This is a genomic window from Bombiscardovia coagulans (assembly GCF_002259585.1).
In the GTDB taxonomy this organism is placed as follows: domain Bacteria; phylum Actinomycetota; class Actinomycetes; order Actinomycetales; family Bifidobacteriaceae; genus Bombiscardovia; species Bombiscardovia coagulans.
Map to the genome: position 1 here is coordinate 1 of NZ_MWWS01000003.1, position 57,671 is coordinate 57,671.

Genomic DNA, 57,671 nt, shown 5'->3' on the forward strand with positions numbered 1-57,671 from the left:
CACCCAACCTATTACGCACCACCAACGGCACCAACCGAAACCACGACAAAGCCCCCACCACCAACACACCAACCGTCACCATCACCCAACGCCACACACCAAAATCAGAACGCGCAATAGAACCAAAACATACACCAAAAAAAATTATGACCGGTAAGGACAACAACACAAACCAAAACCCAGGACGACCCTTACCATCCTCAAACCGCCACAAAAAACACCACACCACTAAACCAGAAAGCACCCCAACGATGGCCCCCCACAGAATACGCTCACGTGCCCAAGGTCGTAAATCATCAAACAAGACCAGCCAACCAAAAGCAAAAGCAGCTAAAAACACCAAACCATAAAACACGATCTTACGCATCACGCCAACACGAGAAAAAGCCCGCTCACCCTCACCAGCAGGCGGCATAACCCGCACCACCCGAGACATAATCGAAGACATCCACTCCCAATCCTGAACAGATGCAGCCCAATCACCAGAAACAGCACCACCAGAAGAAGAAGCAGAAGAAGAACCACTCTGAGAAACACCAACACCAGAAGCACCAGTACTAGCAGCATCAGCAGTAGTGGCAACACCATCCAATTCCCGATCTACACCAACCATCACACACCCCTTTGTCTTATAAGGAACCAACTATAGAACCTATCGGACCTGCAACAGGTATAAAAGGTTTTAAGTAGCCCAGTTCTTCAGATATCTTGTCTTTCAAATCAGTCTTCAGATGTTCTTCATTATGGACATGCTTTTTGTAGGCACTGACCTCGTCCTTCAAAATGCTGCGTGCTGCTTTAGCCTTCGCTGGGCTCCAGGCCATTTTAGCTATCTCCAATACTCTATTTTGTTGGATTACGTTCTTCCCAGCACCCATGAGGATGCTCGCCCTCAACCGTGCCGGCGCCAGACCGTACTGAGCATATTCGGACAACGAAGAACGAACACTCGTCATAACACGAGCACCACCAGCACGGGCTGACCCGAGGACGCTTTTAGCGAACCCCTTACACCACTGCATCCGCAGACTCTTTCCGCTCTTCAACGAAGAGGTCTTGGCAAACTCGCCAGCTTCTTTCATCCACTTTGACGTTGGTATAAACCCATTCGGCTTGCCCAGCAGCTTGGAAAAGCTAGATACCCCGTATCCACCCTTACTACTGGGATCTCCCAAAGCACGCAAAATAGACATTTTTGACATCCCTTTGGCACCTTTAAGGAGGTTCAAGCCTTCAGCTCCCTCCTTTAACATACCTCTCATACCAGCAGAAGACAACAAAAGGGAAACGGTGCTTAACAATAATTCTTTCAAAGAAATGTCACCCTCACCGTAAGCCATAAGATCGTTCACAAACCCGACAGCAGAGCAGGCAAAAGCAAGTAGGCCTATAATTCCACCACCGCCGCAGAACAAGGCAGCAACACCAAACACAATGCCGCCGACTTCTGCAATTTTGACCACTACTCGCCAGGCGTCGCTGTAATATACTCGCTCCCATGCAGATAAGGAAGGCGTTTCATTTAAAGCACCTTGCAGTTTGTTCGCCGTTACCCTCGCACCATCAATGTAGGCATCTTTGGCATTATCGATACTCTTCATTGCAGCATCGTACGAACCCTGGGCATTCTCTAGTTGCCGGTGAAAACTTGAAACCAAGCGTTCAGCCTGACTAATACGATCCCGAGCACGAACTTCATCCGACTTTTTAATAACCGCACCAGTCGCCTGCTGGTCCCGCAATGTCAGCATGTCTTGTTTAGCTGCTGACGCTTGACTAGAAGCATTATTCAATTTCGAACGAGCTGCATGTAATTCATTACGAGCACTGGAAGCTTTATAGAACGCAGACTTAGCTTTATCTTGCTGAGCCTCCATACAGGCAGCCCAAGCAGACAGAGCCTTCTGCGCCTGATTCAAACCTGTAGAGAATTTACGCATATCCGTAGGAAATTCATTTAGGCGAGCTGCAAATCGCTTAGCTGCTTCCCCCACAAATATGGACGACCCACCAGAAGCCTGAATGTTACCAAGCACTTTCGCCATCAAATCAACCGAGGACCGCTTATCCTCCAGCTCTTTAGCATACATACGAACCCCAGCAGGGTCTCCCGGCACCGGATTTCCTGGCAATCCAATTTTGTCCCATTGTATTCCGTTACCCATCAATGATCACCACCATCAATCCACACTGTTAACGTGCTGGTAATTAATTCAAACAACTCAAACAGCAAATCCTCAACATCTGTACAAAAGGTCATTCCCATCACCAAAACCACTCGGCCAGCGTAAGGAAGATACGTTTGAAAAACCGAATAAGGAACAGCCTTCGACACCCCATTTGGCCTGAAGACACGGTGGCCTAACACCCGAATCGCCTTCCCTGCTTGTGGGAGCACCACCTGAGAAATATCAGATTCATCATCACCCTGCGATTCATCATCATTCTCATGAATGGTAGCTACTATGGCGTCAAACGTAGAAATGTCATCTCTACGGGGAGGCTCAGGCAACACGGACACCGTCACAGATGCACTTAGAAGACCATCCGTTGTGGGTGTAGACATTGAAGCCCCATACCGTACGCCCATGGACCATGAAGACGTCAGTTCCTTGTACAACGTGTCTTCCAACTTTTTCTGGTAGATAGACAGTGATGGAAACTTCTCTACAACTTCAGTAGCCTTTTGCTGAGCATACTTGCGCCTACCTTGGCGCGAGAGCTCCATACACTCCCAATCAGAGGGAATATCCAAACTGAAATGGATACGTTGATCACTCGCCGACATCATTGAACCTACTTATTCTTCTCGATGGCCTGGTTGATTTTCTGCGCTAAGTCATTATCAAGTTTTTTAACCTCTTCCAAGACATTGCCCAGCATCGATGCAAAATCTTCGGCTTTCTTGGAATACTTCACACTAGTGCTTTTCATGCGATCAGCATACTGTCCGTATGCATTAATGACCATTGAATTCCCCATACAAGCAACATCGTTCTTAATCAGATAAAAATCATCAAGAGTTTGCTTAATCTGTTCCAATGATTTCTTGACCTTAGCCAACTCATCATACGAGACAACAAGACGATCAGCCATAATCAGTTATTCCTTTCTATCCTTGCGCTGAGGCCACCAAACCGAATCACATCATTTTCTTCGAGTACTGTCCGCTGCTTAGGAGGCAATTGCATATAGTCATCTCCCGAACGAACGAATGTACCATTGGCGGAACCAAGGTCCATAACCCACACCTGTCCGATAGATGTAACACCAAACTCAAAATGCCTACGAGACGTTTGCTGAGACGAATCATCTACAACGACGTACGTGTCGTATGCTTCACCTGGTTGCTCAGGCATCCTACCGACAACACAACGCTGTGCACAAGGAACCCGTCGACCATCAGAAAATAATAAAGCATATGACGGCACCAGGCGTTCACCACCAGATTCCCCTACTCGTGGCTTCAGGGCCCTGTCACGCAAATCCCATCCGTCAGCAGCAGAAGGCTGTTCCATAGGTGGTAGCACCGGTATTTCAGGAATAACTTTAGCTGGCTGGCTTAATGCAACGAGACCATCTTGGTTCTTACTTTTCTTCATACCTACTCACCACCCCATTATTCTTGAAAGTTGTATGGAAAGTCAGGAGACTCATCTACATTGGGGAACTGGATGGATAGGGTATTTGTGCCAATTCTGGCCAATCCACGTCCCTGAGGCATTTCGACACTAAACTGTGAACGTTTCACTTTGGCGCCAATAAGATCTGCATACAACATCTCGTCAGGTTTCAGCAAAATCCCCTGCTTGATCCGCTTCATAGACGCCCCCCAACTTCCAAAGCCTTGCGGGAATTCGATGATATCCCCAGCGAAAATGCAGGATGCATCGCTTGCACTCAAAGAACCAACCAGCCCCTGCATCCACCCATTTGCTGGAATATCCTTGAGTAATTGGCAATCGTCAAACACAAACAAATTCCCCTTAAAGGCATCATCATGGATGCAAGATAAGGCTTCCTTGTCTTCGTTATGCATAAACGGCTCCAAAGTCTCCTGAGTCATATCAGAAGGTGACTCAAATAGACGAACCACGCCCTCCACTGATTTGAACTGCCTGAGTGGGCTATCCTTCGGGGCAGCGAGAACGAGATGATATCCTTCCATCAAAGCCATGTTTGCTAGCCACATAAGCAAGGTAGTTTTACCGCTTTGCATGCCACCAAAAATTGGCAAGATAGGAATATTCCGAGGATCGTAGGTGATGAGGTCATTATCCTCACCACCAATGCCAATTGGGAGCAACCCATTCGAAATGGCATTCGAATCTTTTGCTAACGTGAAGACATCATTAAAGTACAGCTCATCAGGAAGTTGTTCAACATTAAACGGCATATGAAGCTTCTGTATATGTGGATCCATCCCAGCAGACAAGGTAGCTCCCGCTGATCGTATAGCTTCGGACTCTTGTTGCCCTGTTACTCCCTTTGCAATCTGCGCGATTTGTAGTTCAGCAGTACCATCTGAATGATATCCTCTGCCATCGCAAATCTTGTCAGGAACTTCTTTAGACGGGAGGCCTATCTCGGAATAATCAGTCTTGTCGACTAGCCGTAAGAGGATTTTACTATCCGCCAAAAGGGCCATTCGACCCGACAATAACGAGCGGTCTCCCGTAACAATAAAGTGGATTCCAACCGACGGACCCTCTCTCATCATCGTCTGTACGCGGTCTATCAGTGAGCCACTATCGTAGGATTCAAAAGTCGAGCTGTAGCCCTCCCAAGAATCAACCATCACCAGCATATGAGGAAGACTGTCTGCTTGCTGTTCCGAGTTCAATCCACGGTTGAACTCATCAATAGTGCTGTAGCCACCTTTCGACAGAGAAGTGGCTCGTTCTTTGAGAACCCTATCCAGTCTATTGAGGAGGCGTTCGACTTTTTCAGCCTCACTACGCAATGCCACTACACCTACGTTGGGAAAAGCCATGAGAGGAGCCAGGCTACCATTTCCTCCATCAAGACAGTAGATCTGCACTTTTGCAGGATTGAAACGCTGGCAGGCTGAGTACGCAAGAGTCCTCAATGCCGTTGATTTGCCACTTCTTGAGGTTCCTACAATAAAGAGGTTACCAAATGACGTGAGGTCCAAGGAAATTGGACGTTGCTCTTGCTGTTTAGGGTAATCACCCAGAGCGAAAGGAACCACCAAACTGTCTTCATCGGCTCTTTCGTCCGCAACAATCAGATCATCAAGTCCAATTTCCTCTGACAAGGCAGGCAACCAAGGCTGCCTTTGCTCTGGAATGCCCTCCTCCTCAGCTACCTTTCTGATGCTGTCTACCAGTTTCATCAGATCAGTTACACTCACATCACCCTTGTCTTTCTTTGACTTGGGTTGTGCTGGTACGGGCGAACCCATCTGCGGGAAAGAAAGGATCCGCACAAAGGGGTCAGTCTTGTGTACCGTTTGTTTTTGGCTCGGATCTACATACCTTCCGCCAACTCTTGCAGACTGAAAAGGAACTAATGAATTCGACCCTAAGCGCACTACCGCGCGACCAGGGGCATTTTTACCAATCAGAGAAGCATCTTTGGCATCAATAACATCCTGACTTTCACTTTCATCAGTCATTCGTAAGGCTATACGCAAGTTAGTGTTAGCTCTAATTTCAGGAGAAACTACGCCTCCTGGCCTCTGCGTTGCTAAAAGGAGGTGAATACCCAAAGACCGACCACGCTGAGCTATATTAACCAAGCCTGTAACAAAATCAGGTAACTCCCGTGCCAGTGATGCAAACTCATCAATCACGATTAATAGCCTGGGTATTTCTGTAAGCTCTTGATTCATCTCACGTAAATCAACATAGTCATCTAAATCCTTGGCTCCGGCTACTGCTAAAAGATGCTCACGATAATTAAGTTCAGCACCCAAGGAAACCAATGCTCTTGTCACCAAGTGATTATCCAAATCTGTCACCATACCAACAGTGTGCGGCAACTTAACACAGTCTTTAAATGCTGCTCCGCCCTTATAATCAACCAAAACAAAGTTCAGTGCTTCTGGCCTATTAGCAACGGCTAATGACGCGACAAGTGATTGTAACAGCTCTGATTTACCCGAACCAGTCGTACCAGCAATCAAGCCATGAGGACCATCTTTAGCTATATCTAGTCCGAAAGGACCGTCAACCGATTCTCCAATCATGCAGTACGTAGAACGTGGCTGCAACGCCCAATGGGCTTCTATTTCATCTGCTGTTGGTGTCAGCTTGAGCAAATCCAATAACTTGCTCTGTTGCGGAATTGCAGACTGAGTCTCATCAGGACTTCCATCTTCTACGGGAGCCAACGCTAACGATAGAGAATCCAGCCATTGTTCCGAGACTAGATCAGGCATAACATCATTGATGTCATCAGAAACATTGCTCCTTACCTTTAACTTTCCTGCCTCACCTGTCACAACAGTCTGGCATTCCTCTGGCAAAAGCCGCTCATCTGTTTCGATGCATAGCATGAACATGCCAACGCGCGGCCCCTCCTTGAGTAGACGCACAGTACCGGGCATAGACCTCAATACATGGGCATGATCCATGATCACGACAACGTATGATCCCGCCCACTTTTGCATAGACTGAGCATGCAATTGTTCTGTTCTGTCATCAAGCATGGCAATAAGTTCCGAAATTCTCAGAGCAATATCCTCAGCACTTGTAGCTAAAGTACGAACAGCACTTTGACCCTGCTGGGGAACCAGTTGAGGAAGCCACTGGGCGAAGTGCCAGTCAATCTGAGCTTGAACTACGGTAGGTGTATCCTGCCTCATGCTTTTACGTGATTGCGGAGAAAGTAGGTACACGGATAGATCACGAGCTGAATGGAGTGCCGACATCTGAGCCAGCATCCACTGGACAGTCGGGAAAATAATATCTTGCTCGCCCGTGCACCCCAAACAACCAGCCTTGGGTAAGCTTACAACAACCGGGAACTGATGAAGTTCCCACTTTTTAACACGCTCAAACTCCAGGTTATCTGGATTTTCCAAGGATACATGGGAATTTACAGTACCCGTTCCAATTCGGAGACCAAGCCAAGAATCGTCTGTTGCTCTCCTGTTCCACAACTGCGCCGTATGTCTGCTACTGATATCGAGAACAGCAGTAGGATCTGGATATTCCACTCGAGCTTCAGCTATTTCTTGAGTCACAGCACGATTTGCTTTGTCTTTTATTCGTGTTGTAGTTTCCTGGTATTTCTTGAGCTCGGCTTTATATCTTTTTTTACTACTACTATTTCCAGTAAAATACGAGGCAATCATCATAACCGGTGACATAATGCCAAAAGCCAAGTAAGTGTAGTTTTTCAAAAATACCGCCATTCCCACAGACATGGCAAGCGGCAAGAGGGTTGACGCTATTGGTATAGCAGCCTTTTCAGGACGTGTCGGGGCACCCGGCAATGTGAAACGTCTGTCCCTTACCTCATTCTTAATCTTCGGAGGACGCGTGTACAGCCAATGGCCTTGACTACCCTGCGTATCTACCGGAACAGAATCTGGGTGCCCCTGGGTAATGCTGACCATGAAATCAGGAAGCACAATTTCCTGTCCAAACTCAACTTTTGTGGGCTCAACTATTTCATGCCCATCAATCCACACATCGGAGTGCAGTTCAGGTTTAGACCGTTGGAAAAACCATCTTTTATGAAGTGCCCCCTGCCGGACGTTTGGAATAATGCTGACGCCGCCATCAGCATGGACATCTAGAATAAAGTCTGCACTTACTGACACCTTGTCAGGATCGAGCAAGGAGCCAATCCTCAAACTCCCCGGCAGAACATCATAAATAGTTCCCGCATTAACACCACTTATGAAACGCAACTGAACTGCCGAAGGATCATCTACAGAAGAGACCTTAGGATTGATTATCTTTGCCTCATCAGAAAGCAAAGATACCCATGATCCCTCATGAAAACCAATTTGTTTCAGGGTTGACTCCAGATCCACCTGACTGCCGTCAACTGCAACGCCAGTTACTGGACTCGAACCATCCGTAGCCACATTAACCAAGGAAGGCAGCAGGTTCGCTAATGTAGAACTGTCAGGTACATCGACATACACTGTATATCGAGAATCTGTCCTAGCATCATGAATGTTAAGCAGGCCTTTCATTACTTACTTACTTCCTTCATTTTCCGAATGGGTTTCGCCGGTACGCAAGCGCTTTTCTGCGTCTCACCAACAAGGTAATCACTACTGCTAGCATGAGGAGCAAAAGACTACCTGTGAATATTAAACTCACGAAAAGAACCCCATTCTCCCTGACATACTGCAACCAGTTTGAAGCAACAACAACGTAGTAGGTAGAAGTGGAAGAATTCCCTGCAACATCCTCAGTTTGAATTACTATTTTGTGACTATGAGCATCAGACTGCAACTCAAAGGACGGAACTCCTTTGAGTAGGTCATCACCAGACCATTGCTCTTGTTGAACACCATCGACAAAAACCTGTGCAGCACGAATCTTCATGTTATCTTTAACATCAACACCTACAGATTTTTTCTGCGCATAATAAACCCTGTGTGAATCAATACCCAGAGCAGAAACTGTTGGAGGCACAGAGTCTATAGCGAAGTTCACTGAAGCCTCTCCTGTTCTGTCCTCATTTTTATTTTGCATAGTATTTTCAGACAGATTCCCCGCATCATCTGTAGAAGTAAAGATCAAACGGTAGTATCCATCTTCCGTAAACGATGTTGCTGGGATTGCATATGTTGTGGTACTCCATCCATGATCTTTACCTTTGGTAATCTGATACTCGGAATGGTCCATAACATGCATTCGACCGTTTTTCGCCATCTCTAATTTCGATTGCCCATCGGCGATACCGCTGACATTGATTTCTTCAACAGTCACAGGCTGTGGACGCTTCAAGTAGGCACCTCTAAGTGAAGAAGTACCGGATAAGAAGCGATAGGTCGAACCAAACCTGTTGACCGAGAATGTCTTACTTACCACAGATGAATTCCCAGCCATGTCCTCACTTTTTGCCGTCAAGGTATAGACATCATCGACGCTTGACTTTCGCTGAAAATCGGGAATATCTATAACGACAGAGTTATCATTGCCACCTTCAACTGCTTCCATCTCTGTGATTGCAATTTTTCCTCTCCGATCTCCAACAAGCTCGTAGGTTGTGCGCCCATGATCAATATTGTCATCGAGGAATTTGATTTGTGGTGCAACCGTACCGGCATAAGCGGATTTGTCTTCCACTTTTTCGATGTGGAGGTCCGGTTTGGTCATATCAATGACAAACTCTGGCTCCTTCACGACCTCTGCCACGTTGCCAGCTAAGTCTGTTGCATTTGCCTCTAACGTATAATGATATTCTCCACTAAATGGTACCTTTTGTACCCATGAATATTCCTTCACATTACCAGTCATGGACCATCCCATTCCTACTGGTGCAGGAACATCCTTATTGGCATCATTCTTAGCGGTTGTTGTTATCACCGATTCTTTTTCACTGTAATTACGTTCCACTAATGTGACAGTCGCTGTTCTAGGTGCCTTATAGTACATGCCATTTTTACTATCGTTATTATCAAACGTAATAAGCATGACAGGCTTTGTAGTGTCCACAGTGAATTCCGTATGATATTGCTGTGCCTGATGGTTACCAGGATCTGTCACTGACGCATCTACCACCCAATCGCCATCAGCATCGCAAGTCAAGTAAGCCTCATACGAGTGCTGGTCACCACTTGGATTGGCAAAATCTTTTGCATGTAACTCAGTTTCTCTGCCATCGATACTAGACGTAAGAATAGTACGTTTGCTGTCATTTCCTGAAATGAAATCGAAATTCGACTCATCAAGAGATACTTTTGCTACCCTTTTTGCCTTGAAGTATTTACCGTTCCTTACGTCGTTATTGTCATAAGTCACTGTTAGGACGGGCTCCTTAGAATCTATAGCCACACCTATAAGACCCTTGGCATCATTAATCACGCCCGCTGTATCATTTCCATAGGCACTTATGGCATGTGTAGATGAAGGATTGCCAGCTTTGTCTTTCAAAGCAATAGAAGTAGCATCGAATCGCAAACGCTGACTGTCACCATTGAGTTCAAAGGACACAACGCTGTTCGATTCAAATCGTAAACTCGATTTGAGCCTGGATACACCATCGCGAACTAGCCTCTGATCATAACTCAACATAGGAATTTCATCATCCTGGGAGTAGTCTTTAAAGTCCAGAGAAGATTCGTCGACTTGAGAAATAGAATCACCAATACCATCCAGCGAAACATGTAATGAAGACGGGAAAATCCACTGCCAGCGCTGTGGCGAATGTGCTGATAAATGAAGACCACCTAACGTCGGACCTGTGTAATCTATGACGAATTCTTGACTGGCCTCCGCAACGTTTGTATTGTCGCTTTGCAGCCCAGTATACGAGATCTTCAGTTGGTATTTTCCTTCAAGTGGACGTTGAGGATCCACATCAGACCTTGGCATGAGGTAGCCATGGTATACCCAGGTATCAGGTGTTGTATTATCTGGCTTCCACATATCTGACTGAAACGACACTGGTTCGAACGGTTTAGGAGTAGCTAAAGATACTGAAGCTGTAAGGAAGTTATCATGATTGCTCTGGCCCAGTTGCTGGTACAGGGGGAACCAGCGATCGGTAATAGTGAAATCTACTACAGCCTCTCCACGGAAGTAATAGGCAGGATTCGTTGAAGAGGGATTAAGATTTCCCTGTTTTACAGCAATATGTGCTTCTCGTCTGCTATGAGAACTATCTATTACTACAGCATCGAATGGTTGCTCAATTCCATCTTTAGCATGGTACTTATTTACAACATCAATGAGTTGTATGGTCCGTGAATTTCCAGTATTGGTATGCTCTCCAAATTCAGAAGGATGATCCGCCCGATCTCTGACCTCTATGGTGATCATCGAGAGGTTATACATTCCTTCAGCATTAAAATCAATCGTAACCCAGCCCGATTCATCTACAGGTAATGACAGGTTCTTCCTACCTGCTTTGCCAAGAGGATTTCCATTTAAATCTGTAGGAGCCGGTATCTCCACTCGAACTTCTGGATGACACACGCTTCGATTACATTCCCCTCCGATACCAGAGGAACCGTTTTGAGAAGATCCATTAATCTCCTCAGCACCTCGTTGTTCTTCAGGCAGCAAGTCTTGTACTCTAACCTGCATCTTGTTCTCACCAGGACTGGTCACAATAGCATGTTTGCCATCAGCTAAGGGAAAATCGTTAATCTGTTGCAGCCCCGAACCCCGTAGCCCTTTGAACCCAGTAAAAGCAGGGGCTTGCGTATCAATACCAAAACGGGTTTTTTGTGATGAAAATACGGTTGGTAGGAGGTTGTCATTAAAGGAAAATGTAAATGCTCCATTAACAGAACCTTGTCCGTTATTTTCCATCTGCATAACGCTAGCATTGCAGGCCAGACTCCAAGGCCATTCTTCTCCCTGCTGGACATGTATAGCTTGTATATCAATAGGGCAAGCAATCTTGCTATTACTCATTCCTATAGGCACATCATCACGCCAATATTTCAGCATACCGGCATTCTGTTGAGGATCGTTGGCAAGCATCCTCAAGTAGTACATGAAATATTGATCCTTACTCTGAACAGTTACATAAACATCTGAATCGAAGTAATACCGGTCCAATCCATTGCTACCTTGGGGTACTGCAATTGGTCTTTCCTGAGTATTCCTAGAAACCGCTATCCTTGGCTGTCCTATCGTGGTGTAGCTAGTATCAATCACAAGTTTGCTGATCATGTGTGATGTATTTGGCGGTGAATTTGGACTTGCCGCAGCACTATTCAAAGTATGGAAATCGCACTTATTACCCGCCCGGTCAACTGCCTGAGCGTTCACCTGAGAAAAATCATAATAACCGGATGACTGAAAACTGACATCAAAGTATATGCCGTTCCCATCACTACCTTTGGCAATCGAATAGTCACAAGAATCATTACTAGAAAGAGGGGCTTCCGATGGACATTGAATCAGCTGTTTAGGATCTGTAAAGTTTCCGCTCTCATCTACATGTTGATAACGTACCCCACTCAAAACGATTGCATCTAGGTCAGAGACATTGGAATCACTGTTTCCATCATTACCATCTTCTAGAGGATAGGTCTGATTACCATTCGAATCGACTGTAGGCATTGCTGGACGCATATCTTTCGCACGTATTCGAACGCTTCTTTTATTGAATGCGAATTTTGTATTGCCAGCTTGAACGTCATAATCTAGAGAGTTCATTTCTCGCTCATGAGAAAGATAGGTCACCGAAGTAACTGTGGGCTGTTGAGTGTCGTAAACAAACGACAGAGGATTATCGCCATTTACAGGTTCCTGTACGTCTAAGAAACGAGCTAAATCCTCTTGCACTTTTGCTGTATATCGTGCATTTGAATTGTATGGGTACACTGATGCAAAATTAACAGCGCAGGACTGATTCAAAACCGTCCAAGTTCTTGCATGATCGCCACTGCTGGCACTATCGCGATTGGTGCTCGTATAGTTGCTTGAGCTGGTGCAATTGATACTGAGCGGATTCTGATGGTTAGGGTCCCTACCAGGATCTTGTGCAGGTTGCTGGTCAAAAGTCATAGCGTGAAAAGATTGACCTGGATTAGTACGGATTTGATTATTACGAACAACTTGGACTATTTGCGCTAGCCAGGGGTCGCGTGATGACAAAGAAAGCTGATATGCAGAAGCTTTTCCAAATACTCTTCCAAGGGGATCTTCCTGGGCTGGACCAGATACCCATAATCTGACATTTCTGTCAGCTGTCGTGTCGATAATAATAGAAGAAGGATTTTTAACAAAATCAACACTCTGCCCCTGAGCATTCACAGTATTCATGTCGATTTGATTAAGAGGACTTACGAAACTTCGCTCTTGTATCAGGTGTGGATTACCCAAATTATTTGTGCGGTGCTTATATAGGATCTTTAACCGACACTGATCCATCTTGTATTCACTTTGACGATAGTCCTGATCATCACCTGCAAATCTGAGTTTATATTTCCCTTCTGAGATATCTCTTGCAGAAGAGGCATCCATAACTGGGCATGGTTGTCCTCCTTCAATTGTGATATCTGTAATTGATATATCCGATCTTCTAGAGCTGTTGTCATTCAAAAGTTTCCCTTGAACGGACAACTCCAGCGAACGAGAACCAGCAGCAACCCAGGTATAACCATCGGTGATATCGTCTTTGGCTTTTTCTTGGTGATAGGTAAAAGAAACCTCTATAGGTGATCGCTCTTCTGCTGTAGCTAGCTGCGGATATAGCATCTGTAGTACCAGATACAAGCCCAGGGAAAATGCGAATAATACAACAACATGAAGTAATTGAGCTGAGACTCGATGATGTTTATTACTCTTAAACAACATTTACCTAGTCCTTCCAGAGAGGGTCGTCTGCGACTCATCATCAACTGCTTGGCTTGATGCGTTATTACTTCCACCCATCAATGATGTTTGACTTTCATCGTCTGTTTCATCCCCATGAACAGGCTGGTTAGTTTTAGATTGTAGTGGAGACTCTATGGAATGAACCACAAATTCTGAAGCTTTTTCTGTATTATTTTCATGCATTCGACCATGTTGTTGTGGAACTTGAGAATATTGAGGGTCAGGAAACGCTTCTGCGTCGAATGACCCCCACGTGCCGACCCTGGCAGAACGCATACGATGTATTTCTTCAGCCTCACTATGTCCTGTAAGTAAGTTTCGAACCTTCCGTATATCCAATACTCGATATAGAACAACAGCAACCAGAGCTAAAATCAGCGCAAACGCCAAAAAAGTCAAAGCAATAATTCTCCATGACTGAGTACTCATTGTTTGTCTCCTTTGATATCAACAAAAGCATTATTGATTTCAAGATGAACCATTTGACTTGATTGGTTTACTTCTTGCATTTTTTGATCTAAAACGGTGGTCGTAGGATCTACGGTCTTTGCAAGAGATATGGCTTCATCTGCGAGAGTATTCAAAGCTTCCCGTGAGACACCGTCTGCACGGAATTTCCTAGGAAAGATTCGCAAAGCATCAAGCGTAAGGTTGGCTACTTCTACACGGATGACATCATTGCGCTCATGACCACTAGCTTGAACCAACTGTTGCAGACGTTTTGCATATGGCTTATATTTACCTGCATCAGACCCCTCGTTAATCAAGGGCACTACCTGAGTATTGAAATCAGCCATACCGGAATAAATATCAGCCAGACGAGCATTTACATACCCAGAATTGGCAGCAGCATTGTGCATCCAAGGAGAAGCCGCTCTTATACGATTAATTCGAGCTGATTCGCCAGCTGTTCCAGCAAACGAGGAAGCATCTGACATACCGTTGGACACATCGTAGTAGTACCAATATAGCTTTCCTGTTTCAAAACAGAGCTGAGACCAATCATCTGCATTCTTACTCAAAGTATCAGTGTGGTCGGTAATAGTTGAATTGTAAACGTGTTCCTCTTTCGCATCGAAGATGCCATCAGCAGTATACAAATGTATGAGACCAATATATGGTTCAATAGATCCGGGCTTTATAGAAGCAGCTTTGACATAATCGCTCTCAGCTTTCGCAGCAGAGGTAGTTTGTGTCGCCTGGTTCATCCAATACTGATAATCTCCATTGCGGGTCAGATAAGCCATACCCAAAGACACTGCTGAAAGTGCAAAACAAACCACCGAAGCAATAATGACACCAGTAAATTGGTGCCATTTGCGAATGAGAACTTTATGATGTACCTCGTCTTCTTCGCGATAATGACGAAGAGCGTAAGCCATTTGCGCGCAGTCTAGAAAACGATCATCCGGATTGGTCTTAGTTGCTACATCAATGATATTTTCTAGACCTATTGACAGCGAAGGGTTTACAACACGAATAGGTTGCATGGCACCTGATCTTGGATGTATTCCCGTTAGGAGGTTATATAAGGTAGCTCCCAGGGCATATATATCAGTACGAGCATCTACATGACCAGACTCTTTAAACTGTTCCGGAGCACCATAACCAGGAGTTCCTAACTGTCGGTCATCCCCAATGAGTGAAGTACGGTCCTCATTTCCATCCATTTCTATGGCGATACCAAAGTCTATTAATTTGATAGTCCCGTCTGGTGTCACCATAATGTTAGACGGCTTCACATCTCGATATATGACAGGTGGTTGACGACGATGCAAGTAATCAAGTACATCGCACAGTTGTATACCCCAATCAACCACTATGTTTTCGGGTTGAGGTCCTTCACTCTTAAGAATTGCAGACAAGGTACGGCCTTCAATGTAGTCCATAACAACATACAGAGACCCGAACTCATCAATTAAATCGACAATACGAGGAATTGCAGGATGATCAAAGCGCTTTATCATGTTGGCTTCAACAGTGATGCTGTTGATAATCATGTCACGTTTGACAGGATCTGTCACATGTTTAATCTCCTTAACTGCCCACTGTTTATTCAATGAGGTGTCAAGTGCGAGGTAAACAGTAGACATTCCCCCCTTTCCGATTTCTGTAAGAATGCGATATCGTCCACCGATTACCGTATTTTCAACAACCACTTCTCTCTCTCCTACATGTCAGAAGGTATGTGCTGTGGTAGAAAATCCAGCTAGTTATCTCAGCTACACACTCGATTGCACACTTTTGTGCAACTTCTTATGAGCAACCAAGAAGTGTTCATAAGATCGCCATGATAAGCACAACCAACCAACGTTATACACATATTCCAAGCTGATTCCGCTAGGCCAAGATGCGTATACAAACATTCAAATGCCAAGAGGATACCCTGTTCCTATGTGCTAAACCCCAAACTTCAATATGTACATCACTTTGTCAGAAGACACTACCTATTACACAGCAAGTGTTATCCACTTACCCCATAACTGTGTATTCAAATGGAAGAGCGCATGGCACTTAGTACAACTTTCGCATAGGTAGACCGTTGTGCTACTCCCCCAATGCAGCAGCAAATGGTCTACCAGCGAACTACAGCCATAATATATGCCAGCAATGCAATGTAACCAATCGTAGGCAGCATTTACTTGGCATGCCTTCCTCTGTAGGTAGTGAACTAACTCAGTGCACTTGCCAACTGACTATCCAACTCGGTCATAGCCTGCTTAGTCTTATTCAGGAAGTCTTCCATGCCCTGAAGACCATCCACAGTCTGAGTGGCACCCTTTGTAAACTCCTCATATGACCTCTGGAAAGCACCAGAAGCACGATCTGTAACAAAACCACTGCTAACTAAGGCATCAATCTTGCTTTTCAGAGTATTTAACTCAGAAACAAGAGTTTCATGTCCATTTTTCAGATCGTTAACTGCACCGTCTAACTCACCATATGTAACTGATACGTTAGCCATAACTACATACCCTTCGAAAAAATCACAACTCTGTATCATTATCCGAAACACTCACGAAGTGTTCAGACAGTATTTATAATACCATCTCATTTTATTAGTCAAATTAACCTAGACGTAACAAAAGAATTGGTAAATGCTCGAAGGCGACTTGCACAACTCATACTGAGGAATTACAAATTGCTTGCCCTCCCTACAAAGTGGGTGATATCAATCATGACAGACTGCATCAATATAAAAAGTGTTACTTACCTGACCAATTGAAGGCTTGCTCAAGGCAACAGCCCCCCGAAAAAAATTGTTTACTAATAGGTTACAAAAAACTTGGTAGCTTTTGCGAACTATACTCAATATTGAACAGCAGCATCCCTGTGTACAGGCTGTATACGACACAATGGTGTTGTTAAACAAAGGGAATGATTCGATACATCAGCATGCATCGAAGCATGTACCATTCATATCTAGGAGGGTCTTTGAAAGCAGCTATCTTTAAAGAACAAGGACACATCGCAGTCGAAGAAGTAGCCAAACCTAAGCCAACCAACCCAGACGAACTAGTAATGCGAGTAGTACGCGCTTGCGTGTGTGGATCTGACCTATGGTGGTACAGGGGCATCAGTCCTCGAACTGCTAACACAAGCGTTGGCCATGAAGCAATTGGCATTGTCGATCAGGTCGGAACAAACGTGCACAGCGTCGTACCCGGAGATTTCATCATTGTCCCGTTTGCGTTTTCTTGCGGCACATGCCCGGTCTGTCAGGCTGGATTTGAAGCAACCTGCCCCAACGGAGGGTTCTTTGACGCCGGCGATCCTGGTTTAGGTGCTCAAGCTGAATATATGCGGGTACCACAGGCGGATGGCACAGTTGTGGTAGTGCCTGGTGGTCTTGAACGTGCTCAAACTTTCTCTGACGAGATGTTGGCAAACCTACTTACCCTTTCTGACGTAATGGCCACTGGCTATCATGCAGCAGCTACAGCTGAAGTAAAAGCGGGCGACACTGTCGCTGTAGTTGGAGATGGAGCTGTCGGTTTGTGCGCTATTATTGCTGCACAATTACGCGGAGCAAAGCGGATTATTGCCTTATCAGGCCATGAAGACCGACAGAAGATGGCTGTAAAGTTCGGAGCCACCGACATTGTCGCTAGTCGCGGACAGGAGGCCGTTGACGAAGTGAAAGCACTCACCGCCGGGTGGGGCGCAGATGCCGTGCTCGAATGCGTTGGTTCACACGAATCAACAGCTACCGCTCTGTCAATAGCAAGAAATGGTGCCATCGTCGGTCGTGTTGGTGTACCTCATGGCGAGCAAGTTGATGCAGAAGAGACCTTCTTCCGCAATCTAGGCTTGCGCGGTGGTCCCGCTTCAGTACGCACATGGGATCGCAAAATCCTTCTGGACGCCGTACTAGATGGCAGCATCAATCCCGGACAGGTATTCACTGCTGAATACGATCTTGACCATATTGCACAAGCTTATGACGCGATGGACCAGCGACGAACCATTAAATCACTCATACGTGTCAGCGACATATAACTCGGAGAATTCAGGAGCTTGGTTTTTACAGTTGAAAGCCAAGCTCCTGAGCTGCATCGAGAGGAACAGGATTGTAGGACCAGTACTCACTGAGGTTGTCATCTGACGATAAGCTACGTATCTGAGCTTGATCAATATAAATTTCACCGTCTAAATGGTCTGTCTCATGTTGAAAAATGCGTGCTGGCCAGCCGTGTAGACGTTCTTTGTGCTCCACTCCCGATTCATCTTCCCAAGTGGCTACGATGTCAAGCCATCGCTTTCGTACAGCCTGATATCCTTCAAAAGACAAGCATCCTTCATAAAAGCTGGCGCTCGCCTCTCCGATTGCTTCGTAGCAGGGGTTAATGATGACATGAAACGGCAGTTCAGCAATCTCGCGAGGATCCTCTTCACTGTCCCGCACATGGTCCTCAACAACAGCGAGCGCTAAACCCAAACCAATCTGAGGAGCAGCAAGGCCTACACCAGGAGCTTCCAGCATGGTCACATGCATCGCGTCAATCAGTTTATCTAGCGTCTTGCGCTTGAGCTGCCCCCGGTATGGCTCGGTAGGCTGGCGGAGTACCGGCTCCCCCAGCTGTACTATAGGAAGCAGCTTGTCTGCACCAGCATCTGCTAACGCCTGTTCTACGTCAGCATTGAGCTCAGCATCTACTGTGGAGTTCTTGCCAAACATCGCACATTCCTTTACTCTATAGACCCAGCTCGTCGGCAACAACCTGTGCCAACCGGTTACACACTTCATCTGCCTGTTCTTGGGTCTCAGCCTCAACCATAACTCGCACTAAAGGTTCGGTACCGGAGGCTCGTAGCAATACTCGGCCGGTGGCACCTAGAATTTTCTTCTCCTGATCAACCGCAGCCTGCACCTTAGCATTCGTATTCGCAGCAGCCTTGTCCACATGAGGCACGTTTACCAGTTGCTGTGGCAGCTGAGGAAAGTCAGATGCCAGCTGCTTGAGGGTTTTGCCTGAACGGACCACTTCTTGAGCCAACGTCAACGCTGTTAGCGTTCCGTCTCCAGTGGTAGCAAATTCACGGTTAATAACATGTCCTGATTGTTCACCACCCAATGTATACCCACCACGCAGCATCTCTTCCAGCACATAGCGATCACCAACACCAGTCTGCACTGTGGCTATACCCATATCGTTAAGAGCCAACTTCAGCCCTAAATTACTCATAACAGTAACCACTAAGGTATCGTTCGCCAGCTTGCCTTCACGCTGCTTGGCACGAGCCAAAATGCCCATAATTTGGTCACCGTTTACCATGTTGCCGTCCTCATCTACGGCTAGACAACGGTCAGCATCACCATCAAAAGCAACACCCATAACCGCGTCCGAAGCTCGAACCATGGCCTGGAGCTGTTCAGGGTGAGTGGATCCAGCATGCTTATTGATGTTGTAACCGTCAGGTGACGCATTGATCACCACCACTTCTGCCCCCGCCCTACGCAAAGCCTCAGGAGCCACCACAGAAGTTGCTCCGTTAGCGCAATCTACCACAACACGCAGGCCCGCCAAGGGTTTGGGCTGTGTTTTATCAGGCCCAACTGGTGCTATCGCATCGACCAAATGGTCAATATAGAGGTTAGTTGCTGTAACAGTGTCATGAGAAACCCGCCCTACATTTTCGCCTGTAGGCCTTTCCCATTCCTGACCAAGCACCCGTTCAATTTCATCTTCTTTAGTGTCAGGTAGCTTATATCCGCCGCGAGCAAAGAACTTTATCCCATTGTCTGGCATAGGATTGTGGGAGGCAGAAATAACTGCCCCCATTTCCACATTCAATACAGACGTCAGATATGCTATGCCGGGAGTAGGGATAATACCTACATCGATCACATCGAACCCGCCTGCACTCATACCAGCAGCTAACGCCGAAGCCAGAAAATCGCCAGAAACTCTGGTATCTCTACCGATTAAGGCTCGTCTTCGCCCATCCACTCGTTGAGCACCTACGCCTAGGACTCTGACTGCAGCATCCCCTAAGTTGAGGGCAAGCTGTGCAGTCAAATCTCGATTTGCTAGTCCCCGTACTCCGTCTGTACCAAATAGTCTAGGCATCGTGCTCCCTCATTGTCTGTTCTCTAACCCACCTGGCCTACACAACCTACAGGTATAGATTAGCCCTACAGAACTCAGTAGACACAGGCAACAATAAAAGGCCCTGCAATTTCTCCACCTACCAGCACATGTGGCACTTATACGAGCATGCAGAGCCTTGTGTTCATAAACTTTTCCGTTATTTGCGCAAACCTTCGTTATACGTGCGAACGCGGAGGGTACGCTTGGAGGACTCTACATTTTGTATGATCATACCGCGCAGAGCATTCGGAGCCCCTTCGTGCTCCGACAACCAGTGTTCACCAGCATGGACCAGTGTTGCAGGATCTGCCTTATATGGGTAGAGACCACCAGCAGACAAAGGATTTAGGAGGGTCTCGGCGATGTGGAAGGTCTTATGAGCCCACACCCAGTCGACACAACTAAAGAACTTGTCAATATAGGTGGCAAACAAGTCTTCATCACCTGATGCCGAGAAACCATCTGCCAGTGCCCCGATCTGAGAATTCGTTAATTCAGCATTATGCAAGGCCTGATCCCATGCCCAAGCTTTTGCTGCTTTAACAGGGCGTGCAGCTCTCGCCCCCATAGCAAACTCGCGATTTTCAGTGGTATCACGCTTGTCAAGCTCAGCTTGGATCTCTTCATCAGAAACCATATTTTGGCTAGCCAAAGCATGAATCAATGACCAACGCATGTTGTTGTCAACCTCGATACCTACCAAGTCACTGGAACCATTAAGCATGGCATGTACATGGTCCTCAAAATCCTGATCGTCGCCATAACCTAAATATGCCTCAACGAGCTGGAATTGTTCATCTGAACCAGCCTCTGCCTGCTCTGCCAAGTGCCAAAGACCTTCAGCAACCTGCTGCAAAATCTCAGGACGTTGCTCAATGGCAGTGTATTGGTGGGCTGTGGTATCCAGCTGAGAAAGCGCATACCGGAAGGTAGTGGACTGACGCTCAGTTGATAGCGTTTTCAAGACAAGAGCTACAAAGTCAGCAGCTGGGTACTCTCCGTCACGGGTCATATCCCAGAAGCTCAATAGAATCACAGCACGCGCTAACGGGTCTTCAAAGCGGTAAAGATTCTCTTGAGCAAACTTCAGAGAATCACCATCAAGACGTAGTTTGGCGTATGTCAAATCGTCATCGTTTATCAGAATGAAGTCCGGTTTGCGCTTACCAACTACTGCTGCCACCTGCGTCGATTCACCGTTGATGTCTAGCTCAAAACGCTCCGTGCGGACAACCTTGCCCTGAGCATTCATATTGTAGAAACCAACAGCAAGACGGTGAGGCCTCAAAACAGGGAACTCATCGGAAGCACTCTGCTCAATGCACAGGGAGTTAATAGTTCCATCTGCGTCTACGCTCAGTTTGGAAGACAATGTGTTGATGCCCGACTGCTCCAACCACTGGGCCGACCATGCTTTCAAATCGCGACCAGAGGTTGCCTCCAGCTCAGCCAACAAATCTGCGAGCGTAGCGTTACCATAGGCGTGCTTGTCGAGATAGTTGTGAATGCCTTCAAAGAACTGCTCACGCCCTACATATGCCACCAGCTGCTTTAACACAGAAGCGCCTTTTGCATAGGTAATACCATCGAAGTTCACTTCTGTATCGTGTAAATCGTTAATTGGGGCAACGATGGGATGAGTGGTAGGTAACTGGTCCTCACGCAGAGCCCAAGACTTTTCACCCGAGCAGAACGTAGCCCAGTCAGAGTCCCAATCGGTGGCTTCAGCAGTAGCAAGTGTAGACATATATTCTGCGAAAGACTCATTAAGCCACAAGTCATTCCACCACTTCATAGTTACCAGATCACCGAACCACATGTGGGCCTGCTCATGCAAAACAGTTTCGACGCGACGGTTAATCTTGGCTCCGGTTGCCTTAGATTCAAAAATGTACTGGTCACGGAAGGTAACCAGACCAATGTTTTCCATTGCGCCTGCATTGTATTCAGGTACGAAAACCTGGTCATATTTGGCATACGGGTATGGCACTCCCCAGGTCTTAGCATAGAAAGCAAAGCCTTTTTGGGTAATGTCAAAGAGGTACTCGACGTCTTTATCCAAGGCCTCCTTCAAAGACTGGCGGCAGTACAATCCCATAGGTAAGGTACGACCGTCTTCATTAGCATATTGAGTAGTCCACTCAGCATAGGGACCGGCACAAATAGCAGTTAGGTAAGAACTCATTTTAGGAGTAGTTTTGAAGACCCAACGCTTGCAAGACTGAGCAGGAGCCTTCTCCAATGTCCCAGGTTCTGTCTGCTGTTCTATGGACTCAGTAGACTCGACCGGCATATTGGCCAGAACAGTCCAGGACTCAGGTGCCACTACTGAAAAGTCGAACGTTGCTTTCAAGTCAGGTTGGTCGAACACTGCGTAGACTCTTCGGGCATCCGGTACCTCAAACTGTGAGTATAGGTAGACATGACCATCTGTAGGATCAACTGAACGATGCAATCCCTCCCCCGTCCGGGAGTAATCACATATAGCGCTTATCTTTACTACATTGTGAGTCTTCAGCCCTTTAAGTTCAATACGACTGTCTCGATAAACATCCTCTGGATCCAAGCTAACACCATTGAGTTCTACCAGAGTTACTTGGGAAGCGATTAAGTCTAGATATGTGGAAGCACCACGCTTCATTGAATCAAAACTAACTTCAACCTGAGAGAGAAAACTCTGCGAACCTTGGGCCAAGTCTAAACTTACTTTGTACTGAGGGTTTGAAACAATACTTGCGCGCTCTTGAGCTTCCACGCGAGTCAGATTTGCTCCTGGCATGTAAATGCGTCCTTTTCTATACGGTTCTATCGGCTCATGCACCTGTCTAGACTGCATTCCTCTCTATGAAACCAGTACCACAAACAGGCATGAATACTTCCACTCTATCCGAAGCCATAAGCATTATAGTCAACTAGAAGCACGGTAACTTGCTTAACGCCTACATTTATATACCCTTATTTATACGTAAATAGCTGCTATCAATTACTTGAAACTTATTCGAAGCAAAAACGGGATACCACTTCCCTTTATTGATAGTTATTTATAGTAAGTAAGCATTTGAACACATTTACAGTCGACAAAATGTCAGCCAGATGTACGAGATCGTAATAATAGGTTACACATAGCAAAAAAACACTTTTAATTACAATTTTTCCCCAACCGACAAGCCAAAAGATTCGCACAATATGAATATTCTGTTAAAATGTAAATATAAAGTGAAGAATTACCTGTAAACTGCTGGTTTTTTATGTCAATGGTGAAGCAGGATTATCAGTTCATTTGTGGCAGACGAGAACTCAATCTCTAAGCTCAAAGTTGGACACGTTGTATGGAGGATTTTTAACTTTGCGCGCTCTACGCTCGACCAGTGCAGCGGTACTATCGATAACAATTGTCATGTGTGGATTAGTTAGTTTGAGTCAGCCAGCACAGGCTGATCCCCTCCCTCCACAAAACCAGGAACTTACTCAGAGTTCTGAATCAATACATAGTTTCTTGCTCAACCCCGCTTCGGGACCTGCTAACGCACAAGCAACTACTACCATCGAGCTACCGACTTCATTTGACACTGTAAAATATAGTCAAATCAACGCAGGGATAGAACACTCACTGGCTATTGGTACAGATGGGAATGCCTATTCGTGGGGAAGCAATAACTATGGCGAATTAGGCAATGGGCAATCACGCGAAGAAGACTATGATCTCGATCAAAAAGGAATGCTTATACAAGTAAAAATGCCAGATAGTATCAGTTTTACCCACATTAGCGCAGGGCGAGAACACTCACTGGCACTTGATACCAACGGCCATGCATGGAGCTGGGGCCACAACAATGCCGGCCAACTTGGTGACGGCACCAATCTCGATCGCACTACACCTGTACAAATAGCAAGCGACACAACATTCACCAGCATCAGCGCAGGTCAAGAACATTCACTGGCACTTGATACCGACGGACATGCATGGAGCTGGGGAAGCAACTATAGCGGGCAACTCGGTGACGGCACCGNCACCAACCAAAACACACCTGTACAAGTAGCAAGCGACACAACATTCACCAGCATCAGCGCAGGTCAAGAACATTCACTGGCACTTGATACCGACGGACATGCATGGAGCTGGGGGTACAACTATCGTGGGCAACTCGGTGACGGCACCGATACCAACCAAAACACACCTGTACAAGTAGCAAGCGACACAACATTCACCAGCATCAGCGCAGGTGNAGAGCACTCACTGGCAATCGATACCAGCGGACATGCATGGAGCTGGGGAAGCAACTATCGTGGGCAACTCGGTGACGGCACCGATACCAACCAAAACACACCTGTACAAGTAGCAAGCGACACAACATTCACCAGCATCAGCGCAGGTGAAGAGCACTCACTGGCAATCGATACCAGCGGACATGCATGGAGCTGGGGAAGCAACAATGACGGACGGCTCGGCGACGGCACCTCAACTGAACGCGATACACCTGTACAGGTAGCATGCGACGCAACATTCACCAGCATCAGCGCTGGATATGAGTTTTCTCTTGCATTGGATACCAACAACAACATTTGGAGTTGGGGAGCCAGCTATAGCGGGCAACTTGGTGACATAACCACCGACCGATATCTCGATGTGCAAGTAGCTTGGCCAACATATAACATTACAGAAGTAACCTTCGATAATAATCCAGCTAGCAAAGTTTCTGAAGATCCTGATACTCGGGCATGGACGGTAAATGTTCCTCTACATAGCAAGAGTATTGTAAACGTTAAAATTACTTATCGCCGTGATATCCGTAATATCAACAATGAGATTATGGTTGGTACATCCGTCGGAACCACAAAATTGCGATATGAATATAAGGATACATACACTGTTCAATTTGACCTAGGAGGAGGACCAGGAATCACACCTCCCGCTCAAATTGTTGTACAGGAGGAACGTGTTACTTGGCCCTCCGGATCTAATCCGAGCTGGAATAATCACTGGTTCGATGGCTGGTTCACCGATAGTGGCAAAGCTTGGAACTTCAATGACCCAGTAACCAGTAACATGACTCTGACTGCTAAATGGGAAGAATATCAGTTCTCTCTTACGCCCACCCGTGGGCCAGTTAACGGGGGCACCCCCATTTCAATCAGCGCACCAGAACCACCACAACACCTTACATATCACGAAATTAGTGCCGGTTGGTATCATACTTTAGCAGTTGCTTCTGATGGCAAGGTATATGCTTGGGGACGAAATGATTACGGCCAGTTAGGCAACGGAACTGAAAATGATAGCAATACACCAGTACAAGTACCTACACCAGATGAAGTACACTTCACTCAGGTCAGCGCAGGTCGACACCACTCGTTGGCGATTGACAGTGTTGGTAACGCTTGGTCTTGGGGTAATCAAATTGAACAACATACACCGAAACGTGTAGAAGCTAATACAACTTTCACGAGCATCAGTGCAGGATGGAAACACTCATTAGCACTCGACAACAGCGGTAGAGCTTGGACATGGGGAGCTAATGACTGCGGACAACTTGGTGATGGCACTATTGAAAACCGATTAACACCCGTTCTCGTCAAGACAGACGTCAGATTCACCAAGATCAGCACAAAATACAAACATTCACTCGCCCTTGACCACAAAGGACACGTATGGGGTTGGGGTTGGAATCAGGAAGGTGAGCTTGGCAATAGCAGAGCCAATCCGAATCAGCTCACCCCTGTACAAACAATTAGCGATAGCATCTTTAGCGCTATCAGCGCAGGGATGTATCATTCAACTGCACTAGATAATTTAGGTTATGCATGGAGCTGGGGGCACAATGACAAAGGTCAGCTTGGCACCAACACCACTACTGATCAGGCGTGGCCAAAGCAGGCTAATACTCAAACCCCTTTTTCCTACATTACCGCTGGTTCTAACCACACAATAGCTCTCGATAAGTACGGACTTATATGGAGCTGGGGAGACAACAATTCAGGCCAATTAGGCACAGACAACACCATACCCCGGCTGTCTCCTCGACAAGTGTTTACCGGTTCTTCATATAAACGCATTACCAGTGGAGATTCACACACGACAGCTCTGGACACTGCCGACAGCATATGGGGTTGGGGAGGTAATCAATATGGTCAGTTCGGCAATAACACCACAGACGATGAACCTCACCCCACACCAACTGTTCAAAAAATTCAGCAAGTCATTGATATTACTGGCATAACTTTTGATTCCATTAGCATTAACCCAACACCAGCGCAGGATGCAACGGGCCGAAAATGGAATTTTACAAGTCCAGCTCACTTGGAGGGTCCAATTGATATTGTTATCCATTGGACCTATGGTGGACTAGAAAAAGAGGACTATGTGATCCCTAGTGGTTTCCTCTATCAAGCTCTCACCAAACTTCCAAAAGCTGGTGACATCCCGCTGACGAGAATCAGTGGCCTCTCGTTATTACTTTTCAGTCTCCTCGGCGGTCTCATTTTGGCACGAAGAACAATATTACGAGGTAAAACCAAGTAATAGTAGAATCCACCTGTCACATACACTCAACAGTTGTTGTTCGTTTCTTACACAGGGCGACAACAACTGTTCTATTATTGGCAGATCAAAGCCTTTTCACAATTACTTGGATAGACAGGCTGATCCCTATATACTTGACTTCCAAGTTCTCTTGGAGACCTTCAATATGATTCCATTCGAACGTTGTTAGCCAAACACAAACTTCAATCTGATGAAACAGTGTTCAAGCTATACACTGCAAGTGCTTTAGCACCTAAACGACTTACTATCACCACCACATACATAACACAGTAACAAATAATTCATCAGTATTGATTTGCATATAATTTTACGAACTGCCTCGAATCCATCGTGACGATCACGGGGATAAACAATCAATGTTGACAGTTCTAAAACACATAGATAACTACCACAAGGTTGTATGCATCCGACCATGTGCGAAAAGATATTGTGCACTGTCTCTTTATGACAACGATTCGGGTTTTACGAAACTTATCGTAACCATAACCGCAATATAAACAGTACAATATAACCACCTGGTTCCCAAAAAGCTGAGACAGCAGTGCGTTTTCCATAAGACAAAATTTGTGGATATGGTGGTTGAATTAACAACTCTCCCAAGCTTGTCATTCACGATGTTAATCGTCGATAGATTACTGGTTTCAAGCCCTGAAAAAATCTGTTTCATTAGGGAATACTTCATACCGTACCTTGTTTTTAGTATACATATCCATACATTTGGTCCACTAGTCCCACTGGGACATTTGATAAAGGAAAATTGACGTTCTTACAAGCATCGGGAAAGATAATATGGCATTCACGCTTCAGCAATTGAATCTGCTCTGCCAGTACTCTTACGGAGTAAATAGGGCAGACGTGTTAACAACTCCTGGAAAACATGATTTCAATGTTCCACAGGCTGGTTCCTTTTGGATTGCCGAGTCACAATACGACCACGACAGTGGCTTTGAGGGAATGATAGCTACTCCTATACATTCGGACGGTCAATTAGATTACGCCCATATCGTTGTTGTTTTTGCAGGATTCAATTTTAAGGATGATGCATATCACGATACTTGTTCCATTTTCAACATACTATACCCGTCTCGGAGGCAACCTGTCCGTCAGGTAATTCAAGCCGAACGGTTAGTTCAACTTGCAAGTAACCTATCTAGGGATCACGGCTATGACACTTCTACTATCTTGCTCACCGGTCACAGTCTAGGTGGTTGTCTAGCTCTCATCTGTGCACTACGCAACAACGCAACAGCCAAGACCTTTTGCGCACTCGATCCCTGGCCTTTACTAACCGCAACTGAAGCGACTAATATCAGATCAGCCATAGAAAGCGAACAGCTTGTCGATTATCGCCTTTCAAAGGATCTTCTGACAAATCCCGTCAATCGACTGTTGAGTGGAGAAACAAACCGAAGTGCGAAAGTAATTTGGTGTGGACAAGGAAATAAACCTCCTTACCATTGGTTAGGAGATTTTACGTTCGATGCCAGCGGTCATTTACTTACACAAAAGCACGACCCTACACCACCTCGAAAATCACACTGGTATCCAATTGACTGGCAGCGGCTGCATAGCAAACTACTAGTCATAAGCAAGCGTATGCGTGCACCTTTTGCTCGCATAAAAGCCCTTATCTCAATAGCATCAAGATAAGGGCTTTTATGCGAGCTTTGGTTATGCGCTAGGAACTTCCACGTCCGTAGCGATGTCTGCCACGACTGGAACAATGACCGGACGACGGTGGAGTTTTCGGGAAATCCAACCACCCAAGGTACGTCGCATCAGCTGCTGAAGCTTATAGGTATCGTGTGTACCTGAAGCCATAGCATCTTCTAGTTGAGCAACTATCTGATCTTCAATCGCATGGAATTCACGTTCATCTTCTGCAACCGCATTCAAATAAATCTTCGGACCTGAGACTACTTCATGAGTCTCAGTGTCAACTACAGTAAATGCAGAAACGAAACCTTCTGTACCGAGAATACGACGTTGCTCTAGTTCCTCGTCGGTCAATTCACCAACCGAACCACCATCTACATACACATAGCCACAAGGAACAGAACCCACGACAGCAGCCTGTCCGTGATAGAGATCAACCACGTCACCGTCTTCTGCTAGAACCACATTCTGCGGATCCACACCAGTCTTTACAGCAATCAATCCATTAGCTACAAGATGTCGATTTTCACCGTGGATTGGCATGGCGCACTTTGGCTGGACAATGTTGTAGAAGTGTAAGAGTTCACCCTCTTCTGAGTGACCAGAAACATGGATAGCAGCGTTGTCTCGATTCACAACACGCGCACCCAAACGAATGAGCTTGTTGATGATTTTGTACACACCATGTTCGTTTCCCGGTATCAATGAAGAAGCCATAATTACGGTATCGAACTCGTTAATACTGATGTCGCGGTGAGTACCATCAGCAATACGTCCCAAGGCCGCCATGGGCTCACCCTGAGACCCAGTGCACATATAGACAATCTCATCGTCAGGAATTTTATGAGCATCTTTAATATCGACGACGGTGTTTTCCGGCAAGTGCAAGTATCCCAAATCGGCAGCTATACCCATGTTACGGACCATAGAACGTCCAACAAAAACAACCTTGCGCCCGTGCTTGTGAGCAGCATCAACTACTTGCTGGACACGATGCACGTGGCTGGAGAAAGATGCCACTATTATTTTACGCTGTGCTTCACCAAAAGCTTTATCGAGAGCTGGTGCGATAGAAATCTCAGGCTTAACGAACCCAGGAACCTCAGCGTTTGTAGAATCGACCATGAGCAGGTCAACACCTGACTCACCTAACCTGGCAAATTCACGTAAATCAGTCAGACGGTGGTCTAAAGGAAGGGGGTCGATTTTCATATCGCCAGTATCGATAATGTGTCCGGCAGGCGTGCGAATTGATACCGCTAGAGCATCTGGAATCGAGTGGGTCACTGATACAAACTCAAGGTTGAAGGGACCTACCTTGAGCTTGTCGCGTCCATGAACTTCCACGGTGGTTGGATGCTGATGGTGCTCTTCACACTTAGCAGAGACAAACGCAAGCGTCAGCTTAGATCCAATTAACGGAATATCTGGACGCAATTTGAGAAGGTAAGGTACGCCACCAATATGGTCTTCATGCCCATGAGTTAGCACCAATGCATCAATCTGATCCAGCTTATCTTTAATGTAACTGAAATCAGGCAAGATAAGGTCGACACCCGGCTGCTCTTCCTCTGGAAACAGTACACCGCAGTCGATTAAGAGAATGTGACCATTATACTCGATCACGTTCATATTACGACCAATCTCACCTAAACCACCCAGTGGGGTAATCCTCATGGAACCCTTGCGGTATTTGGGAGGTGCAATGAGTTCTGGCTGTTCTGGTTTACTGACACCAGCGCGACGGTTATTAGAACGGGTATCAGTCCTACGTTGGTTTCCACCAGTCCTTTTACCATTCCTGTTATCGCTTTTTGAACGACCTGCACTGTTCTTACGAGTTTTTCCAGTGCTTTTACTATCTTCTTTTGTTGTCTTTGCCATTTCCACTTATATTTCTATTTGTACCCCCACCTGTGTGAGGATGACGTTTAAAACTGCCTCTAGCACCGTATGACTCCGGTTGTTTTCTGCAACCCCTGGGGGATCGGTGCTGCCAAACTAGGCACAGTCTTATAAAGTTATCAGGTGCCAATGCTCTTGGGACTCATAGAACGCCTCTTGCATTGGCAGGCTCTTCACTACTTATACGCTACTTCACCGTCGGGACTCACAGTTGATTTGTCTTTTTGTCCCTTTTCCTACTGACTGCCCATCCCAGCAATGCCAATGGAACAGAGCAAGCAGTCACAATCCAAGGAATCATCATTGCACCGGGAGGCCCAAAAGCATCAAGAGCAACACCAGCCAGCGTAGAACCTAATGAAGTACCAATAGAAGAGCCTGTGTTAAGCCAAGACAACCCTTCCGTCAACGAGGAAGAATCTACTGTGCCACGCACAATGAGATTACCCGTTGCATAAATAGGTGAGACACAAAGACCTGTTACCAGCTCAACCATACCCAACAACACTAAATTGTTCATTGTCAATCTGAATCCTACATAGCCTATGGTCAGCAAGATTAAATATCGAAGCAGGTAGCGCCAACGTGAGCCCTTGAGTTTGAGTGAGCCAAAAATTAACGCCCCGCAGAGAGAACCCACTGCAATCAACGAGAGTTGAAGGCCCACAATTCCTTCTTTACCCATCTGTTTAGTTAAGGCTGTTACGGTTACATCTACCGCAGAGAAGGACATATTAAAGACGATAAAAATAATGAATAACAGGAAAACCGCTGGGAATGATAAGGCGCTCTTTGCCTTGTACCGTCCCTGATGAGCACCTGGTTTAACCACTCCACCCTGGTCTACTGGAGAATTGGTAACGCGACCTGCTTGGCCTAACTGTTCCTGACTAACTTCGGTGATTGCTGGAGGTTCGGTAGACCGCAAGGAGAAGAAAGCAAGGCCACCCAGCAGCAAAGCAGCAACGGGCACGAACAATTGAGCTACTGGATTGACAGATGTAGCCAACCAGGCTGAAAGAATGGGACCTAAAATGAAAACACATTCGTCTACACCAGACTCCAATGCATATGCTGTATTGAGGAGCTCTTCTCCCCTAGCTCCTTGGGGAGCCAAGGCCCATGCCCAACGGGTACGCACGAGGGCACCAAAAGCAAACTGGGTTAATCCCATGAGGACTGCCAATATAAACAAGAGCCCTATAGAAATCCTATGCATAGCACCAAAGGCGAAAGCAAGCATAGCTACAGCTTGGACACTCAACACCACAAGACCCACTTTGCGTTGTCCAAACCGATCGAACAGGCGGGCGTAGAAGGGTGTCACAACTGCTGCCGAGAAGGTAAAGACGGCGCTCATGAGCCCTGCCGAAGTCCAATTGTTGTATATGTGGTTTAAGGCAAGCACAATACCTAAGCCCATCATCGCAACAGGCAAACGAGCAATTGCTGCTGAAAGACAAAAGCCCTTGGCTCCCGGCAAGCTAAAAAGTTCCGAGTATGGGGACTTGGTTTTTGTTACTGAATCCATCAGTTTGTACCTCTTGACACACCTGTCGGCAATTGTTCTTGCTTATCCTGCATTCCCCAACGTTCTATTTGTTGTGAAAGATTGGCAGCATAAATAAAGATGTCGTCGTAAAAGTCTCCACGCTGTGAACGCTCATCGGGATGATCAGCTCCCATGCGAGACGCCACACAATCCATACCTATGTGGTCATAATAGGAGACATCACAAGAAGAATCGGTGTGCAAAAAGAAGGCATTTGCCCCTTGTTCTTGCAAGTAAGAGAGCATATCTTTCCAGAGCAGAGCCCCCACACCATGACCTCGTGCATCAGCTGAAACGAGGAATAACTTTAATTCCGCCTGCGCATAGTTCAGCACATCGGATTCTGCTTCTGCTTCGTCCTCCAACCGTTGCCAGAAGATCATTCTAGACAAATTCTGTTGACCTTCTGGGGTTACCTCTAACTGTGCATCAACCGCTTCCAATGATGATTGAGCACTCTCGAATAGGAGAGGTTGACCGCCCATAGCCAGAAGAGTCACTCCCATGAACCTGCCATCTAGTTCAGCTATGCGTGCCCTACTCGTACCAATGAGATAATGCAAGACGAAGTGCCTTGCATTTAACTCAGCAATATCAGTACTTACAGTTTCTCCCTCACCCCAAGTGCGGTTGAACTCATCCACTATTTGGTCTACGTCATGCCAGCACATGGGACGTATAATAACCTGCCCTGAATGCCCTTGTATTTCCTTCTGTACCTGTGTACTTTCACTCATGAATGCTATGCCTACGTCTATTCCTCATTATTGGGCAGCTATCTGCCTGTCACTTGTTGAACCCGCTACTATCCAGCAAAAGTTGCAATATCACCACTACAATTGAAGAGCATCAATCATTATCAGATTGTTCGGGCAGACCAGCCAGTATTTCAATTTCAATATCTTGCTCGCTCTTCGTTCTTGCTACGATTAAACGTTGAGTAGAATCTTCTACACTTACATAGTAGAGACAAGCATCGATAGAATCCAAAGCAATATTCTCTTTACGAGAAAGTAGAAGACGGTACAGGTCAAGTTGTGCAAGTTTCGACTCACGCTCATCGGACAGCAAGGGTTTGTGCCCAGTCTTCCAATCTACAATCGTGTAACGTTTAGTATTATCGCTGAGATTTAATCCACCAGCAAATACCGCATCGAGTTTGCCCTTTACCACCTGACCAGCGACCACCGCCACTATAGGTCGCTCAACCCAGACCGGTTCTCGATCAGCCCACTGTGATTGAGATAAACGCTGCTCCCACTCCAAGAGCATTTTCTTGCGACCAATTGCGCCTTGCTCACGGGCATCTAACGTGTCTGCTCCAAGTTCATCTAACTTGTGCTTCTCCACCTCTAATTGTTCTACGAGTGCTGCTCGCGCGGCCAACGAATTACCGTTTATATCGCCAGATGACCTTCCTAAATCACCGTTCGGAAGTGCAGTAATCAGGCCAGCCGTGTTTTCCAATTCAGGCAGCAAAAAGTCGGCCGCCCAAGCATGAAAGGCAGTACCAGCTTGCGCTAATGGTGAGGGCACCTGAGGGATAGGTCGGACCACACTCAGCCAATAGCGACGCTCTGCTGGTTCGCCTAACGCTCCAGAACGTGCTTGAACAGCTGTAACTGATTGTGCGTTATGGCTAACAACTCGGGCTCCCACTTGTTTCAAAACCTCAGTATCATGCACCAACACGTCACCTTGTACACCTAGACGTCCTGAACCTGCTCTCAACAAGGTACGTGCATGAGCGTAGAGCGAGTTACCGTTCAAACTCTTCTGGCTATATTCATGTACATCCACTTCAGCAACATGTCGGGCAGATTCTGCGAGCGCAGTCTGTATGCGATTACCTAATTGTACCGGCCATATACCTGTCATCTCACCACCGGTCAATTCCATCTCTGGAGCTTGCTGAAGAGCATCACTTACCACGGACTGTTCGTATTCCGCAGCCCTCTGCCCAATGAAATATCCACGGGGAATCAATCGTTGAGGATCAGCATCTTTCTCGTGACTGTTCAGCCAGGCCGATCCAGACATAACGCACTCCGTACGCCCAGCAAAACCAACTTCTAGCTCACGCCAAAAGTTAGAAGCACTGTTAGCAATAACTTGATACACATCTGTCTCACTGGATGCTGTTAGAGCGTTCTCAGGTATAGCCTCAGTGCCATCAAGTAAGGCTGGATCCAGATTGGATGTTTGCGCACTAAAGGTCACTAAGAGATCATGCCTGGCTCGAGTCAAAGCCACATACGCTAATCGGCGCTCATCATTATGCAGTCGGCGCCCGTACTCCTGAGGTTGACTTAAGTAGTCCGGTATAGCGTCCTCAGCCAATACCACCTCTCCTGTTTCAGGATTGCAGCTAGCCGCTGTGTCATCTACGAATCCGGTACGAGAGCGCAAAATACCATATGCCTCATTTTCCAAGCTAGTCAGCGTTAACCCAGCCAATGCCTCTTCAGTTGATTGCTTGTGTGAAGCCTGATGGGGAAAGCGCGGTAGGATTTGACTGTCTGCTCGCACAGGTACGGGTACGGCTGTGGAATCTTCCAACCAAGTCTTTGCTGTACTTTCATAAGACATTGGTAAGGAGTCGGTATCCCAATCCCCCTGCGCTAGTATTGACAAATTGTCGCCTTGATTGCTGGGGAAATTATCTTTTTTCATTCCCACAACAGCAACAGCATCCCATTCCAGTCCCTTTGCCTGATGAATGGTCATCAACACTACATCTGCATGTGTATCTATGGCGGCAATAGGCTCTTCCGGACTGGTACTCATAGCGTCAATCCAGGAGACAAAACCCGCTAAACTTGCATTCACTCCCTGTGGCAGCTCCTGCACATACGCATCAACCTGCTCAAAGAATGCACTCAAACTGGCTCTTGCAGTCGAAGCATCGATGTGGTCATCTGACTCTTTTAATGACTGTGCTACGACCAGGTCAAGATCCAAATCGAGAGCCCTAACAGCCGCTAAGACTGCCTGTCGGAGCGGCGATGATGCCTGGGACTGCGCCTGACTGAACACACGCGAAGCCTTAATAAGTAAGGAATGCCCCTGTGGGCTTATTCGTTGTGCCTTTGGGCTCGACATGAGTTCAGGGAAGTCATCTTGCATGAGCATATCAACCAAGAAAACCCCTGTATGTAGTTGGTCCCGATGTTTTCGTACTTGTTCATACATGTTTTCAGCTTGCAAACCAGCAGGTGCGATTCCAGCTTGTACTAAGGCCTGATACTGACTCTCAATATTAAGCTGACTAGCTAAGTCTGATAAAGCACTGAGATCCCCTGGGGTCAAGTTGAACCTGGGCGACGCTAACAACCGTAAGAGCGAATATGAATCTGTATGATCACAGACTAAGCGGAGCAGCGCTAACAAATCCATAATTTCAGGACGGTCAAACAGTGCAGAATACCCTATTACTTGCACCCGCAAACCTGATTCTTCCAAGGCTTGTTGGTAATCAGGCATACTAGTTTTTGACCGGAAGAGCACAGCAACGTGCGGGGCACCCTTATCTAACCCCTGTTCATCTGCTTGACCGTACATGGATACAGCACTGCGGACGAAACGAACTACACCGTTAACTTCCTGTCCTAAGGTTTTATACCCAAGCAAACCTAACGTTCCCGCGTCGGCATCATTCCGGGGGCTTAGCTCACCAACCTCAACTTCTTCAAGCTGAGCGCTAGTCTTTGGCTGCCCGTCGACAGACCTGCCTCTTAAAGGGGCAGTCAGCAGATTTGCTGCTTCCAAGACTATACGTGAATTGCGGAAGGTTTGAGACAAGGTAAGAGGATCTTTGCCAGACTGACCATAGGTATGCAGGAACGCCGTATCAGTGTGCGGCTCCATACCGAATTCTCTCTGGAAGGTTTTGAACGCACCAGGACTGGCACCACGCCATGCATATATTGATTGGAAGGGGTCTCCTACTGCACTCACCGCCGAGCATTGTTTACCAGACAGCCTTTCCTCGAAAACCTTACCAGTAGGTTCTGAATGAAACAGAGCAGCCAGCAACAAGGCTTGAGTGGTTGATGTGTCCTGGTATTCATCCAGGAAAACATGAGAAAAGCGACGACGGTAGATAGCGCCTATTGATGGAAACCTCGTGACCAGCTGAAAAGCAGCCAAAGTGAAGTCCGAGAACTCAGCCACACCAGCCGCACGCTTAGCTTCTTGATAATATTGCACCAAGGTGAGTAGGCGTTCCCGGCGCCGGACAGTGCGTCGCAAAGAATCGGCCTGCCATAAGCGGAACGAATGTCGCTCTTGCCGCATCTGCCCGAGCTTGTCTTCTATTGTTGATCGTGAACTTTTACCGGGTTTTTTAGGCAAACTCATAGCGGTTGTTGAAGGGCACTTAGCAGGTATTGCTTCTGAGCCAACTAAAGCATTGACACGGTCGAGGAAAGCAGCATCCCAAGATCGAATACGGGATATTGCATCTCCAAAGGTGGGACAATCCTTACTGATCATGGCAGTAGAACACGCTTGACTCAAGGCCAGCACATCCCGCACAAGAGTCTTGAAGGCGCCCGATTCGCCCTCATCCTCGTTAGGACTCAATGGCGGCTGCACCTGCCCCTCATCTGCCACGTCATCCACATGGCTAGCAAAGACGACATCCAAGTGTTCTTGAACCACCTGTGCAGCGAGTTGAAAGGCTCCAGCATCGGTAAGGGGCTGAGTGCCCTGATCCATACCAACCAAGAGACCATACTGCCCGACTATTGCTTGGAAAAAAGCATCATAGGTTTGCACTTCGGGTTTCAAGAAAGCTGAATTAGGATCCCAACCTCCCTCTTGCCCCTGGGCCGCCACTGCTGCTGATACCCTAGAAAGAAGCTCAGACGCAGCTTTCTTGGTAAATGTTAATCCCAGAATTGACTCTTGAGGAACTCCGCGCTGGATAAGAGAAACAATGCGGTTTGTCATCGTCATTGTTTTTCCTGATCCGGCACCCGCTATCACCAATAAATCGTCTTCTACCGAGGCCTCAATAATTGACTTCTGCTCGTCGGTATACTTCATCGTTGGTCCTCCATCACCGTGCCAGCCACGAATTCCCAAGCTTGACAATTGCCATTCTTGTTTTTCTTGTGACAGTGGACCGAGTCAAACATGACATCTTGCAATTGAGTGGAGAGTTTAATTCCGGCAGCAAAACACACTCGAGCAACCATAGTCAGAGCCCAAATCCCTTGATCAGTTGATTGAACCTGCCGTACAAAATCCCAAGTCTGCTGTCTAACGCCGTTCGGCGTACGTACACTGAGAGGGTCAAGCTTGGCTAACTTGCTCAGTTTTCCTTGATAAAAGCGTGGTTCAAACACTGTATTAAATCTACCCTCTCGAAAGAGCGCAGGCTGGTATACCGTCTCAGCAGTCCTAGACCAAGCAGGAGCATGACACATGGAAACATCAAACAAAACCGCCTGACTCACTGGGTCTGCCTGTTCCAAGCTGCTCATTGCAGTAGAAGCACTAGCTCCAGATGCTTGTTCACTTGTAAAGGCTAAACCTAACTGGTAGCACACCAATTGTAGGTCACTAAAGACCTGAGGACCGGTGTGCTTAGTATTACCTGTTTTATAGTCAACGAGACGGTTGACTCGCATTCCATCAATTTCTCGATGCTCTAAGCGGTCAATACGACCAGACAAGGTAATGTTCGTATCCAAAGAGAGGGATTTGGGGAAGCCACCTGAAAGGGCAGAAATCAAAGCAAAAAATTCTTCCTCTTCAAGTGCATGTTCGGGGTATGTAGCATTCCAAATGGCAGTGAAATCACCTGGAGTAAAGCTGGCCGTGAACTGTTCCTCCTGTTGAACATCAAGCAGGGTCCCGACCACAACAGGCGTTTTCCCTCCACTGGCGTATCCTTCCTGGGCACTCTTCACAAAGTACGACGCAATATTACCTAAAACTGAGCGAGCACGACTGTCCCGTCGTCGGACTTCGTATGCATCCTTTGGATGAGAAAAAGTAGGGAAATGCTCAAGCAAATCACGGTATATTTCCATCATCGAATCCGTCGTGTACTCGATCAGCTTCTGACTACCTACATCATCTTTACCCAAGTCCAGTCGACCAGGACAATCCAGCCCATCTTTGCTAGCTTGCTCAGCTACCTGATGTATCAGACTTCCAAAGCTCATAGCTACTGAGCTAGCGCCTGGCCCCGAAAATCTGTTACCCATGGCCCATTCCAAGGGGCAGGACCAAATATTATCTACGGCCGAAGGGGAAAGTGTTACATGCTGTACTGAAGTTCCCTCAGTTCGCGTGCTACTGGGCTGACTAACCTGAAATTGAGCTTCCTGGGAGCTGTACACAAAGGGCCAGTTAGCAGGATTCGCTTCTCGTAAGCCCTTATGCGCCAAAAGACGTAGTGTTGCTGCAGCGTCATCAGCTGTCTCAGCACTAATGTACTGACCACCTACAGGCAGTTCATGATTGTTCCGAACACCATCCAATTCCTGGATAGAGTGACGAACTAGTATCGATCGTGCAGCTGCTACCAGCCCCCGCTCTCCCACTTCTAAACCTGAGAAAAGCTTAGTTGAATCGTCACGCTCACCTACTTGAGTAAAATGAGCCTGACTCACATCACTCACCCGAGGGAAGAGCTCAGGAAGAAACCCATAGAGAAAATCGGAAGGTACTGTCGAGTCATTCCAGACCGCAGATACTTTCAATTCCCGTTCAGCACGACTTACTGCGATTAAGAACCCTTTTTCTTCGGCATAGAGGGTGTTTTTGAGTCGAGAGTTATGTGCTCGCTGACCTGGTTCAACCTGACGGATGGAACCATACAGTATTACATTAGCGAGGTCTTCGGCTCCAAAAAGCATATCTCGAGGCACCAAATTGGGCCAGACCCCCTCTTGCAGGGATGGTAACCACACAACCGGCCAAGTCTGGGCCAAGGCAGCAGCCCCTGCGGGAGTAGTGAGCGTGACTGCATGTTCCACAGGACCAACATGTGCCAAAGAATCAGCTTCAATCTGCATGCCCTCAACCTGAGACATGAAGTCGTTAATACTAGCAAACACTTGTGATGAAGTCGCAAATTGGAAAAGTCGCATCATGGCATCTAGGCGGTCATTCGCCTGCTCACCAGCTAAAGAAGCCTCTAACGATTCAGTTTGCCATTGATCAGCTAATCCCGTTGCCTCCCAAGCCTGCCAAAGCACATATTCTGGCTCGTCATGATCTAAGGAATCTAAGCCCCGAGCTGTTTTATCAACTATGTACAAGCAGTGTTCTAAAGCTTTGAGATCTGGATCAGTCTGATGAGAGTCAGCGATTGCTTGCAAAACTTTCATCACTGACTGACGCAATCCGCTCTCACCAGCCCCAGCTGGCAGATTACCTTCCTGCGATTCAGGTACTCCATCGAACAAGAGAAGAGTATACAGAGCATCTACACTTAACGAATCCAGCCCTAACTGCATCGAACCTGGAGCAGGTGAGGCAATACCGTCCATAAGCGAGTCATCCACACTCACGCCAGTCTGGGCTTGAAGCTGGTTCCTCATATTCTCATGCTCTTGCACATATCGCTTCCACTGTGCACTCATCTGTCTTATGGCAGCTGCTGATGTTACATCTGCCCCACCATCAGCATCAGAGACCTGCACCTGCTCTATATGCGTTAGTGACACGACAACTGCCAGAAGCGTATCAAGATGACCAACACGGACAGGTCTTGTGGTCTGCCAGTCAGGCAATTGAGCCTGTATAAGAGGACTAGATAAGAGTGTTCGAAAATGTGAGGCCAAGCTTTGTGCTTGTTCCTTGGCTTGCTGGTACTGACTAGCATATAAATTTTGAGACCTTGCTTGAGCAAGATGGATTAAAGCAAACAGCCCCTGAACTGTCGGTACGTCTTTGAGTGGTTGAGCAATGGAGGAATACCGTACAGGAACCCCCTCAACCCGTAGCTTTTGCCCAATGGAACGCACAGTCGCATTGTCATGAGCAATGACGGCCATATCATTCCAGTCCCAGTGTCCGGCAAGAAACTCGTGTTTGACCTGCCAAACCACATCAGCTTCTTCTTGGTCTGGCTGTTGGAAAAGACGGGCTGTAACCGAACCATCCGAACAGAGTGCACTGCCACTGTCCAGTGGAGTAATCGGCGCGGTGTGTTCCCAATGTGGCATTTTCCCAGGTCTGTCAAACAGAGGATCAGCATTTTCTTCTTCATCAAGAATGCTTAAACTAATGCGTGCAGTCAGTAAGTCAGCAAAGGATGCGGGACGAGTAGAAGACATTCGTTTCTCGACAGCAGGTGTACAGCTGTTATGAACATCCTGCTCAACCTGAGTTATCGGTCGATAAGGCAATTGCAAACAGACTGCTCCTAAGCAGCCAAAATCTGCCGGCAGGAGCGACCTCCCCGCTATATAGTCGTCTTGGTGTACAAGCTGCCGGATCCTTCTAGACAAAAACTCCGGATAGGAACCACGGAAGGCCTGTACTGATTCATCATTGTTTCCAACCAATACAAGCCGCACTCCATGCTCCCACAACGCCTGCACGAAGCCCATTCCAGCTATAGTCAAATCCTGCCAGTCATCTACCACCAGCATCCGAGGCAAAGCAAGACCTTCAGTGTGAACTACTGCTTCTCGACTTGCTATCAGAAGCTGTGATGAATCCAGACGATATTCTCCTCTGTAGGTAGATTCAATTTCATCCAAGTATTCCTTCCACAGCGCGAAAGCGAGTCGCCATTGGACATTCAACCGATCGCGTGCATCCAAATCAAGTTTCTGTTGTGCTAAAGCTTCCAGTACATCATCTTGGCCTAATGTGTCCAATCCCAGTTCAGTCATGCGAGCTATCATGTCTCGCAACTGGGCAATAAAGCTGTCATCTACATGATCAGACAATTCCCTAGCACCTATTGGTGTTTTGGTAACTACTCCCGACCAATTCACTTCACTAGCAAAATAACGCTCAAGTAAGCGGCAGGATACACAATCGTCTCCAGACCGTACATGAGCTACGTGTCGGGCTACTACTGTTCGCAACAAGGCATCTTGCTCTGCACCATTAAGCAGTTTAGGAAGTGCCTGGCCGTTTTTTAACTGACAGGCAGCAGTCAACAGCTGGAAAGCGAACGCTTGTAAGGTACCGACCGGTCGAGTTTGGCCTAGGGAACCCATCTGAGTAATAATATGGCGGCTAAGCTTATCTGCGGCATGACGACCAGAAACCACCAGCCTAGCTGCTCCATCACCATAAGCTCTCAAGGCAAGCAACAATACTTGGCTGGCTACAGTCGTTTTCCCTGACCGAGGTGGCCCCGCTAAGCACACCACCCTGCTAGGGCCACCATCATCAGCAGTGAGCCCCACCTCGATGAGTTCTTCAACAATTTGAAGAGCCTGTTCCTGGTCCACTAACCTCGTTTGCGTCATAGTTTCAGCCTACGATTCGGCATAGTCTACCGAGATCATCTCCCTCAAGCAGCTAACTAGTACACAGTATTGCAATGAGTGTAAGAGTACACCTTTATTTCAGTTGCTTCTCAAAGCCTTGCGAATACTGTCTATGTCTGCTTGACTTCCTCCATGAGCGAGAATGTAGTCAGCCACACCACCATATTCAGAGTCAATTTTGCTCAAGATTTCTTCGATGAGTTCAGGAGGTGTCAGCACCATCATCGGTCTAATAGCTTCTGGAACAGATACGCCTGTTTTTTCAATTGCAGCCAGCATAGCGTCCTGCCAAGCTCCGCTCAGGTTCTTCTGAGAAGCAGCATAATCTGCAACGATCTGCTCACGTTTAGCGCCTGCCAAGCTGAGAATGAAAGCGACTGATGTACCAGTGCGATCCTTGCCAGCTGAGCAGTGAATCAACGTACCTTTACCTTCAGAAGCAGTCTGAGCAACATGATGGACAATATTGACATAATCTTTCCCATTGTTTGCAATGAGAGACAGGTAGGTCTGGTGTAGAAGCTCAGCAGCATCCTTATGCTGGCCTTCCCTCTCTTGTATATCTTGCTCATCTTCTGGCATGGCACCACTCAACATGGGAATGTGCACTTTTTCGATACCGTCAAGATCAGGATCAGGCTGTTTTGTAGCCTCTTCATCTGCCCGTAAGTCAAGTATGAGCTTCAACGGTGAGGCCTCGAGCTGTCGTTTACCTTGTTCACTGAGGCCAAATAGGGCTTCAGAGCGGTAGAGCAACCCCCCAGTTATATGCCCGTTATCTGTCTCCATTCCACCGACATCACGGAAGTTATACAGTCCATCAACATGATTTATTCCTACCAATATTTCCCCTTAGTCTTAAGTGTTCTTCAGCCAACTACCACACAGTATAAGCCCATCACCTGGCATTATCCTCGGTGGTGGACTACTGTAGCACCCCGTTATTACTGTTCCTCATACGAGCATAATATTCTTGGCATGCACTATGCTCCTGCCTCTCTAATAGAATGCGGGTATGGGTATTGACTGAACGAGAACTCAGGAAGAAGGTGTAGAAATGACGGCAGTAACTGGAGCAGCACCAATGCAGCATCAGGCTCCCGTTATCCGAAACCTCAGATATCTACGCCCACTAGGCTCTGGCGGAACCTGCTGGGTTTATCTTTACGAACAAAAAGAAGCCCAGCGGTTAGTTGCAGTCAAAGTCTCAAAGCAAAGAGCCAATAACAAATCCCATGAACTCTTTTTGAAAGAAGCAACGTTCATGGCCCGCCTTTCCAAGCATCCAGCTATTCTTAGCATTTTTTCGGCAGGTGTGAGTCGGGATGGCCACGACTACATTGTCATGGAATACGCTCCCGGTGGAAACTGTAAGCGCATCATGAAAACTAAGCCTCTCAGTCAGCCACAGGCACTGAATTTGGGGGTGCATATTGCCTCTGCACTCTATACTGCTCATCAGCAAGGCATTATTCACCGTGATGTAAAACCTGGAAATGTACTCATTACAGCTGATAACCTGCCAGTATTGGCTGATTTTGGTATCTCAGCCTCTACATATCGTGCTTCTCAGGCCAAGGGGCTATCAATTCCCTGGGCTGCTCCAGAAGTCATTGCTCACCAGTCTGGTGGATCTGAGGCTAGTGACATTTACTCTTTAGGCGCAACTCTGTTTGGTCTCTTAACCGGTAAGTCACCATATGAATACGGCTTCAAGGTGCACAACGAACAAGAGTTGTCTGAGGCTATTACCACTTTAGAGCTCCCAAAACTGCGCCGAAGAGAAGCAGACACCGACTTTGAACGAGTCCTGCGCAAAACAATGGCGCACAATCAAGAAGAACGTTACTTCTCTGCCCTTGATTTTGCAAGAGATATGCAAGTCTTACAGGCTCACCTCTACGGGTCAATGACACCGTTGATAGCTCATAACACTGATCCCTATCCTACTAGTGAGGAATTGGGAACGAGCGGACGTTTGGCAAGGCTGAATACTTACCGGTCACGGGGGAATCAGACAGCATTGCGAGACAGAGTCCCGACAGGAAGTAATCCAAAAACATTAAACCCACCACCTCCGAAACAGCACAACACACGAGCCTTATAACACCATTGGAATGATCCTCATTCGAACCGTATAACCTGCAAGCAAAGCCGCCGAGCTGAAACAACACCTAGAACTTGGTATGTACCAGTAAGCTGTCTTCATTCTTTCGTTTGAGGCTTATTGCTTGTACCATCTCAGAAAAACACACTTCACTGTTGTGTCCCACACGAATTAGGCCATCGATTATGCATGGGTCATGTCATACATAAATAGCAAAACCCGCCTTGGCTCATTACCTCGGCGGGTTTTGTTAGTGCAGTAACTGCGAATCCAGCTTACTCATCAGCTCCGAATACGGAAGCCTCACTGTCGCCAGTGGAAGCAGGATTCACACCCTGTCCACCATCAGCCGGTTCACCGTGTGACTGATCAGTGTTAGATGAGCCATCCTCAGACTTGTCGTCTTCAATCTGAGCAGCTATGTCCAAGTTGCTTGGCATTTCCATACTCATGTCGAGACTGGCCTGTCCACCCTCATCATTCAGGAAATCGTCCGGGTTGAAATCATCTCCTAGTTTCAAGTCACCGAAGTCGATATTGGAGAAATCGACATCTGCCAAATCTGCATCAGACAGATCGCCAGATCCATTGTTCCCCAAGCCGAAGTTCGGGTAAATGGTATCGCGAATAGCCTTGTCTGGTTCAACCTTGGCATTGCGGTAACGAGCTAAGCCGGTTCCTGCAGGAATCAGCTTACCGATAATGACGTTCTCTTTGAGACCCTTCAAGTCATCGACCTTCTGGCTCAAGGCTGCCTCGGTAAGAACACGAGTAGTCTCTTGGAAGGAAGCAGCAGAGAGCCATGAATCTGTCGCCAGCGAAGCCTTAGTAATACCCATCAGCTCTGGTCGTCCAGCAGCAGGCTTGCCACCCGCCTTGACGGCCTTCATATTGGCAGAACGGAACCTTGCCTGGTCAACTAACTCACCTGGCAACAGATCAGTATCACCAGAATCAATGACCGTAACACGACGCAACATCTGATGCACAATAACTTCAATGTGCTTGTCGTGAATATCAACACCCTGAGAGCGGTACACAGTGTGCACTTCATCCACGATATTGACCTGAGCCGCACGAGGTCCGAGAATACGCAGAATCTTCTTAGGATCGACCGAACCTTCGATCAGCTGAGTGCCAGCTTCCACATGCTGCCCGTCTTTCACCAACATGGGTGCACGACGTGTTACTGGGTAGCTGAGTGGCTCGATAGTTCCATCATCAGGAGTCAATGTCACCTGACGACCTCGATCAGTGTCTTCCACCTTGACGGTTCCAGGGAACTCAGCAATCGGAGCCTCACCCTTAGGAGTACGTGCTTCAAAGAGCTCGGTCACACGAGGTAGACCCTGGGTAATATCGGAAGCCGAGGCCACACCACCGGAGTGGAAGGAACGCAAGGTCAGCTGGGTACCAGGTTCGCCGATGGACTGAGCAGCTACAATACCGACTGCCTCACCCACATCAACCAAGCGCATGGTGGCAAGTGACCAGCCATAGCACTTAGCACACACTCCGCGACTTGATTCGCAGGTCAGTACTGAACGGCACTTAACTTCTTCTACTCCATGAGCAACCAAGTCACGAAGGACATCCATTGACAGAGCATCGTCGCGCTTGTACAGCACGGTCTTGCCATCTTGTGGATCAAGGACATTCTCAGCAAGCAGACGAGAGTATGGACCACCGTCAGCAGCTTTGACGAGAACTAGGTTACCGTTATCATCGCGCTCAGCAACCTTCATAGCCAGGCCTCGCTTAGTGCCGCAATCTTCCTCACGGATGATGACGTCCTGAGATACGTCCACCAGACGACGGGTCAAGTATCCGGACTCAGCCGTGCGAAGTGCAGTATCAGCCAGACCCTTACGGGCGCCGTGCTGAGAGATGAAGTACTCCAAAACGGAAAGTCCGTCGTGGTAGTTTGACTTCACCGGTCGGGGGATAATTTCACCCTTCGGATTGGCCACGAGACCACGCATACCAGCAATCTGACGAATCTGCATCCAGTTACCGCGAGCACCGGACTGGACCATGATGTTCACATTATTAGCATCATGGAAGTTGTCACGCATGGCATCCGCAACCTTATCGGTGCATTCAGTCCACAGGTTAATCAGTTCCTGACGACGCTCCTCATTGGTCAGCAGACCCATGTCATACTGGGAGTTGACTTTATTAGCCTGACCCTCATATTCCTTGATGATCTCTGAGCGATCTGGCGGTACGACGATATCTGAGAAGGCCATAGTAACGCCAGACCAAGGTGCGCGTGTGAAACCTAGATCCTTAAGGGCATCCAAGCTAGCCGCAACCTGTGCTGTGGAATAACGAGTAGCAATGTCATCGACGATGCCAGCCAGTTTACCCTTAGCTACCTGCTCGTTGACGAACGGATAGTCAACAGGCAGGGTACGGTTGAAGAGCACACGCCCATAGTTGGTAGCAAAGAGCTTGGAACCGTCTGTGAAGACTTCTTCCTTCACCACATCTGGGCTGCCTGGCTCAGGGTCTACGGCCTTCAGCTCTCCTGGCTGCCAATCCTTAGGCATTACAAAATCTGCAGGAACGCGCAGTAGAATCTTCGCCTGCATATCGATTTCGCCCAAGTCTAAGGCCATACGTGCCTCAGACATAGAGGAGAAGATGCGGCCCTGCCCTTTGGCACCATCCACTACGGTCGTCAAGTAGTACAGACCCAGAATCATATCCTGAGATGGCATGGTGACTGTGTGTCCATCAGCAGGCTTGAGAATGTTGTCCGAAGCGAGCATGAGTGAACGTGCCTCAGCCTGGGCTTCTGCTGATAGTGGCAGGTGGACTGCCATCTGATCACCATCGAAGTCGGCATTGAAAGCTGCACAAGCCAATGGAGGCAGGTGGATAGCTTTACCTTCAACGAGGATTGGTTCAAAGGCCTGAATACCAAGACGGTGCAAGGTTGGTGCACGGTTAAGCAAGACAGGATGTTCTGCAATAACTTCCTCGAGCACTCCCCACACTGCAGCGTCACCGCGATCAACGAGGCGCTTTGCTGACTTCATGTTCTGCGCAAAGTTCATGTCCACTAAACGCTTAATAACGAAGGGCTTGAAGAGTTCCAAGGCCATCGGCTTAGGTAGACCACACTGGTGCATACGCAAAGATGGGCCAACCACGATAACAGAACGACCAGAGTAATCAACACGCTTACCCAGCAAGTTTTGACGGAAACGACCCTGCTTACCTTTGAGCATATCTGCCAAGGACTTCAAAGGTCTGTTTGAAGCACCTGTAACTGGACGGCCACGGCGACCGTTGTCAAAGAGGGAGTCAACAGCCTCCTGAAGCATCCTCTTTTCATTGTTGAGCATGATCTCAGGCGCATTCAACTCTAGTAATCGCTTCAAGCGATTGTTACGGTTGATGACACGACGGTATAGATCGTTCAAATCCGAGGTTGCGAAACGTCCACCATCCAGCTGAACCATTGGACGCAGGTCCGGAGGAATCACTGGGATTGCGTCTAAGACCATTGCTTCTGGCTTATTTTCAGTGGTTAGGAAGGCGTTAACAACCTTCAAACGCTTTAAAGCACGAGCCTTACGCTGGCCGGTACCAGTAGCAATCTCTTCACGCAGTTCCTTAGCTGCAGCTTCCAAATCGAAGTCCTGCAAACGCTTCTTAATTGCCTCTGCACCCATGCAACCTTCGAAGTAGTCACCGTAACGGTCCTGCATCTCTCGCCACAGGTCCACATCACCTTCCATGTCACCAGGCTTCAATTCTTTGAAGCTGTCGAACACAACGGTCAGGCGCTGGATCTGATCGTCATAGCGTTTACGGATTGAGGTCATATCTCGCTCTGCACCGTTACGCAGACGGCTCTTCATGCTGCCTTTAGCTTCATCGGTTTGTTCGAGTTCAGCTAAATCTTCTTCGAGTTTCTTAGCACGTTTTTCGATTTCAATATCGCGCTTCTTCTCCAGCTGAGCTATCTCGTTATCAAACTCATCCTGAAGATCTGGCAGGTCCTGATGACGCTGCTCATCATTTACTTTAGTAACCATGTAGGCAGCGAAGTAAATAACCTTTTCCAAATCCTTAGGAGCTATGTCTAGCAGGTAACCCAAGCGAGAAGGAACACCCTTGAAGTACCAAATATGGGTAACTGGAGCTGCTAGCTCAATGTGACCCATACGTTCACGACGGACACGTGACCTGGTAACTTCAACCCCGCAACGTTCGCAAACAATGCCCTTAAAGCGAACACGCTTGTACTTACCGCAGGCGCATTCCCAATCTCGGGTTGGCCCGAAGATTTGCTCACCGAAAAGACCATCTTTTTCCGGCTTAAGCGTTCTGTAGTTAATAGTTTCTGGCTTCTTGACCTCGCCGTAGCTCCAGCTACGAATATCATCGGCAGTGGCCAATCCAATTCTCAGTTTGTCAAAAGCATTGACATCCAACACTATGTTGTCCTGTCTTTCACAATCATGCAGCTCTATAATCTGCTGCTTCTTCGACTCTTAGGGGGGTTACCAGCGAAAGTACGTTGGTAACCCATATTGGCTATCCGCCTATCGATACTCCGGTTCAGGAGCACTCTGGTCAACCTTAGCTGATGCATCGGGTCGGGCTCCGATATTGAAGCCTAAGTCATTAGATGCGTCCACCGGATCATCTTCCTCATCGCGCATCTCAATGGTATTGCCTTCTGCATTGAGAACTTCAACGTTAAGAGACAGCGACTGCATTTCCTTCAGCAGTACCTTGAAGGACTCAGGGATACCTGCCGGTGGGAGATTCTCTCCTCTAACTATGGCACCATATGCTCTCACGCGACCATCGACGTCATCAGACTTTGTCGTCATCATCTCGTGCAGAGTGTATGCAGCACCATAGGCCTCAAGGGCCCAAACTTCCATCTCACCGAAGCGCTGACCACCGAATTGTGCCTTTCCACCCAAAGGCTGCTGTGTAATCATCGAGTACGGGCCTGTGGAACGAGCATGAATCTTGTCATCGACCAAGTGGTGCAACTTGAGCATGTACATATAGCCCACTGAAATTGGCTTCGGGAAAGGTTCACCTGTACGACCGTCATACAGTACAGCCTTACCATTATCACCAACAAGCTTATTGCCATCGCGGTCAGGAAGGGTGCTCTTGAGGAGGCCTCTAATGGTCTCAGGACGAACACCATCGAAGACAGGTGTAGCTACAGGAGTACCTGGCTCACCCTTTTCTGCACCCTGAGGCACGTACTTCTTCCACTCAGCTTCCAAGTCGGGATCCAAACTAATATCCCAACCTGCATGTGCAATCCAGCCCAAGTGGAGCTCTAGCACCTGGCCAAGGTTCATTCGGCTAGGTACACCCAGTGGGTTGAGCATGATGTCGATTGGTGTACCATCAGGCAGGAAGGGCATGTCTTCTTCCGGCAAAATACGGGAAATAACACCCTTATTACCGTGGCGGCCCGATAGCTTATCACCCTGGGTGATCTTCCTGTGCTGAGCCACATACACCCGAATCATACGGTTGACACCGTTAGGCAGCTCATCGCCGTCTTCTTCTGCCTCTTCGCGTGTGATTTCCTTAATTTGAATGACAGTACCGGTCTCACCGTGAGGCACACGCAGCGAAGTATCTCGGACTTCGCGGCTCTTCTCACCGAAGATAGCGCGTAGGAGTCGCTCTTCTGGAGTAAGTTCAGTTTCACCCTTGGGGGTCACCTTACCGACAAGAATGTCGCCGGCTTCGACCTCTGCACCAATACGGATGATACCGCGTTCGTCTAAGTTAGCTACTGCATCCTCACCAACGTTTGGCAGATCCCGAGTAATCTCTTCAGCACCCAACTTCGTTTCACGGGCATCAATTTCGTACTCTTCGATATGGATAGAAGAGAGAGTGTCATCACGGACAAGGCGCTGAGAAATAATCACGGCGTCCTCGTAGTTGTATCCATTCCATGGCATGAATGCCACTAGGACATTCTTTCCGAGAGCCATTTCGCCCTTCTCAGTGGCGGGACCATCGGCTAGAACTGTGCCTGCTTCTACACGTTCACCGTCTTTAATTAGTGCAACCTGGTTGTAGCAGTTAGTCTGGTTCGAACGCTGGAACTTAGCTAAGCGGTATGAAGACTGAGTGCCATCGTCGTTCATAACACGAATCATGTCAGCTGAGACATAAGTGACGACACCTGGTTTTTCTGCCACGATCACATCGCCAGAGTCCACCGCAGAGCGCCACTCAGATCCGGTACCCACCAGAGGACGTTCAGACTTGACCAAAGGCACGGCCTGACGCTGCATGTTGGTACCCATGAGAGCTCGGTGGCCCTCATCGTGTTCCAGGAATGGAATAAGCGAAGCGCCAACAGAAACCATCTGTCGTGGAGAAACGTCCATCAAATCAACTTCGTCAATAGGCACATCTATTGCCTCTGCCTCGGCATTTCTTACCAAAGCCTGAGAGTCTACAAAGTGCCCATCATCTGTCAATTCTTGGTTTGCCTGAGCAATGGTGTGTTCAGACTCCTGATCAGCAGTCATGTAGACCACATCATCAGTAACTTGCCCGTCAACAACCTTCCGGTAAGGAGTCTCAATGAAGCCAAAGGGATTGACCCTCGCGAACGTTGCCAAAGATCCGATCAGACCGATGTTTGGACCTTCAGGAGACTCAATTGGACACATGCGCCCGTAGTGAGATGGGTGTACATCTCGCACTTCCATAGACGCACGGTCTCGAGAAAGACCTCCTGGACCCAGGGCTGAAAGGCGACGCTTATTGGTCACACCAGACAGTGGGTTGTTTTGATCCATGAACTGTGACAACTGAGAAGTTCCGAAGAACTCCTTGATGGTTGCATTCAGAGGACGGATATTGATCAAGGACTGAGGAGTGATAGCCTCTGCATCTTGAGTGGTCATCCGCTCACGAACAACTCGCTCCATGCGGCTCAGACCGGTACGAAGTTGATTTTGAATCAGCTCGCCAACTTGACGAACACGGCGGTTGCCAAAGTGGTCAATGTCGTCCACATCTACACGAAGCTGTACATCTTCACCATCACGCCTGCCAGCAAATTCCTTGCCACCGTCATGTAAGGTAACTAAGTACTTGATGGTAGCCACGATGTCTTCAGGACGAAGGCTGCGGTCATTGTAGTCAGATTCTAAACCTAATTTACGGTTAATCTTGTAACGACCAACGCGGGCCAAATCATAACGCTTTGTGTTGAAATAGAAGGATTCTAACAGGTTGCGTCCAGCTTCTGGAGATGCAGAGTCAGCTGGTCGAATCTTGCGATACAGATCAGTCAGAGCTTCATCCTGACTATCGATTTGTTCCTTCTCTAATGCATCCAGAACTAACGGATAGCCCTTAAAGGCCTTACGAATATCCGCCTTGGACATACCTAGAGCCATCAGGAAGACAATAGCGGACTGCTTACGCTTGCGATCCACACGTACGCCCAGAGTATCGCGCTTGTCAATCTCGAACTCAAGCCAAGCTCCACGTGATGGGATAATTTTCGCACCGAATACTTCCTTGTCAGAAGTACGGTCAGGGGTACGATCAAAGTAAACACCAGGAGAACGCACAAGTTGGGTAACAATTACTCGCTCAGTGCCTCCAATGATGAACGTGCCATGAGGAGTTTGCAGGGGAAAATCACCCATAAAGACTGTCTGGCTCTTGATCTCGCCAGTGTCTCCATTTTCGAACTCAGCATTTACGTATAGAGGTGCAGAGTAGGTGTAATCCTTTTCCTTGCACTCCTGTACCGTGTGGCGCGGTTCTTCGAAGTAAGGATCAGAGAATGTCAGACTCATGGTCTGGGCAAAGTTTTCAATAGGAGAAATCTCTTGGAAGACTTCCTCTAACCCTGAGACGTGTGGCACCACATTGGTACCGTTGGCCTCATCTTCTTCTACCTGCTGTTTCCACCGCTCATTGCCGATGAGCCAGTCGAAACTATCAGTCTGAACACCCAGCAAGTATGGAACATCTATAGGCTCTTTAATAGAACCAAAATTCACGCGGTCAGAAGCTTTGTGCAAGGTGATTGCAGCTTCGTCGGCGCGTGCATGGACTTTTGTAGTATTCTTTGCAGCTTTTTTGGCAGCCAAAATGGACTTTCCTTATCGTTCGCCGTACTCGATAATTCCTGTATGCGTTACTCCAGAGCAAGCGCCGAATAGCCTCTATATGCCTAACTGCGGGCGCCTCCTCTATGACGCATGCCCGCTATATGACACACCTCATACAAATTCATAAGTTTACTACGTTATTTTGCAATTTGCAAGTACGACTATCATCGATATTGACTACACCACAATCCACTTAGCCTTATTCAACTAGCAGGGGAACAACTTGGGATTTGACCTTGGGATTTGACTTGAGAATGAGCTGTGCCTTGTAGCTTCCCGAGTTTACTTTAGGCAAACGCTCACTACTTTGACACTGGTCTGTAGTTGAGTTTGCCTCCCAACGAATGTTTTGCTCATCGCGATCTCCCTGCGCCATGAGCAAAAGGCGGTTATCTACTGGACAGGAATCCGAGCGCCAGATCGTTTGATCTCCTGAAGTGATCACCAAAACACGCGAGCCATTTGAAGCATCAATAAGACAGGAATCTGAACCCTCATGCCGGATTGATACAGTAAAATCTATATAACCTCCCACCATTGTTGAAGGTTCAGGGGCGCTTAAAGCCAATTCCGTATCGTTAGAAGAACAATTTGGAATGCTGGATTTCTCATCGTTAACAGCTGGCTTTCCCTTATCTTTTACAGCCTTTTTATCCTTAGCCTCGCTCTTTTTATTGCTAGCAGCAGAAGAAGGAGTTGGAGCTGCTGAACTCGATTGGCTGGTAGTTTTCGGCTGTTCACGCGAGCGGTTAAGCGAACGTATGCCAGCAGAGATTCCCCAAACCAGTCCTATCAATACAAGCAGCAAGATGATAAGAGCTACGATTCGCCGCCTACGATACACTTTGCGCTGGCGCTCACTAATCTTCCTGTTCGTCATATTGCTTTATTCTACTGGCTTACCCGGGCAAACGAATAGAATCTCCACCCACGATCTCAATAAGCCCATCGTCGTCGAGTGATGCCAGGCAGGAACCGAGTTGTGAGGCGTCAGGCCAGAGGTTATCAACCTCATTCATAGGAAGACTGGAACCCACTGGCAATTCACGTAGAGCAGCCAGAATGACACCTCTGACCTGCCGGTCAGTACCACGGAAATGCTGGCGTGGTCTAGTTCGCCCCTCCCCCAATCCTGGACAACCTGCTTTGAGAAAAGCACAGACGCCATTCAATGGGCATTGAGAGCAGTCAGGGTTCTTGGCAGTGCAAACGAGAGCACCAAGTTCCATAGTTGCTTGATTCCAAACCACAGCTTCCTGAGCTTGACCAGGCAAGACCTCTTCGGCCAGAACTTTATCTTGTGGTTTGGTAGCGCCTCCATGTGATTCAACTCCAGTAAACACACGGGTCAGCACTCGGCGAATGTTGGTATCAATAACAGCCACTCGCTGACCATAGGCAAAGGAAAGAACTGCATTTGCTGTGTAATCACCGATACCAGGCAAAGAGATAAGTTCTTCGTAGGTTTGAGGTAACTGATTGTTGAAACGATCTCGCACCTGTTGAGCACATGCTTTGAGCCTTAAAGCCCTACGAGGATATCCCAACCTGCCCCATGCCGTGATAACTTCAGCTGGAGTCGCATCCGCCAGAGTAGCCGCATCAGGCCACAGCTCCATCCATTTTTTCCAGTACGGAACTACCCGGCTCATCTGTGTCTGCTGGCTCATCACTTCACAAACCAAGATCGCCCATGGGGTGGTACTTCTATTCCTCCATGGCAGATCACGCGCACCGCTCTCCCACCAGTGAGCAAGCAGTGTATGGGATCGCTGTATTGGTCTTGGTACGTTTTTCTGCGAGCCTGTCATAATACTCTCATTGTGAGTGAACGGCCTGACTTTCAGCTGTCGCTTTCAACGATTAGGTTAGTGCAGTATGAGTGAGCACGAGACAGCAAATCAGCAATCTGCGGCAGAACAGGTTAGCAGCATGTATGAGTACGGATATCGAAAAACTGGATATCAGCCTGATGAACTCGTTACCGATGCTCATGGCAACCCTATAGCAGTGACCGATGCCATGCTACGAGCCGAGGATGCAGCTAAACAGGTCACTACAACTCCTCACCTGTGCTACTACTCTCCTCGCATTCCAGGTAATACCGGGTCAGCCATCAGGTTGTGCGCAGTGACGGGCACTATCCTGCACCTTGTTGAGCCACTAGGATTCAACCTCAAAGATACCAAGCTGCGTCGGGCGGGGCTTGACTACCACGATATGGCACACGTGGTCTTGCACCCTAATTTCGACAATGTGCTGGAAACCATGCCCAACTCACGTGTTATTGCGTTCACCGCCCATGCCAGCAAGCTCTACACGGAAATAGAATATCGTCCAACTGACATCTTGCTCTTTGGCCCCGAGCCAGGCGACATTCCCGATCCTATGGATATTATGGGTGGCCCCCATATAGCTGAGCAGGTTCGACTTCCCATGCGACCTAGTTTGCGCTCACTCAACCTCACTAATTGCGCCTCCATTGCTATCTACGAAGCATGGAGACAGCTTGGATTTGCTGGCGGTCAGTAAGTGTGAGCACATACTGCCGCTAGTACTGTCAGACCTCTCGTTCAGCAGATGACGAGGCCACAGCAGCAAGCGCCCGGGGGCAGCGGAAACCCAACCGGTCAAACTCACGTGCAACTTCCTGAGCCACCAACTGTGACTGTCCTTTCTTCACAAGTGCAATAATTGACCCACCAAAGCCGCCACCTGTCATACGAGCACCGTAAGCTCCTTGCAACCGCGCAACGTCAACCGCAATATCTAATTCTGGAACTGTTACCTCATAGTCATCCCTTAAAGAGTCATGGGAGGCATCAAGGAGCTGACCTGCCCGATCAATATCACCCACCCCAAAAGCATCTATAAATTGTCCAACGCGCGCTATCTCGGTAATAACATGTCTCACTCTTTTGCGTTGCGTAGGATCGCTTAATTTGCCCAGAACTTCATCCAAAGCCTGCTGTGAATCACTGGCTGACGCCACTTCGTCTGCAACTACCCGTAAATTGTCAACTCCGAGAGTAGCTGCAGCATCCTCACAGGACTTCCGCCTCGCTGCATATTGTCCATCGTTGAGTTGATGGGGGGCCTGGGTGTCTAAAACCAGCAGTTCAAGTCCATGAACAAGCAGGTCAAAGGGCACTTGCTTCACTGACTGCAAAGCAGATAACCCGGGCTTGCAATCCAATTCGATAGCATGCCCGGACTGGCATCGCATCGAAGCAGATTGGTCCAAACCGCCTGTTGAAGCACCTGCCATTTCATTTTCAGATCGAATGGCTGCATCAATAAGTGTCAGCCGGCCCTCGTCTGTGCTCCCATAGCCTAACTGGTAAACGTCATCTAAGGCTAGAGCAGTGGAGCAGGTCATTGCTGCCGAAGAGCTGAGTCCAGAACCTACTGGGACACAGGAAACAAAAGCTGCATCAAAGCCCCCCACTTGTTCGAAACCAGCCTTACGCAAAGCCCAAGCCACACCCACTGGGTAAGCAGCCCATCCCTGGACTCCACCAGCCTGCAGTCCATGAAGTTCAGCTAGTTCGATTTGTTCGGGAGCAAATGAAGAAACAAGACGAACCTTGTCATCTTGCCTGGCTCGCAAGGCTAAAAACGTACGATGAGGCAAGGCAATGGGCAGACATAGGCCCGCATTATAATCAGTATGTTCCCCGATTACATTGACCCTGCCTGGAGAAGACCAAACGCCTTCTGCCTCATACTTGAAGGTCTCCCTAAATAGCTGTTGTGCAAGTCTGGTTCCACAGCCTTGACTACCTGTAGTCATGGCCTCCACGAATTCAACAGTTTCCATTCCGTACGCTCCTTTGCGTTGTCAGCTGGGGGTACACAACCACTAGCTTTCGATATCTATAGGTCCTAGTTCTTGAAGACGATTTGCGATTTTCTCAGGTGTAGTGTCAGAAATCCATGCAGCCATGCCCGATTCCGACCCTGCTAGGTACTTCATTTTATGGGTTGCGCGACGCAAGGAAAAGAACTGGAGGTTCAATCGGTAATTGTCCCGTCTTGAATCTCGAACTGGGCCCTGGTGCCACGCAGCGATATACGGGAGGTCCATACCTTTTCCGTCACCTTTATCAAAGAAAGCATTGCCCCTCTGGAGAAGAGTCGAATACATCTGCGCCAAGTCCCAACGTTCTTGATCATTGAGCTGATCAAGACTTAAAAGACCATTTCTCACTGGTGCGACATGAACCTCTAATGGCCAACGGGCTGCGGCAGGAACGTAGGCGACCCAAGAATGATTACGCATCACAATACGCTCTTCTGCTTCTATCTCAGCAGATAAGATGTCTTGCAGTAAGTTACCCCCTGTACGTTCATGGTAGACCTGGCTTTGATGAAGTTCAGCTTCCATCTTCGGTGGAACAAAGGGGTAGGAGTAAATCTGCCCATGTGGATGTGACAGTGAGACACCAATTTCCTGCCCATGATTTTCAAAAGGGAATACTTGTTCAATACCATCCAAAGCGCTCAATTCAGCAGAGCGAAAGGCCCATGCCTCTACGACGGTACGTAAACGTCGAATTGGTAATTGTGCAGGCAAAGCATTCTCATCAGGATCAAAGCATACAACTTCACACCTACCATTGGCTTCCCGTTCTTCCCACAGGTGGTTTCCATTAATATAAGTCGTCTCGAGCTTGTCACCAGGCACTTGCATCATTGAAGGGAAGCGATTCTCAAAGACCACCACATCGTAATCAGTATCTGGCACTTCACCGTCTTGATATGGATCGCCTAGTTTACGTGCCGCCAGTGGATTGCCGGTTGTAGATGCATTTGGACCAGCTGTAATGGGTCGATCCATACGGGCAGTTGCCATGGGAATCCAATCACCTGTAAGTGGATCTCGCCTCATCTGTGGAGCTTGTGGAGCTACAACCCTTCCCGCCTCATCAACAGTTGAGGCAAAGCGATCAGCTAATGGTCTCGGATCCTTGAGCTCACGTGTTTTACTACCGCTAACATATTCTGGGCTGTCATCCAAGTAGAAGAACTCGCGTCCATCTGAGAGTTTAGTTGGTGTAATACGAATATGTTCTTGCGCATACTCACCCGGCTGGTAGTTATGAAATAGACATTTCTCCTGCTGTCCTAGCTCGCGTTGATTCATGAAACCCGCCTTCCTGCCTGTACACTTCGATGTGAAATGACACTTATCTGCCCCCATGAGACTCGGCAATGTGTGCATCACGACCCTTTTCTCGGGGCGTAAGAACGAGTTCACGGACTAACGCCTTTGTCTCGTCAACATACTGTTTATCGAGCCCATCGTCAGTTATAACAGTATCCACTTGGTCAAAGGATGCGAACAGAGAAAGCGAAGTGCATGACCATTTGGTGTGATCAGTCAAAATAATCGTGCGGTCAGCGATTGACATAAGCGCCATATCAGTAGCAGCTTCCAAAGAATTAGGCATCAGGAAACCTCGTGGAATGGAGACAGAATGGGTGCCTAAAAAGACAGTATTAATCCTCAGAGAAGCCACTACCTTATCTGCGATAGGACCTACGAGCGAGCTAGATCGAGTGATTACGCCGCCAGTAACTATAACCTCAACGTCTTTATTCTCCATAGCTTGGACAAGTTCTGCCACCGGAATGGAATTCGTTAAAAGAGTAATACCTTCGCACTGGCTAGACTCCAGCAAGTGTTGCGCAAACACATAAGCAGTGGTGCCACCACCAACAGCGATAACATCGCCTGGGGAAACATAGGAAACAGCTCTGCGAGCAATAACATCTTTGAGCCCCATATCCATCTGAGACTTGACTGAGAAAAGAGGTTCAGCCAGAAGAGATGAGGTGGTAACGGCACCACCATGCACACGTTTCAGTAGACCTTTATCACTCAGGTCTGCAATATCACGCCGAATAGTCATCGCTGAAACACCTAGCTCGTGCGATAGAGCACTGATGCGTACTGCACCTCGGGTTCGGAGCCTATTAAGGATCAGATGTTGCCTCTGAGAAGATATCATTTGAACATTATCGCACACTTTCGCCCAAATACACAATATCGGCGAGCATACTCATCCGTCACTATAATGTACGCGTTATATCAACGATTATTAAAGTTGCCATAATCATTATGAGCAATGAGTTCCGCGTCTCAGAGTGAACATTCTTAACATATGTTGTTTACAATAACGTTAGAAACGAACAACTTGCAATATCACC

31 protein-coding genes are annotated in these 57,671 nt (G+C 47.6%); 5 read left to right on the forward strand and 26 right to left on the reverse strand.

The genetic code is table 11. The annotated features are described in order from the left end of the window. The 10 genes from BOCO_RS00980 to BOCO_RS01025 form a co-directional block, all read right to left on the reverse strand. A partial coding sequence (locus BOCO_RS00980; protein ID WP_148140024.1) for a hypothetical protein occupies positions 1-613 on the reverse strand: 613 nt, incomplete at its 3' end. 16 nt (positions 614-629) lie between these two features. Beyond that, entirely contained in the window at positions 630-2,165 is a 1,536-nt protein-coding gene (locus BOCO_RS00985; RefSeq protein ID WP_094722252.1) for a putative T7SS-secreted protein, read from the reverse strand. Further along, entirely contained in the window at positions 2,165-2,791 is a 627-nt protein-coding gene (locus BOCO_RS00990) for a hypothetical protein (protein ID WP_148140025.1), read from the reverse strand. The genes BOCO_RS00985 and BOCO_RS00990 overlap by 1 nt, the downstream gene beginning before the upstream one ends. 5 nt (positions 2,792-2,796) lie before the next feature. Beyond that, the gene (locus BOCO_RS00995; protein ID WP_094722254.1) at positions 2,797-3,096 is read right to left on the reverse strand and encodes a hypothetical protein; all 300 of its coding nucleotides are present in this window, start codon (positions 3,094-3,096) and stop codon (positions 2,797-2,799) included. A 2-nt stretch (positions 3,097-3,098) separates the two neighbouring features. Further along, positions 3,099-3,602: an FHA domain-containing protein gene (locus BOCO_RS01000; RefSeq protein ID WP_094722255.1), complete on the reverse strand. Its 504-nt coding sequence runs from the start codon at positions 3,600-3,602 to the stop codon at positions 3,099-3,101. 17 nt (positions 3,603-3,619) lie between these two features. Beyond that, a complete protein-coding gene (locus tag BOCO_RS01005) occupies positions 3,620-8,173 on the reverse strand; it encodes an FtsK/SpoIIIE domain-containing protein (protein ID WP_094722256.1) in 4,554 nt (1,517 codons plus the stop codon). Positions 8,174-8,189: 16 nt separating this feature from the next. Beyond that, positions 8,190-13,466, reverse strand: a complete 5,277-nt coding sequence (locus tag BOCO_RS01010) for a hypothetical protein (RefSeq protein WP_094722257.1) — start codon at positions 13,464-13,466, stop codon at positions 8,190-8,192. Further along, complete coding sequence (locus BOCO_RS01015; RefSeq protein WP_094722258.1) at positions 13,467-13,916, reverse strand: hypothetical protein; 450 nt, start codon at positions 13,914-13,916, stop codon at positions 13,467-13,469. Next, positions 13,913-15,646, reverse strand: a complete 1,734-nt coding sequence (locus tag BOCO_RS01020) for a serine/threonine protein kinase (protein WP_094722259.1) — start codon at positions 15,644-15,646, stop codon at positions 13,913-13,915. Before BOCO_RS01020 ends, BOCO_RS01015 begins: the two co-directional genes overlap by 4 nt. Before the next feature lie 512 nt (positions 15,647-16,158). Further along, positions 16,159-16,452: a WXG100 family type VII secretion target gene (locus BOCO_RS01025; protein WP_094722362.1), complete on the reverse strand. Its 294-nt coding sequence runs from the start codon at positions 16,450-16,452 to the stop codon at positions 16,159-16,161. A gap of 443 nt (positions 16,453-16,895) precedes the next feature. Between BOCO_RS01025 and BOCO_RS01030 the strand changes: the two genes are divergently transcribed. Then, positions 16,896-17,987 carry a zinc-binding dehydrogenase gene (locus BOCO_RS01030; RefSeq protein WP_094722260.1) on the forward strand — a complete coding sequence of 364 codons (1,092 nt, stop codon included), beginning with the start codon at positions 16,896-16,898 and terminating at the stop codon, positions 17,985-17,987. A 25-nt stretch (positions 17,988-18,012) separates the two neighbouring features. Here the strand turns inward: BOCO_RS01030 and BOCO_RS01035 are convergent, their stop codons facing one another. From BOCO_RS01035 to pepN, 3 genes are all read right to left on the reverse strand, one after another. Beyond that, positions 18,013-18,666, reverse strand: coding sequence for a peptide deformylase (locus BOCO_RS01035; protein WP_094722261.1), 654 nt, complete (start codon positions 18,664-18,666; stop codon positions 18,013-18,015). Positions 18,667-18,682: 16 nt separating this feature from the next. Continuing rightward, positions 18,683-20,059, reverse strand: coding sequence for a phosphoglucosamine mutase (gene glmM, locus BOCO_RS01040; protein WP_094722262.1), 1,377 nt, complete (start codon positions 20,057-20,059; stop codon positions 18,683-18,685). A 178-nt stretch (positions 20,060-20,237) separates the two neighbouring features. Continuing rightward, on the reverse strand, positions 20,238-22,859 hold the full coding sequence (gene pepN / locus BOCO_RS01045; protein ID WP_094722263.1) for an aminopeptidase N: 2,622 nt from the start codon (positions 22,857-22,859) through the stop codon (positions 20,238-20,240). 618 nt (positions 22,860-23,477) lie between these two features. On the opposite strand from pepN, the gene BOCO_RS01050 reads away from it, so the two are divergent. Together BOCO_RS01050 and BOCO_RS01055 are read left to right on the forward strand one after the other, a co-directional pair. After that, the gene (locus tag BOCO_RS01050) at positions 23,478-26,600 is read left to right on the forward strand and encodes an RCC1 domain-containing protein (protein ID WP_094722264.1); all 3,123 of its coding nucleotides are present in this window, start codon (positions 23,478-23,480) and stop codon (positions 26,598-26,600) included. An 810-nt stretch (positions 26,601-27,410) separates the two neighbouring features. Continuing rightward, a complete protein-coding gene (locus tag BOCO_RS01055; RefSeq protein ID WP_094722265.1) occupies positions 27,411-28,271 on the forward strand; it encodes a Tle-like phospholipase domain-containing protein in 861 nt (286 codons plus the stop codon). 21 nt (positions 28,272-28,292) lie between these two features. Here the strand turns inward: BOCO_RS01055 and BOCO_RS01060 are convergent, their stop codons facing one another. The 6 genes from BOCO_RS01060 to BOCO_RS01085 all read right to left on the reverse strand — a co-directional run bounded on the left by BOCO_RS01060 (position 28,293) and on the right by BOCO_RS01085 (position 42,047). Continuing rightward, positions 28,293-30,161, reverse strand: a complete 1,869-nt coding sequence (locus tag BOCO_RS01060) for a ribonuclease J (protein ID WP_094722266.1) — start codon at positions 30,159-30,161, stop codon at positions 28,293-28,295. Between the two features lie 226 nt (positions 30,162-30,387). Next, on the reverse strand, positions 30,388-31,713 hold the full coding sequence (locus BOCO_RS01065) for an MFS transporter (protein WP_094722267.1): 1,326 nt from the start codon (positions 31,711-31,713) through the stop codon (positions 30,388-30,390). Further along, on the reverse strand, positions 31,713-32,471 hold the full coding sequence (locus BOCO_RS01070) for a GNAT family N-acetyltransferase (RefSeq protein WP_094722268.1): 759 nt from the start codon (positions 32,469-32,471) through the stop codon (positions 31,713-31,715). Before BOCO_RS01070 ends, BOCO_RS01065 begins: the two co-directional genes overlap by 1 nt. A 112-nt stretch (positions 32,472-32,583) precedes the next feature. After that, positions 32,584-36,783 carry an ATP-dependent DNA helicase gene (locus BOCO_RS01075; protein ID WP_094722269.1) on the reverse strand — a complete coding sequence of 1,400 codons (4,200 nt, stop codon included), beginning with the start codon at positions 36,781-36,783 and terminating at the stop codon, positions 32,584-32,586. Beyond that, positions 36,780-41,183, reverse strand: a complete 4,404-nt coding sequence (locus BOCO_RS01080; protein ID WP_094722270.1) for a PD-(D/E)XK nuclease family protein — start codon at positions 41,181-41,183, stop codon at positions 36,780-36,782. The genes BOCO_RS01075 and BOCO_RS01080 overlap by 4 nt, the downstream gene beginning before the upstream one ends. 99 nt (positions 41,184-41,282) lie before the next feature. Further along, entirely contained in the window at positions 41,283-42,047 is a 765-nt protein-coding gene (locus tag BOCO_RS01085) for a tyrosine-protein phosphatase (RefSeq protein WP_094722271.1), read from the reverse strand. Between the two features lie 214 nt (positions 42,048-42,261). Between BOCO_RS01085 and BOCO_RS01090 the strand changes: the two genes are divergently transcribed. Continuing rightward, positions 42,262-43,311 (forward strand): serine/threonine-protein kinase, encoded by a 1,050-nt coding sequence (locus tag BOCO_RS01090; RefSeq protein ID WP_094722272.1) that lies wholly within the window; start codon positions 42,262-42,264, stop codon positions 43,309-43,311. A 275-nt stretch (positions 43,312-43,586) separates the two neighbouring features. On the opposite strand, the gene BOCO_RS01095 is transcribed toward BOCO_RS01090, so the two are convergent. From BOCO_RS01095 to BOCO_RS01110, 4 genes are all read right to left on the reverse strand, one after another. After that, on the reverse strand, positions 43,587-47,762 hold the full coding sequence (locus BOCO_RS01095; protein ID WP_244568707.1) for a DNA-directed RNA polymerase subunit beta': 4,176 nt from the start codon (positions 47,760-47,762) through the stop codon (positions 43,587-43,589). A 108-nt stretch (positions 47,763-47,870) separates the two neighbouring features. Continuing rightward, entirely contained in the window at positions 47,871-51,437 is a 3,567-nt protein-coding gene (gene rpoB, locus BOCO_RS01100; protein WP_094722273.1) for a DNA-directed RNA polymerase subunit beta, read from the reverse strand. 220 nt (positions 51,438-51,657) lie between these two features. Next, a complete protein-coding gene (locus BOCO_RS01105) occupies positions 51,658-52,338 on the reverse strand; it encodes a hypothetical protein (protein ID WP_094722274.1) in 681 nt (226 codons plus the stop codon). A gap of 19 nt (positions 52,339-52,357) precedes the next feature. Beyond that, positions 52,358-53,269: an HhH-GPD family protein gene (locus tag BOCO_RS01110; protein WP_094722275.1), complete on the reverse strand. Its 912-nt coding sequence runs from the start codon at positions 53,267-53,269 to the stop codon at positions 52,358-52,360. 67 nt (positions 53,270-53,336) lie between these two features. Between BOCO_RS01110 and BOCO_RS01115 the strand changes: the two genes are divergently transcribed. After that, positions 53,337-53,990: a tRNA (cytidine(34)-2'-O)-methyltransferase gene (locus BOCO_RS01115; protein ID WP_094722276.1), complete on the forward strand. Its 654-nt coding sequence runs from the start codon at positions 53,337-53,339 to the stop codon at positions 53,988-53,990. Between the two features lie 28 nt (positions 53,991-54,018). On the opposite strand, the gene galK is transcribed toward BOCO_RS01115, so the two are convergent. Genes galK through BOCO_RS01130 form a run of 3 tightly spaced genes read right to left on the reverse strand, consistent with a single transcriptional unit; the run spans position 54,019 to position 57,490 of the window. After that, positions 54,019-55,278, reverse strand: a complete 1,260-nt coding sequence (galK, locus tag BOCO_RS01120; protein WP_094722277.1) for a galactokinase — start codon at positions 55,276-55,278, stop codon at positions 54,019-54,021. A gap of 42 nt (positions 55,279-55,320) precedes the next feature. Then, a complete protein-coding gene (galT, locus tag BOCO_RS01125) occupies positions 55,321-56,604 on the reverse strand; it encodes a galactose-1-phosphate uridylyltransferase (RefSeq protein ID WP_094722278.1) in 1,284 nt (427 codons plus the stop codon). A 43-nt stretch (positions 56,605-56,647) separates the two neighbouring features. Further along, positions 56,648-57,490, reverse strand: a complete 843-nt coding sequence (locus BOCO_RS01130) for a DeoR/GlpR family DNA-binding transcription regulator (protein ID WP_169711878.1) — start codon at positions 57,488-57,490, stop codon at positions 56,648-56,650. Between the last annotated feature and the right edge of the window lie 181 nt (positions 57,491-57,671).

Coding starts and splice junctions, on each gene's coding strand:
- BOCO_RS00985 (WP_094722252.1), bottom strand. CDS start 2,165: ATGGGTAACGGAATACAATGGGACAAAATTGGATTGCCAGGAAATCCG.
- BOCO_RS00990 (WP_148140025.1), bottom strand. CDS start 2,791: ATGATGTCGGCGAGTGATCAACGTATCCATTTCAGTTTGGATATTCCC.
- BOCO_RS00995 (WP_094722254.1), bottom strand. CDS start 3,096: ATGGCTGATCGTCTTGTTGTCTCGTATGATGAGTTGGCTAAGGTCAAG.
- BOCO_RS01000 (WP_094722255.1), bottom strand. CDS start 3,602: ATGAAGAAAAGTAAGAACCAAGATGGTCTCGTTGCATTAAGCCAGCCA.
- BOCO_RS01005 (WP_094722256.1), bottom strand. CDS start 8,173: ATGAAAGGCCTGCTTAACATTCATGATGCTAGGACAGATTCTCGATAT.
- BOCO_RS01010 (WP_094722257.1), bottom strand. CDS start 13,466: ATGTTGTTTAAGAGTAATAAACATCATCGAGTCTCAGCTCAATTACTT.
- BOCO_RS01015 (WP_094722258.1), bottom strand. CDS start 13,916: ATGAGTACTCAGTCATGGAGAATTATTGCTTTGACTTTTTTGGCGTTT.
- BOCO_RS01025 (WP_094722362.1), bottom strand. CDS start 16,452: ATGGCTAACGTATCAGTTACATATGGTGAGTTAGACGGTGCAGTTAAC.
- BOCO_RS01030 (WP_094722260.1), top strand. CDS start 16,896: ATGTACCATTCATATCTAGGAGGGTCTTTGAAAGCAGCTATCTTTAAA.
- BOCO_RS01035 (WP_094722261.1), bottom strand. CDS start 18,666: ATGTTTGGCAAGAACTCCACAGTAGATGCTGAGCTCAATGCTGACGTA.
- glmM (WP_094722262.1), bottom strand. CDS start 20,059: ATGCCTAGACTATTTGGTACAGACGGAGTACGGGGACTAGCAAATCGA.
- pepN (WP_094722263.1), bottom strand. CDS start 22,859: ATGCCAGGAGCAAATCTGACTCGCGTGGAAGCTCAAGAGCGCGCAAGT.
- BOCO_RS01055 (WP_094722265.1), top strand. CDS start 27,411: ATGGCATTCACGCTTCAGCAATTGAATCTGCTCTGCCAGTACTCTTAC.
- BOCO_RS01060 (WP_094722266.1), bottom strand. CDS start 30,161: ATGGCAAAGACAACAAAAGAAGATAGTAAAAGCACTGGAAAAACTCGT.
- BOCO_RS01065 (WP_094722267.1), bottom strand. CDS start 31,713: ATGGATTCAGTAACAAAAACCAAGTCCCCATACTCGGAACTTTTTAGC.
- BOCO_RS01070 (WP_094722268.1), bottom strand. CDS start 32,471: ATGAGTGAAAGTACACAGGTACAGAAGGAAATACAAGGGCATTCAGGG.
- BOCO_RS01075 (WP_094722269.1), bottom strand. CDS start 36,783: ATGAAGTATACCGACGAGCAGAAGTCAATTATTGAGGCCTCGGTAGAA.
- BOCO_RS01080 (WP_094722270.1), bottom strand. CDS start 41,183: ATGACGCAAACGAGGTTAGTGGACCAGGAACAGGCTCTTCAAATTGTT.
- BOCO_RS01090 (WP_094722272.1), top strand. CDS start 42,262: ATGACGGCAGTAACTGGAGCAGCACCAATGCAGCATCAGGCTCCCGTT.
- BOCO_RS01105 (WP_094722274.1), bottom strand. CDS start 52,338: ATGACGAACAGGAAGATTAGTGAGCGCCAGCGCAAAGTGTATCGTAGG.
- BOCO_RS01110 (WP_094722275.1), bottom strand. CDS start 53,269: ATGACAGGCTCGCAGAAAAACGTACCAAGACCAATACAGCGATCCCAT.
- BOCO_RS01115 (WP_094722276.1), top strand. CDS start 53,337: ATGAGTGAGCACGAGACAGCAAATCAGCAATCTGCGGCAGAACAGGTT.
- galK (WP_094722277.1), bottom strand. CDS start 55,278: ATGGAAACTGTTGAATTCGTGGAGGCCATGACTACAGGTAGTCAAGGC.
- galT (WP_094722278.1), bottom strand. CDS start 56,604: ATGAATCAACGCGAGCTAGGACAGCAGGAGAAATGTCTATTTCATAAC.